General features: G+C 74.4%; 43 protein-coding genes and 1 pseudogene (2 of these 44 running past the window's edge). 17 read left to right on the top strand and 27 right to left on the bottom strand.

All coding sequences use genetic code 11. From position 1 onward, the window contains the following. On the bottom strand, window positions 1-1522 hold the 5' portion of the coding sequence (locus ACFVTF_RS29375) for a sensor histidine kinase (protein WP_371515483.1). It extends 110 nt beyond the left edge of the window; the window shows 1522 of its 1632 coding nt (coding positions 1-1522); the start codon lies at window positions 1520-1522; the stop codon falls past the left edge of the window. A 465-nt stretch (window positions 1523-1987) separates the two neighbouring features. On the opposite strand from ACFVTF_RS29375, the gene ACFVTF_RS29370 reads away from it, so the two are divergent. The 5 genes from ACFVTF_RS29370 (at window position 1988) to ACFVTF_RS29350 (ending at window position 7573) form a co-directional block, all read left to right on the top strand. Continuing rightward, window positions 1988-2641, top strand: a complete 654-nt coding sequence (locus ACFVTF_RS29370) for a Crp/Fnr family transcriptional regulator (RefSeq protein WP_387817407.1) — start codon at window positions 1988-1990, stop codon at window positions 2639-2641. Window positions 2642-2800: 159 nt separating this feature from the next. Then, window positions 2801-3811 carry a hypothetical protein gene (locus ACFVTF_RS29365; RefSeq protein ID WP_387817406.1) on the top strand — a complete coding sequence of 337 codons (1011 nt, stop codon included), beginning with the start codon at window positions 2801-2803 and terminating at the stop codon, window positions 3809-3811. Continuing rightward, on the top strand, window positions 3808-6030 hold the full coding sequence (locus ACFVTF_RS29360) for a hypothetical protein (protein WP_387817405.1): 2223 nt from the start codon (window positions 3808-3810) through the stop codon (window positions 6028-6030). Before ACFVTF_RS29365 ends, ACFVTF_RS29360 begins: the two co-directional genes overlap by 4 nt. After that, complete coding sequence (locus tag ACFVTF_RS29355; protein WP_387817404.1) at window positions 6027-6986, top strand: hypothetical protein; 960 nt, start codon at window positions 6027-6029, stop codon at window positions 6984-6986. The genes ACFVTF_RS29360 and ACFVTF_RS29355 overlap by 4 nt, the downstream gene beginning before the upstream one ends. Continuing rightward, window positions 6983-7573, top strand: coding sequence for a Pycsar system effector family protein (locus ACFVTF_RS29350; protein ID WP_387817403.1), 591 nt, complete (start codon window positions 6983-6985; stop codon window positions 7571-7573). The genes ACFVTF_RS29355 and ACFVTF_RS29350 overlap by 4 nt, the downstream gene beginning before the upstream one ends. 101 nt (window positions 7574-7674) lie before the next feature. Here the strand turns inward: ACFVTF_RS29350 and ACFVTF_RS29345 are convergent, their stop codons facing one another. Beyond that, window positions 7675-10044, bottom strand: coding sequence for a lamin tail domain-containing protein (locus ACFVTF_RS29345; RefSeq protein ID WP_387817402.1), 2370 nt, complete (start codon window positions 10042-10044; stop codon window positions 7675-7677). 300 nt (window positions 10045-10344) lie between these two features. On the opposite strand from ACFVTF_RS29345, the gene ACFVTF_RS29340 reads away from it, so the two are divergent. Next, entirely contained in the window at window positions 10345-11796 is a 1452-nt protein-coding gene (locus tag ACFVTF_RS29340) for a WGR domain-containing protein (RefSeq protein ID WP_371515476.1), read from the top strand. Between the two features lie 66 nt (window positions 11797-11862). Here ACFVTF_RS29340 and ACFVTF_RS29335 read toward each other — a convergent pair whose 3' ends face one another. From ACFVTF_RS29335 to ACFVTF_RS29320, 4 genes are all read right to left on the bottom strand, one after another. After that, window positions 11863-12870 (bottom strand): NADP-dependent oxidoreductase, encoded by a 1008-nt coding sequence (locus ACFVTF_RS29335; RefSeq protein ID WP_387817401.1) that lies wholly within the window; start codon window positions 12868-12870, stop codon window positions 11863-11865. A 191-nt stretch (window positions 12871-13061) separates the two neighbouring features. Then, window positions 13062-14099, bottom strand: coding sequence for an LLM class flavin-dependent oxidoreductase (locus ACFVTF_RS29330; protein ID WP_387817399.1), 1038 nt, complete (start codon window positions 14097-14099; stop codon window positions 13062-13064). A 211-nt stretch (window positions 14100-14310) separates the two neighbouring features. Continuing rightward, window positions 14311-14700: an SCO5389 family protein gene (locus ACFVTF_RS29325; RefSeq protein ID WP_063345914.1), complete on the bottom strand. Its 390-nt coding sequence runs from the start codon at window positions 14698-14700 to the stop codon at window positions 14311-14313. Window positions 14701-14781: 81 nt separating this feature from the next. Beyond that, window positions 14782-16320 carry an MFS transporter gene (locus ACFVTF_RS29320; RefSeq protein WP_387817398.1) on the bottom strand — a complete coding sequence of 513 codons (1539 nt, stop codon included), beginning with the start codon at window positions 16318-16320 and terminating at the stop codon, window positions 14782-14784. Between the two features lie 208 nt (window positions 16321-16528). Between ACFVTF_RS29320 and ACFVTF_RS29315 the strand changes: the two genes are divergently transcribed. Then, the gene (locus ACFVTF_RS29315) at window positions 16529-17284 is read left to right on the top strand and encodes a class I SAM-dependent methyltransferase (protein WP_387817397.1); all 756 of its coding nucleotides are present in this window, start codon (window positions 16529-16531) and stop codon (window positions 17282-17284) included. Window positions 17285-17378: 94 nt separating this feature from the next. Here the strand turns inward: ACFVTF_RS29315 and ACFVTF_RS29310 are convergent, their stop codons facing one another. Both ACFVTF_RS29310 and ACFVTF_RS29305 read right to left on the bottom strand, forming a co-directional pair. Next, complete coding sequence (locus ACFVTF_RS29310; protein ID WP_387817395.1) at window positions 17379-18599, bottom strand: hypothetical protein; 1221 nt, start codon at window positions 18597-18599, stop codon at window positions 17379-17381. Between the two features lie 199 nt (window positions 18600-18798). Continuing rightward, window positions 18799-19371: a carboxymuconolactone decarboxylase family protein gene (locus ACFVTF_RS29305; protein ID WP_387817394.1), complete on the bottom strand. Its 573-nt coding sequence runs from the start codon at window positions 19369-19371 to the stop codon at window positions 18799-18801. Between the two features lie 149 nt (window positions 19372-19520). On the opposite strand from ACFVTF_RS29305, the gene ACFVTF_RS29300 reads away from it, so the two are divergent. Beyond that, a complete protein-coding gene (locus tag ACFVTF_RS29300) occupies window positions 19521-19868 on the top strand; it encodes a winged helix-turn-helix transcriptional regulator (protein ID WP_387817429.1) in 348 nt (115 codons plus the stop codon). A 26-nt stretch (window positions 19869-19894) separates the two neighbouring features. On the opposite strand, the gene ACFVTF_RS29295 is transcribed toward ACFVTF_RS29300, so the two are convergent. The 5 genes from ACFVTF_RS29295 to ACFVTF_RS29275 all read right to left on the bottom strand — a co-directional run bounded on the left by ACFVTF_RS29295 (window position 19895) and on the right by ACFVTF_RS29275 (window position 25996). Continuing rightward, entirely contained in the window at window positions 19895-21673 is a 1779-nt protein-coding gene (locus ACFVTF_RS29295; protein WP_387817393.1) for a glycoside hydrolase family 15 protein, read from the bottom strand. Window positions 21674-21738: 65 nt separating this feature from the next. Next, window positions 21739-22635 carry a carbohydrate ABC transporter permease gene (locus tag ACFVTF_RS29290; protein ID WP_387817392.1) on the bottom strand — a complete coding sequence of 299 codons (897 nt, stop codon included), beginning with the start codon at window positions 22633-22635 and terminating at the stop codon, window positions 21739-21741. Then, window positions 22622-23698, bottom strand: a complete 1077-nt coding sequence (locus tag ACFVTF_RS29285; protein ID WP_371515467.1) for a carbohydrate ABC transporter permease — start codon at window positions 23696-23698, stop codon at window positions 22622-22624. Before ACFVTF_RS29285 ends, ACFVTF_RS29290 begins: the two co-directional genes overlap by 14 nt. After that, window positions 23688-24941: an extracellular solute-binding protein gene (locus ACFVTF_RS29280; protein ID WP_387817391.1), complete on the bottom strand. Its 1254-nt coding sequence runs from the start codon at window positions 24939-24941 to the stop codon at window positions 23688-23690. The genes ACFVTF_RS29285 and ACFVTF_RS29280 overlap by 11 nt, the downstream gene beginning before the upstream one ends. A 62-nt stretch (window positions 24942-25003) precedes the next feature. Then, a complete protein-coding gene (locus ACFVTF_RS29275) occupies window positions 25004-25996 on the bottom strand; it encodes a LacI family DNA-binding transcriptional regulator (RefSeq protein ID WP_371515465.1) in 993 nt (330 codons plus the stop codon). Between the two features lie 208 nt (window positions 25997-26204). Here ACFVTF_RS29275 and ACFVTF_RS29270 point away from each other — a divergent pair, with 208 nt between their 5' ends. Next, window positions 26205-28262, top strand: a complete 2058-nt coding sequence (locus ACFVTF_RS29270; protein WP_387817390.1) for a glycogen debranching N-terminal domain-containing protein — start codon at window positions 26205-26207, stop codon at window positions 28260-28262. 66 nt (window positions 28263-28328) lie between these two features. Here the strand turns inward: ACFVTF_RS29270 and ACFVTF_RS29265 are convergent, their stop codons facing one another. After that, complete coding sequence (locus ACFVTF_RS29265; protein WP_387817389.1) at window positions 28329-29888, bottom strand: purple acid phosphatase family protein; 1560 nt, start codon at window positions 29886-29888, stop codon at window positions 28329-28331. A gap of 194 nt (window positions 29889-30082) precedes the next feature. On the opposite strand from ACFVTF_RS29265, the gene ACFVTF_RS29260 reads away from it, so the two are divergent. After that, window positions 30083-31285, top strand: a complete 1203-nt coding sequence (locus ACFVTF_RS29260) for an MFS transporter (RefSeq protein WP_387817388.1) — start codon at window positions 30083-30085, stop codon at window positions 31283-31285. Here the strand turns inward: ACFVTF_RS29260 and ACFVTF_RS29255 are convergent. From ACFVTF_RS29255 to ACFVTF_RS29240, 4 genes are all read right to left on the bottom strand, one after another. Beyond that, on the bottom strand, window positions 31252-33327 hold the full coding sequence (locus tag ACFVTF_RS29255; RefSeq protein WP_387817387.1) for a heavy metal translocating P-type ATPase: 2076 nt from the start codon (window positions 33325-33327) through the stop codon (window positions 31252-31254). The genes ACFVTF_RS29260 and ACFVTF_RS29255 overlap by 34 nt on opposite strands. Window positions 33328-33466: 139 nt before the next feature. Further along, a complete protein-coding gene (locus tag ACFVTF_RS29250; protein WP_387817386.1) occupies window positions 33467-34828 on the bottom strand; it encodes an MFS transporter in 1362 nt (453 codons plus the stop codon). Between the two features lie 137 nt (window positions 34829-34965). Continuing rightward, window positions 34966-35328, bottom strand: a complete 363-nt coding sequence (locus ACFVTF_RS29245) for an ArsR/SmtB family transcription factor (RefSeq protein ID WP_387817385.1) — start codon at window positions 35326-35328, stop codon at window positions 34966-34968. A 71-nt stretch (window positions 35329-35399) separates the two neighbouring features. Next, window positions 35400-35678 (bottom strand): hypothetical protein, encoded by a 279-nt coding sequence (locus ACFVTF_RS29240; protein ID WP_387817384.1) that lies wholly within the window; start codon window positions 35676-35678, stop codon window positions 35400-35402. A gap of 504 nt (window positions 35679-36182) precedes the next feature. Between ACFVTF_RS29240 and ACFVTF_RS29235 the strand changes: the two genes are divergently transcribed. Next, window positions 36183-36800: a TetR/AcrR family transcriptional regulator C-terminal ligand-binding domain-containing protein gene (locus ACFVTF_RS29235; RefSeq protein WP_387817383.1), complete on the top strand. Its 618-nt coding sequence runs from the start codon at window positions 36183-36185 to the stop codon at window positions 36798-36800. Window positions 36801-36895: 95 nt separating this feature from the next. On the opposite strand, the gene ACFVTF_RS29230 is transcribed toward ACFVTF_RS29235, so the two are convergent. Further along, the gene (locus ACFVTF_RS29230; RefSeq protein WP_363633553.1) at window positions 36896-37708 is read right to left on the bottom strand and encodes a slipin family protein; all 813 of its coding nucleotides are present in this window, start codon (window positions 37706-37708) and stop codon (window positions 36896-36898) included. 234 nt (window positions 37709-37942) lie between these two features. Next, complete coding sequence (locus ACFVTF_RS29225; protein WP_387817382.1) at window positions 37943-38803, bottom strand: NAD(P)H-binding protein; 861 nt, start codon at window positions 38801-38803, stop codon at window positions 37943-37945. A 261-nt stretch (window positions 38804-39064) separates the two neighbouring features. Between ACFVTF_RS29225 and ACFVTF_RS29220 the strand changes: the two genes are divergently transcribed. The 3 genes from ACFVTF_RS29220 to lanL all read left to right on the top strand — a co-directional run bounded on the left by ACFVTF_RS29220 (window position 39065) and on the right by lanL (window position 42700). Then, the gene (locus ACFVTF_RS29220; protein WP_387817381.1) at window positions 39065-39727 is read left to right on the top strand and encodes a helix-turn-helix domain-containing protein; all 663 of its coding nucleotides are present in this window, start codon (window positions 39065-39067) and stop codon (window positions 39725-39727) included. Between the two features lie 223 nt (window positions 39728-39950). Beyond that, window positions 39951-40118, top strand: a complete 168-nt coding sequence (locus ACFVTF_RS29215; RefSeq protein WP_167745841.1) for an SflA family class IV lanthipeptide — start codon at window positions 39951-39953, stop codon at window positions 40116-40118. 38 nt (window positions 40119-40156) lie between these two features. Further along, the gene (lanL, locus tag ACFVTF_RS29210; protein WP_387817380.1) at window positions 40157-42700 is read left to right on the top strand and encodes a class IV lanthionine synthetase LanL; all 2544 of its coding nucleotides are present in this window, start codon (window positions 40157-40159) and stop codon (window positions 42698-42700) included. Window positions 42701-42773: 73 nt separating this feature from the next. Here the strand turns inward: lanL and ACFVTF_RS29205 are convergent, their stop codons facing one another. After that, on the bottom strand, window positions 42774-43616 hold the full coding sequence (locus ACFVTF_RS29205) for an alpha/beta fold hydrolase (RefSeq protein ID WP_387817379.1): 843 nt from the start codon (window positions 43614-43616) through the stop codon (window positions 42774-42776). Window positions 43617-43709: 93 nt separating this feature from the next. Between ACFVTF_RS29205 and ACFVTF_RS29200 the strand changes: the two are divergent. Continuing rightward, window positions 43710-43874: pseudogene (locus ACFVTF_RS29200) on the top strand (winged helix-turn-helix domain-containing protein); the annotation flags it as partial. Window positions 43875-44266: 392 nt separating this feature from the next. Here ACFVTF_RS29200 and ACFVTF_RS29195 read toward each other — a convergent pair. Beyond that, window positions 44267-44626 carry a zinc ribbon domain-containing protein YjdM gene (locus ACFVTF_RS29195; RefSeq protein WP_387817378.1) on the bottom strand — a complete coding sequence of 120 codons (360 nt, stop codon included), beginning with the start codon at window positions 44624-44626 and terminating at the stop codon, window positions 44267-44269. 288 nt (window positions 44627-44914) lie between these two features. On the opposite strand from ACFVTF_RS29195, the gene ACFVTF_RS29190 reads away from it, so the two are divergent. After that, complete coding sequence (locus tag ACFVTF_RS29190; protein ID WP_387817377.1) at window positions 44915-46153, top strand: styrene monooxygenase/indole monooxygenase family protein; 1239 nt, start codon at window positions 44915-44917, stop codon at window positions 46151-46153. 75 nt (window positions 46154-46228) lie between these two features. Here the strand turns inward: ACFVTF_RS29190 and ACFVTF_RS29185 are convergent, their stop codons facing one another. Genes ACFVTF_RS29185 through ACFVTF_RS29175 form a run of 3 tightly spaced genes read right to left on the bottom strand, consistent with a single transcriptional unit; the run spans window position 46229 to window position 55195 of the window. After that, entirely contained in the window at window positions 46229-47263 is a 1035-nt protein-coding gene (locus ACFVTF_RS29185; RefSeq protein WP_387817376.1) for a hypothetical protein, read from the bottom strand. Continuing rightward, window positions 47260-48516 (bottom strand): CHAT domain-containing protein, encoded by a 1257-nt coding sequence (locus ACFVTF_RS29180; protein WP_371515448.1) that lies wholly within the window; start codon window positions 48514-48516, stop codon window positions 47260-47262. The genes ACFVTF_RS29185 and ACFVTF_RS29180 overlap by 4 nt, the downstream gene beginning before the upstream one ends. A 4-nt stretch (window positions 48517-48520) precedes the next feature. Beyond that, entirely contained in the window at window positions 48521-55195 is a 6675-nt protein-coding gene (locus tag ACFVTF_RS29175; protein ID WP_387817375.1) for a tetratricopeptide repeat protein, read from the bottom strand. Between the two features lie 139 nt (window positions 55196-55334). Between ACFVTF_RS29175 and ACFVTF_RS29170 the strand changes: the two genes are divergently transcribed. Beyond that, the gene (locus ACFVTF_RS29170) at window positions 55335-55895 is read left to right on the top strand and encodes a putative glycolipid-binding domain-containing protein (protein ID WP_387817374.1); all 561 of its coding nucleotides are present in this window, start codon (window positions 55335-55337) and stop codon (window positions 55893-55895) included. Window positions 55896-55933: 38 nt separating this feature from the next. On the opposite strand, the gene ACFVTF_RS29165 is transcribed toward ACFVTF_RS29170, so the two are convergent. Together ACFVTF_RS29165 and ACFVTF_RS29160 are read right to left on the bottom strand one after the other, a co-directional pair. Next, window positions 55934-56677: an SOS response-associated peptidase gene (locus tag ACFVTF_RS29165; RefSeq protein ID WP_387817373.1), complete on the bottom strand. Its 744-nt coding sequence runs from the start codon at window positions 56675-56677 to the stop codon at window positions 55934-55936. 48 nt (window positions 56678-56725) lie between these two features. Beyond that, window positions 56726-57344: the 3' portion of a helix-turn-helix transcriptional regulator gene (locus tag ACFVTF_RS29160; RefSeq protein ID WP_371522517.1), read on the bottom strand. Its footprint extends 125 nt past the window's final position; 619 of the gene's 744 nt are visible here — the last part of the coding sequence; its start codon lies beyond the right edge, outside the window; it ends in the stop codon at window positions 56726-56728.

The raw sequence follows: 57344 nt of genomic DNA, 5'->3' as shown, positions 1-57344 counted from the left end.
GCACCGGCTCCTTGGCGTGACGCCCTCCCGTCCCCGGGGCGGGGCCCGCGGCGGGCCCCGAGGCCGGGTTGCCGTACTGTCCGGCGGTCCGGGCCGATCCGGGGTAGCCCGCCCGGGGGGTGGGCGGGCGGCGCCGCCGTTGCGGCAGGCCGTTCGCGGTGCGCTCGGTCACCACCACCTCGTCGTCCCCCGGGCCCGGCCCGCTCGGCGCCCACGGACCGGACGCCCCGAAGGACGGTCCGACGGACGGCCCCGCCACACCGGTCGCCGCCGCCCGCGCCCCCCACGGCCGCGACGGGGCCGCCGACTTGGGCGGGTTCGCCGGGAGCGGCCGGGGGCCGGAGAACGCGCCGATCCCGTGCGCCCGCCCGGTCGGGGGCGCGGTGGTCACCAACTCCTGCGGCACCACCAGCACGACCCGGACGCCGCCGTAGGCGGAGCGGCGCAGCGAGATCTGGAAGCCGTACGCCTGGCACAGTCGGCCGACCACCGCGAAGCCCAGCCGGGGCGACTCGGTGAGGTCGTCCAGGTCCTTGGAGACCTGGGCCTCGCGCAGGCTGCGCTCGGCACGGATCCGGGCCTCGTCGGTCAGACCGAGGCCGCCGTCCTCGATCTCGATCGCTATGCCGCTCTGCACCTCGGCGGCGCTCAGGTGCACGTGGGTGTGCGGCGGCGAGTAGCGGGTGGCGTTGTCGAGCAGTTCGGAGACGGCGTGGATCAGCGGCTCGACGGCCGGCCCGATCACCGACACCTGGGCCACCGGGTGCAGGTCCACCCGCTGGTACTCCAGGATGCGCGACATGCCGCCGCGCAGCACGCTGTAGAGCGCCACCGGCCTGGTCCACTGACGGCCGGGGCGGGCGCCGGACAGGACGGCGATGCTGTCGGCGAGGCGGCCGGTCAGCGCGTTGCCGTGGTCCAGGCGCAGCAGGTCGTCGAAGACCGCAGGGTCGTTGCCGTGCCGGTCCTCCATCTCGCGCAGGTCCTTGGCCTGCCGGTGGATGATCGCCTGCACCCGGCGGGCGATGTTGACGAAGGCCCGCTCGGCGGAGTCGCGCCGGTTCACCTCGTCGTCGACGGCGACGATGATCCCGCGCACCACCGACTCCAGCGCGCCCCGGAACTTCGGCGCGGCCAGCGGATCGCGCACCTGGTACGACCGGGCCAGGCTGTCCATCGACGCGCCGTAGCGGGCCCGGGCCACCAGCCTCGGCAACTCCTCCTTGGCCAGCCGCACCGCCTCGGCCTCCTGGCCGGCCAGCCGCCGCTGCAACTCGCCCACCTGCCGGGCGTGCTGCTCCCGCAACGCGGCCAGCGCGCGCCCCCGGCGGGCCGACTCGGCGGCCACCACGGCCACCAGCACCGTGCCCGTCGCCCCGCACCAGAGCACCTCCGCGCGGACCCCGGCGGACACCACCGCCGCGGCGGCCGCCACGGCCGCCGCCATCACGGCGGTGGGCAGCAGCCACCCGAGCAGGGGCGCAGGTGGCCGTCGGGCGGGCGATGATCCAGCTCGAAGCATTCTCGGCATCCTCAAACGATCGGAACAGTACGGGGACGGGCGACGGCCGGCGCCGGAGGCATGGTGATGCAGCATAGCCAAGTTCAGGACAATCCTGACGGAAGTTCAAGAATCCAGCTGTACAGCCGACTTGTCCTGCCGTGCCGGACATGCCGGACATCTCGCACACCAGTCTCGGCCACGGCTGGCCGCCGTCCCGCCACCAGGCTTCTCGCCCCGCCCCGCGCGCGCCGCCAACCCGCCCCGGATTCGCTCATGCGAAGGGTTTCTTCGCCAATTCCTCACTCTGCAAGATGAGTTCGTGCTACGGCGCGCCCCTTGCGCCATTCCCGACCGGACCGTCCAAGGGAAATTCCGGCGGGAGGCCGCATCCGTCTGCGCACCCGGCGTGGCGCCTCCTAAGGTCGGCGCATGAACGATCACGGCCGAACGGCGGACCCCCTGGGCCAGACCCTGTGCCGACTGATGGGTGAAGCGACCTGGAAGAGCATGCTGGCGGAGGCCTTCGAGCGCCGGCATCCGATCGGCGCCACCCTGCTGCGCCAGGCGGAGCCCGGAACGCACGTGCTCGCCCTGCTGGGCGGGGTGGCGAAGGTGACCCGACGGGAGCGCACCGGGGACGTCAGGCTGCTGGCGTTCCGCGGCCCCGGTGAACTGCTCGGCGAGGTGGCCGTGCTGGACGACGGGGTCCGTTCGGCGAGCGTCCAGGCGATCTCGGACTGTACGGTCGCGGTCCTCACCAAGGCCGCGTTCCTGCGGTTCGTCACGGACCGGGACCTGTTCCCGGTGATGGTCCGCTACGCCATGGGCAGGCTGCGGGAGTCGGACCTCGCCCGCGGCGGCGGCGACATCGTGGCCCGGCTGGCGGGCGCCCTGGCCACCCTGGCCGACGTCTCCGCAGGCCCGGCAAACCCGGCAGGCCCGGCTGGCCCGGCGGGGCGACGCGCGGAACTCGCCCTGACCCGCGACGAACTGGCCCAGCACCTCGGGGTGTCCCGGAACACCGTCACCGCGGGCCTGGCCGAACTCGGCCCCCACCAGGTCCACGCCGGGCGGAAGTCCATCGTCATCGGCGACCTGTCCGCGCTCCGGCGGGTGGCCGACGGGGCGCGCGACTGACGCGGCGCCGGATCGGCCGGAGGGCCTGCCGCCCGGCTGATGCCACGTCAGTTCGCGTGACGGGCGTCACCAGGTTTCCGCACTGAGCGAGCACACCGCACGGCGCGCGCTCGCGAAGCTTGGGGCACACGGTCCGCACCGGAACCACAAGGAGCACAGATGTCGCAGTCCGACCAGCCGATGCCCGAGGCCAGCGCCCTGCCCTACAGCCGGAGCCGCCAGCTGCCGCCGTACCGGGGCATCGTGGCCGTCGATGCCAAGGACTTCACCGGCTACCCGGCCATCGAGCACGGCGTGATCAGCGAGGCCGTCCCGAAGGTCCTCCAGTGGTCCTTCGAGCGCGCCGGGCTCGCCGAGGTCTGGCACGGCCGCCGGTTCCCCGCCTCCACCGGCGACGGCTACGTGTTCGGCTTCGACCCCGCGTGGATGCCGTTCCTGATCCACCCGTGGCTGCACACCCTCCAGGAGGTGCTCACCGAGTTCAACGTGCACTCGGTCGGGACGGTACGGATCCGGCTGCGGGTCAGCCTCCACATCGGGCCGCTGCCCGACTCCGGCGGAGAGTTCGACGGCAACGGCACGCCCCGCAACGACACCCACCGCCTGCTCGACTCCCGCCCGGTGAAGGCCATGCTGGCCGCCTCCAACGAGAGCATCACCCAGGTCGCCGCCATCCTGTCCGACCGCTGCTACGACGACGCGGTGGCGGGCGGATACACCGGCCGCCACCCCGACCACTTCATCGAGGTGCCGGCCACCGTCGAGGGCAAGCGGTTCGACCAGCGGGCCTGGCTGTACGTGCCCGCGCCCTCGGGCAACCTCTACGACCGCCGCATCCTGGGCGACGCCGTGGTCGGGGAGCACGAGCGGGCACAGGCTGCGGCGGCGGAGCCGGCGGCCGGGCAGGCGGACGGCGACCGGACGGGAGGCGGGCCGGTGAGCTACCAGGCAGACCGGGGAAACATCAACCTGGGTACGGTGCGCGGCAGCCAGCACGTCACCAACGTGGAGGGCGGCCAGCACGTCTCCAACGTGGAGGGCGACCAGCGCGTGACCAAGGTACGCGGCGACTCCTTCGGGGGCGACTACGTGGCGGGTCACAAGGCCGGCACGGTCAACGGCAACCAGGGCGACACCTTCCACGGTGACAAGAAGGAGCGCCGCCGGTGAGCGCCGAGGACCAGCCCTCCGCCGATCGCGCGTCCGGCAGCGGCGGCCCGTCCGGCGACCGCCCGTCCGGCAGCGGCACCGACGGCCCGGTGCCCGACCGGGACGAGACCGCGTCCGGATACCCGGACCCGGACGACGCCGACGACTTGGCCGACCTCGACCGGGACTTCCCCGGCCGGCGCTATGTCATCTACGCCCCGAACGGCAACATCAACACCGGCGCGGTGCACGGGGGTCAGCGCGTCGAGAACACCGGCGCGACGTCCGCCCCGGGCGGCCCGCACGTGGAGGCGCACGAAGGCCCGATCTCCGCACTGGAGATCCTGGACGCGCGGGCCGGCTTCGCCCAGCCCGAGTGGTTCCCGTCGGCGCTGCGGCAGTTGGACACCGGCCTGCTGTTCCTGGCGGGCGAGCCCGGCACCGGGCGCCGCACCGCGGCCCTCAACCTGCTGTTCCAGCACAGCGGGCACAGCACGAAGCTGCGCGCGCTCGACAGCGACGAGGACCTGTCCACCTGGCGCCCCCGCGACGCGGAGGCCCGCGGGTACCTGGTGCACGGCCTGCTGCCCACCCTCCAGCTCGGCCCGGCGGTGGTCGCCAACCTCCGCCGCCTGCTGGCGGACGCGAAGGCACGCATGGTGGTCATGCTGCCGCACGACCCGGACCTGCTCCGCAGCCTCGCCCGCGACCTGGACCTCACCCCGGTGCGCTGCGTGCCCCCGCCGCCCGGCGCGGTCTTCGAGGCCCGGCTGGAGGCCGCCGTCCCCGACCCCGACCGGCGCCGGCGCCTGCTGGAGCGGCTGCGGCCGGGGCTGGACGACCTCCTGGCATCGGAACTGATGCCCGCCCAGGTCGCCGAACTGGTCGTCGAGGTGGCCAGGGCCGGCGACGACGGCCCCGACCTCGCCGATCTCCGCAGGCGGCTCAGCTTCCTCGCCGAGAAGGAGGTCCCCGACCTGCTGAAGAAGCTGCGCGACGACCCGGACGGACTCGCCTTCCTGCTGGCGACCAGCGTCTTCGAAGGACTCGACCACCGGATCGTCCGGGACGAGGCCGACCGGCTGCTCAAGCTGGCCGACGGCCGTCTCGACGCCGTCCTGCCGACGGGCGGTGACGACGGCCAGAGCGGCGCGGTGAGCCGGGAGGCCCCCCGCCCGAACCCGAGCTTCGTCTTCCGGCGGTCGCTGGACGAACTCCTGGCCACCGTCCGGGCCGAGTGCGCGCCCGGCGAGATCCGCGCGACCTCCCGCTACACCTACACGGTGGAACCGGTGCGCTTCACCCGGCACCGCCAGGCCGAGACGGTGCTGCGGCACGTCTGGCGGCAGTACGGCGAACTGTCCGGGCTGCTGACCGAGTGGATGGACGCCGCCCCGGGTACGGACCCCGAACTGGCCGCGCCCCTGGGCCGGGTGATGGGACTGGCGGCCGGCTGGGGCGGCGGCCGGCGCGCCCTGCGCGACATCGTCAAGTTGGCCCGGTCCAAGAGTCAACGGAGTCGCCACACCGCAGCGTTTGCGCTCGGCATCGCGGCGCAGGACCCGGTACTGGCTGGCGAGGTCAAGTACAACCTCAACCGGTGGAGTCGGGAGGGTGGTTGGAGGACGCGTTCCACGGTCGCCTACGCGTGCGGAAAGGACTATGGGACATCCCGCCCGGAGCTCGCGCTGTCGCTGCTGCGGGGCTGCTACCGGGGGCGGGAGGGGGACGAGAGGGCGGTCGCCACAGCCGTCGACGCGGCGTTGTGGGAGCTCTTCGCCTCAGGTAACCAGCCGGTCGTCCTGCGCGAACTGATGGACTGGACGGACCGTCCGGGGCGCGGGGCCGAACTCGCGCTCCGGACCTTCCCCCGACTGCTGTGGGACCGCGCCTGGTTCCAGGCCCAGTTGACCACGGTCGGCGAGTTCACCGACACCGTGATCACCTTCATCCGGCGATCACTCAACGACGACGACCTCTTCGAGGAGACCCGCAGGGCTCTGCTCTCCTGGTGCGCCTCGGCGGTCTGGAACGAACCGCTGCGCGTCGCCGTGGAGACGCTGCTGACCGCGCTCGCCCAGGAGATGAGCCTCGGTGAAATGCGCCTGTTCGTCGAGATCGACGGCGACGACAACCCCGACCTGGCCGGCCGCCACATCGCCCAGCACGCCCTGGACACCTGGCGCCGGGGCGGACCGCAGCCGTACCGGCCCGCCCCTGCCGATGGAGGAGCCCGATGACCGCCGACAGTGACCCGCCCGTCTACGCCCGCGCCACCCAGGCGCCGTGGCGGGAGATCCTGCGCCACCGCTGGTCCGGGCGGCGCGACCGCGCGCTCGTCCTGCTGGACCGGGACGGGCTCTACCACCAGGTGGGGCACCGCCGCCGCGCCCGCGCCGACGAGGACCCGGACCTGGAGGGCCCGGTGGCCGTCCGGGCGGGCCTGCGCGGATTCGACGAGGCGTACCTGGTCGAGCTGGACGAGCGGCCCGGGACCCGGGCGGTCGGCCTGTCGACCCCGTACGGCACGAAGTCGGTGGACGTCCACGTGCTGTGGTGGGTGCACGACGCCGTGAACGTCGTGCGGGCACGGACGGTACGGGGCTGGCTGCCGGTCCGCAAGGATCTCGAACAGCGTCTGCGCCAGCTCAAGGAGCAGTTCGCCACCGCCGGGCACGGGCTGACCGAGGCCGAGCTGATGAACTACCTCGCGACGCCCCACCTCCTGCCGCACTGCGGCCTCGGCTACCGCGTCACGGACGTGTCCGCCCGGGAGCACGAGGCCGAACTGCGGCTCGGGGAGCCGGACGGGGCCGACGTGCCCTACAACTGGATGGACAAGAGCGAGGACGAGTACGCGTTCTGCCGCCGGGCCGTCCAGGAGGGCCCGGTGTCGCTCGCGGCGCTCTGGCTGGCCAGACACCCGGACCAGGTCCGGGAGGTCCTGGACTGGGCGGTCGGCCACGCCGAACTGCTCCGGGGTGAGACCACCTGGCAGGACCAACTGGCCTTGATGTTGGGCAAGTTGAGCGAACAGGAGAGGCAGGAGCTGTCCCGGATGCTGCGCGACCGCCTGATCGCGCTCGGACGGCGGGTGCCGGGCCCCGGGCCGCAGGGCGCCGGACCGGAGTTCGTCAAGATCCGCTCGCAGGCCAACGGCTGGGCGGGCGGCGTGGCGAACGGGAGCCCGGTGTGACCGCCGCCGGCATACCCGGCGGCCGGGTGTCGACCGTGCCGCACGCCGTCTCCACCACCGCCCCGGACGCCGCCCCGAGCCCGTCGGCGGTGGCCGCGATCGAGCGCCTGGTGGCCGCCAACAGCATGGAGCTCACCCGGGCCGACGCCAAGGCCGCCGTGTTCCTGGCGTTCACCGGCGCGGTCCTCGGGGTGTTCATCCCGCTGGGCGGGAGCGGCGGCGGGGGTGGGAGCGGCGGCGGATCCGGGCCCCGGTCCTGGGCGGTCCCGTTCCTGTGGTGGAGCGCGGTGGCGAGCGCGCTGCTGGCCGTCGCCTGCTTCGTGGCCGCCCTCGTCCCCCGGTACCGGAAGGGCGAGCGGCAGGTTCCGACCGGCCCGGCCTACTTCGGGCACATCGCGCCGGGCGCCGGGGTGGACCGGCTGCGCCGCGCCTTCGAGTGCGGGGGCCGCGATCCGGTGGGGGCGCTGTTGTCCTCGCTGGCCGGGACCAGCGCGATCATCCGGGCGAAGTACCGCTGGATCGAGGTAGGAACCGCCGTGCTGCTCCTCGCGCTGCCCCAGTTCGCGCTGACCCTCCGGCCGGTCTGAGGCCGGTCCGACCTCGGTCCGACCTCGGACCGAGGCCGGTCCGAGGTCGGGTGCCGGCCTCCCCCACAGCGGGGAGGCCGGCACCGCGCCGGTGTCGTGCGTCAGGGCAGCGGGATCCGCACGACCTGCGGGTCGTGGTCGCTCAGCTGGGTGCTGAACTCGCTGTTGATGTGCACAATGTCGTAGCTGTACGGCTTCGCCGCCAGCGCGCCGGAGATGAGGATGTGGTCCAGCACCTGGGAGTTGCCCTCGTACACGTAGGTGTAGCGCTCGGGCAGCGGCAGGGTGCGCGGCAGGTCGGTCAGCGAGCCGCCGGCGGTGAGGATGTCGGCGGTCTGCGAGAACTCGAAGTCGTTGAGGTCGCCGAGCACGATGACCGCCGCGTTCGGGTCCACCGCCAGGATCTGGTCGGTGAAGCTCTTCACCGCCGTCGCCTGGTTGTGGCGCTGGGTCTCGGACGGGTGCGCGGGCGGCTGGTAGCGGCCGAACAGGGGCTGGTCGCCGCCCTTGGAGTTGAAGTGGTTGGCGATCACGAAGACCGGCTTGCCGTTCCAGCGGAACTCACCGGCGAGCGGCTTGCGGCTGGAGTTGAACGCCGTGTTGGTCGGGTCGATCCGGCCGGGGGAGTAGGCGAGTTGGGGCGTGCCGCCGTTGTTGACCACCGAGTCGGCGGTGGTGGAGCCGGCGCCGGGGCGGTCGGTGAAGCTCAGGCCGCGGTCGGTGCGGAACAGGAACACCTGGCGGATGTTGCCGCCGGGCTGGCCGCCGTCCTGGCCGTCCACCGGGTCGATCTGGCGGTAGGAGTAGGCCGGGCCGCCGGCCGCCGAGATGGCGGCGGTGAGCTTGGCGAGGGTCTGGTCGGGGGCGGTGGTGCCGTCGTCGGTGGGGCCGCTGTTGTCCTGGATCTCCTCCAGGGCGACGAGGTCGGGCGAGCGCAGGTTGGTGACGATGCCCGCCGCGAGGCCGTCGAACTTGCTCTGCGGGTCGGCGGGGGAGAGGTTCTCCACGTTGAACGTGGCGGCGGCGAGCTGGCCGGCCGTCGGCGCGGCGGTGACCTCGGGGGCGAGGTTGCCGGAGGTGACCGCCGGGGTCGCGGTGACCTGGAGCTTGAAGTTGCCGAAGGAGTAGTCGAGCACGCCGACGGTCGCGCCGGTCAGGGTGTCGCCGACGTTGGCGGTCGGGGTGGGCGCGAGCGCGTTCGCCAGGGTCACCCGCTCCGGGTTGCCGTCGTTCGCCTGGAGCAGGATGCCGCCCCGGTTGGTGCGGGTGGTGCTGCCCTGGGGCACGACGGGGAGGTCGCCGTACTTGTTGCTGGGGCCGACCACGGCCGCGTTGTCGATCTCGACCCGCATGCCCTCCAGCGAGGCCCAGAAGTCGATGCCGTCGGTGGCGGGTTGGTAGTTCCCGGCGGTCTCGACGTCCCCGCCGGCGACGCTGGAGATCACCGCCGCCGGGGGCACCCGCCCGCCGGGGCCGACCAGGGTGGGCGCGGGCAGCGGCGCGTTGTGGGCGAGCACCGTGACGCTGGGCGCGGTGAGTTCGGTGATCGACAGGTTGGTGGTGCCGCCGCTGCCGCCGGGGCGGTACTGGCTGACGGTGGCGGTCACCGTGACGGAGTCGCCGACCGCGACGGTGGGCGCGCCGGCGGTGTAGACGTAGACGCCCTCGCTGGTGCCGGGGTCGTTGTCGGGCTGCGGGTCCTGGTACCAGAAGCCGTTGGGCCCGACGGCGGTGACCACGCCGGGCACCGCGCTCACGGCGCTGCCGGCCAGCGGGGAGGTGCGGGCCGCGCCCTGGATGTCGTGTATTCGGGCGCCGGTGGTGGTGCCGCCGCCGGTGGACGCGGAGTTGCGCGGCGTCGGGGCGCCGATGGTGAAGTCCGCCGCGTTGTTGTCGGTGTCGGTGGCGCCGCCGCCGACGCGCAGGGCGGCGGTGGAGTTGGAGAGGTTGCCGGTCGGCGAGCCCTCGGCGGAGCTGGCGCTCGACCCGTAGCCGACCAGGTCCTTCACCCCGGGCTGCGTCGCGCAGCCCGAACCGCAGGTCAGCGCGGTGCCGTTGGTGACCAGCGCGACCTTGCCGGAGGTCGCGGCCAGGTTGAGGGTCCCGGTGGCGTCGGGCGTCGGCAGCGCCGCGCCCGCCCCGGCCCCGGCGGCCTCCTGCACCAGGAGGAAACGCCCCGGCGCGATCGTGCCGGACAGCGTGGTCCGCCCCCAGGACGTGCCGCCCGCCGAGGCGTACTGCACCGTCCAGCCGGTCACGGACACCGGCGCGGTGCCGCGGTTGTACAGCTCGATGAAGTCGTTGGCGTACGGGGCGCCGGAGTTGCCGCCCCCGCCGTACACCTGGCTGATCACCACGTCGGGTGACGCCGCCTGGGCGACGCCGCCGGGCAGCGCGAGCAGCGCCCCCACCACGGCTGCGGCGGACGCCCCCGCCATCGCTCTGCGCCGGACTCGCTGGGTACTCCGCATGAGCTTCCTCCTGACGGCCGCTCGGGCTGGTGGGCCCGGCGGTCTGAACACGGACAAGAAAGTTCGGGCGCTGCGGTTCTAGCAACGCCACCCGATCCCTACCGTGCGCGGCGGGCGACGGCCAGATGTACGGCGGAAGAATGGTTCGTGAGGCGACAAGTGGGAAGCGGGGTTCCGGGCAGGCCCGGCGGGACGCGTTGTCAGTGCCGGGCCTTAGGTTGGGGGTTGTCGGTGAGCAGGGCCGCGAACAGGCCCCGCCTCCCGTCTCCGTTGCCCGAAAACCCGAAAGGGGACTTCGTCGTGTCCGTCGCCGTGGAAGAGCAGGTCACCTACCTCGAACTGTCCGAGGAGGAGGGGAGCGCGCACAAGTTCTACGAGGTGCGCCTCGCCGGCAGTACGGTGACGGTCCGCTACGGGCGGATCGGCGAGGAGGGGCAGGCCAAGTCGACCAGCTTCCCGAGCGCCGAGAAGGCCGCCGCGTCGGCGGCCAAGAAGATCGGCGAGAAGGTCCGCAAGGGCTACGCGCCGGCCGTCCAGGGCGTGCGCCAGCGCCGGGCGGTGACCAGGCGGCAGCTCGTCAGCACCCGTTCGACGGCGAACCAGGCGCCGCTGCTGTGGCGCTTCCGCTCCGGCTCGCCGGCCTTCGGCGTCTTCGTCGGCGAGGAGCACGCCTGGGTCGGCAACGAGCGCGGCGACGTCTACACCCTCACCCACGACGGCGAGGTCACCGCCCGGTTCGGCCTGCCGGACGGCGTCAAGTGCATCGTCGCCGACGACTGGTGGATCTACGCGGGCTGCGACGACGGCAAGGTGTACGACCTGGGCGGCAAGGTCCCCCGGGTGGCGTACGAGATAGCCGAGGACGTGGACATCTTCTGGCTCGACATCCACGACGGCGTCCTGGGCGTCGCCGACGAACGCGGCGGGCTGACCACCGTCGACCACGAGGACGAGTTCCAGTGGCGCCGCAAGGCCGAGGGCCGCTCCGGCTGGATGGTGCGCTGCGACGCGGACGGCGTCTACCACGGCCACTCGCGCGGCGTCGCCCGCTACGCGGCGCGCGGCGGCGACCAGCTGTGGCACACCGCGACGAAGGGCGAGGTGCTGTTCGGCTGGCAGGAGGCCGACGAGGTGTTCGCCGGCACCGGGCGCGGCTGGGTGCACCGGCTGCGCAAGTCCGACGGCTCCGAGGTCGCCGCCTACCGCTGCGACGCCGCCGTGTTCTCCTGCGCGGCCTCCCCGGACGGCGAGTACGTCTTCGCCGGGGACAACCACTCCTCGGTGTACTGCTTCGCCGCCGACGGCACCCGGCTGTGGAAGCTCGCCACGGGCTGCGGCTCGGCGTACAGCATGCAGTACCGGGACGGCCGGCTCTACCTGGTGACGACCGACGGCTCGCTCGCCTGCCTGGACGCGAGCGAGCAGGCCGTCCGGGCGGCCGAGGCCGGGTCCCTGCCGGCCACCGCCGAGGTGCGCAACGCGGGCTGGGAGGCGGTGCGGCCGGGCACGGCCCTGGAGACGGTGGCCGTCGGCACCGGCGGCCTGCCCGGCGGCGGGATCGAGGTCGAGTGCGTGCAGGACGGAGCCCGGCTGCGGGTGCGAGTGGTGTCGGCGGGCTTCGACCAGGGCCGGCGGGTGCAGTTCCCGAAGGACATCCGGGTCGCCGGGGCGCGGTACCTGGTCGCCGAGGTGCGGGAGTCCGCCTCGGGCGGCTTCTACCGGGCGCGCGGCGAGATCAAGCGCCTGCTCTGAGCGCTCCCGGTGCGGCGGCGGCGGACGCCCCGTCGCCGCCGCGCCGGGCCCGGCTCGGGCCGGAGTTCAGCTCAGCCGCAGCACCAGCTTGCCGGTGTTCTCCCCGCGGAAGAGCATCCCGAGGACCGCCGGGAAGTCGTCCACCGTCCCCTCCACCACGTGCTCCTTGACCTTGATCCGGCCGTCCGCGATCCAGCCCGCGAGCTCCCGGGCCGCCTCCGGGTAGCGGGGCGCGTAGTCGAACACCACGAAGCCCTCCATCCGGGCCCGCCGCACCAGCAGTGACAGGTAGTTGGACGGGCCCTGCACGGCGGTCTCGTTGTTGTACTGGCTGATCGCGCCGCAGAGCACCACCCGGGCGTGCATCGCGAGCCGGGTCAGCGCGGCGTCCAGGACGTCCCCGCCGACGTTGTCGAAGTACACGTCGATGCCGTCGGGCGCGTGGTCGCGCAGCGCCTTGCGGACGTCCTCGGAGCGGTAGTCGATCGCCGCGTCGAAGCCCAGTTCCCCGGTGAGCAGCGCGCACTTCTCGGGGCCGCCCGCGATGCCGACCACCCGGCAGCCCTTGATCCTGGCGATCTGTCCGACCAGGCTGCCGACGGCCCCGGCGGCGCCGGAGACCACCACGGTCTCGCCCTCCTTGAGCGCCCCGACGTCCAGCAGCCCGAAGTAGGCGGTCATCCCGGGCATGCCGAGCGCGCCGAGGTACGTCGACAGCGGCGCGAGCGCGGGGTCGACCTTCAGCGCGCCCTTGCCGTCCGAGACCGCGTACTCCTGGACGCCGAAGCTGCCGACCACGTGGTCGCCGACGCGGAACTTCGGGTGGTCGGACTCGACGACCTCGACCACGGACCCGGCCCGCATCACCTCGCCCAGCCCGACCGGCGGCAGGTAGGACGGGCGGTCGTCCAGCCACCCGCGCATCGCCGGGTCCAGCGACACGTACCGCGTCCGCCCCACGAACTGCCCGGGCCCGGCCGCCGGCACCGGCTCCGCCCCGTGGGCCCAGTCCTCCGCCCGCACCTCCCCGACCGGCCGACGGGCGAGGCGGATCTGACGGTTGGTCGCGGTCATGACGTCTCCTGGGGGCGCGCGCGGGCCTGCACTGGACGCCCGAGTCTAAGCAAGCGCTTAGTCATCTGACCAGTGCCCGCCCGGCGCGTCGACGTCGGCGGCCCGGCCGGTCGTGGGCGCCGAGGAGTGCGCGCGCCTCGTCGAACAGGCCCGGGCCGCGCGCAGCCGGCCGCCGGGTCGGCTGCGCCCGGTCAGCCGTGCCCGGTCGAGGGCTGCCAGCCGAGGGCGGGGCCGAGGCGGGTGGCGAGGTCGGTGAGGATCTGCACGTAGTCCTGGTGGTCGAAGGTGAAGGGCAGGGCGAAGGCGACCTCGTCGACCTCCTGGTAGCCGGCGTGGGCGTGCAGCCGCTCGGCGATCTCCTCGGACGGGCCGACCAGGTCGGGGGCGAACACCATCCGGGCCGGGCCCTGCGGGGCGAGGGTGCGCGGGGTGCGGGCGAGGGCGTACGCCTGGTACTTGGCGCGCTGTTCGGGGGTGGCGCCGTCGGTGGGGATGACGACGAGGCCCTGGGAGACGCGGGCGCGCTCGCCGTCGGGGTGCTCGGTGCGGAAGGCGCGGATCTGGGTGCGTTGGATCTCGGCGAAGTCCTCGGACTCCCCGGGCTCCCCGGCCTTGACGATGCTGCTGGTGAGCAGGTTGAGCCCGTGCTCGCCGGCCCAGCGGGCGGAGCGCAGGCTGCCGGCGCCGTACCAGAGCCGGGAGGCGAGGCCGGGGGAGTGCGGCTGGACCCGGCGGGAGTACACCTCGATGCCCTCGGTGCCGGCGAAGTCGGAGGCGGGTTCGCCGCGGACGAGGCCGAGGAGGCGCTCGGCGCGGCCGGTCCCGAAGTCCTCGTGCTCGCCGGTGTCGGGGTGGAGCGCGCCGCGGACCCGGTCGTAGTGGGTGGGTGGGCCGACGCTGAAGCCGGGGTTGAGGCGGCCGCCGGACAGGATGTCGACGGTGGCGAGGTCCTCGGCGAGGCGCAGCGGGTTCTCCCAGCCGAGCGGGGTGACGGCGGTGCCGAGGTGGATGCGGCTGGTGCGCTGGGAGGCGGCGGCGAGGACGGCGACGGGGGAGGAGATCCCGTACTGGAGGTGGCGGTGGCGCAGCCAGGCGCTGTCGAAGCCGAGCTGCTCGCCGAGGGTGATGAGGTCGAGGGTGGACTCGTGGCCCCGGCGCGGGTCGGCCTCGTCGAACAGTCCGATGGTCAGGAAGCCGAGTTTCCGCAGCGGTCGTGGGGTCGGCGGCATGGTGGGTGGCTCCGGGTGGTGTGAGGCGGCCCCCGGGAGGGCCGGGCGGGTGGTGCCCGTCGAACGTACGCAGGCGGCTCGCGTCCTCACAAGATCGGCGCGGGATCGGACATCGGCGCGCAACACGGCGCAATCCCGCCTCAACACCGGCCCGGTACGGGGCGCGGCGGGCCCCCTCCCCCGACGGGGGCCCGCCGCGTGTCCGGGAGGGTCAGCAGCTGCGCAGTTCCGGGCTCTGGTTGCGGATCTGGTTGTGCAGCGAGGTGAACTCGCGGTAGGCGTCGCCGTCCTCGGTGCCGGGGCGGAAGGCGCCGACGCGGTGGCAGTTGACGAAGGCGAGCTTGACGCCGAAGTGGTCCTCCAGGCTGCCGCGGATGGCGTTGCTGGCGAGCGCGCGCAGCAGCTGGGCGCGCTCCTCGTCGGTGGGCGTGGTGTTGTCGGTGGTGAACTCGTCCTCGGTGGCGCTGAGTTCGGTGCTGAGACCGGCGACGACCTGGTAGGCGTAGGGGAGGGAGGCGCGCACGGTGTCGAGGAAGTCGGCCTGGTTGACCCGGCCGTGCTCGGCCTGGGCGAGGAGGGCGGGGGAGACGTCGAGCGACATGGGTGTCCTCTTTCGCGGAGTCTGGTTATCGAAGATGAAAACCATTGCAAGATGGACTGTCGGTGATGTCCGGACGCCCTGTCAAGCGCCGTCCCCCGAAGGGCTGACGGGCGGCGCCTGCCGGTCGGTCCTGATGACGAACAGGGCGATCAGCGCCGCGAGCACGGCGAAGGCCAGGCCCATGTCGAACGCCCGGGAGATGCCGTGCGCCAGCACCTCGGAGGAGTACGGCGCCGGCAGCTTTCCGGTGGCCCGGAACTGCGCCGCCTGCTGCGGGGTGGCCTGCCGCAGGAAGGCGCCGACCTGCCGGCCGGCCTCGCTGCGGCTGGCCGCGCCGTAGACCGTGACCAGGATCGACAGCCCCAGCGAGCCGCCCACCTGCTGGGTGGTGTTGAGCATGCCGGTGGCCGCGCCGGTCTCGTGCGGGGCGACCCGGGAGACCACCGTCAGCGTGGCCGGGACGAAGATCGAGCCCATCCCGAGGCCGAACAGCAGGGTCGGGCCGAGGACGCCGGTCAGGTAGCCGCTGTGGGCGTCGAGCCGGGTGGACCAGAGGGCCCCGCCCGCCACCAGCAGCGAGCCCACCACCAGGAACGGCCTGCGCCCGTACCGCAGCTGGTTGCGGGCGGCGAACTGGGCGGCCGCGACGCTCGCGGCGCTGATCGGCAGGAAGGCGAGGCCGGCCCGCAGCGGGCTGAACCCGAGGACGTCCTGCACGAACAGGGTCATGAAGAAGAAGATGCTGAACATGGTCGCGGCCACGCAGAGCAGCAGCCCGTAGGCGCCGGAGCGGTTGCGGTCGCGGAACAGGTGCAGCGGGGTGATCGGCTGCGGCGCCCGCCGTTCGTGGAACAGGAAGGCCGCCAGCAGCAGCACGGCCAGGCCGAACGAGGTGACCGTCACGGGGTCGGTCCAGCCGTGGTCGGAGGCCCGGATGAAGCCGAAGACCAGCGAGACCATGCCCGCGGTGGCGGCGAACGCGCCGGTCAGGTCGAAGCGTCCGGGGTGCCGCTCGGACTCGTTGATGTAGAGCGGCGCCAGCAGCGCGATCGCGATGCCGATCGGCACGTTGACGAACAGCACCCACCGCCAGGACAGCCAGGAGGTCAGGATCCCGCCGGCGAGCAGGCCGACGGCGCCGCCCGCCCCCGCGACGGCCGAGTACACGCCGAAGGCGCGGTTGCGGGTCGGGCCCTCCGGGAAGTTGGTCGCGATCAGGGCGAGCGCGGTCGGCGAGGCGATCGCCGCGCCCAGGCCCTGGAGTGCGCGCGCGGCCAGCAGCCAGCCGGAGGACTGTGCGACGCCGCCGAGCAGCGAGGCGAGGCTGAAGATCAGGACCCCGGCGACGAACACGCGCCGGCGCCCGAGGATGTCGCCCATCCGCCCGCCCAGCAGCAGGAGCCCGCCGAAGGCGAGGGTGTAGGCGTTGACGACCCAGGACAGGTCGGTGGTGTTGAACCTCAGCGCCTGCTGGATGTGCGGCAGGGCGATGTTCACGATCGTGACGTCGAGGACCACCATGAGCTGGGTGGCCGCGATGACGGTGAGGGCTGTCCCCGGGTGCTGGCCGCGTCGCGCGGGTGCGGGCGGCGCCGGGGCCAGGGCGCGCGAGGTGACCATGGCAGGTCCCCCAATGACTCGGGAGCGAATGACGGTGAGGGGGCGGGTCCGTCGAATGACACCGGCAGTATCCCCGGGGTATAGGGAACACAATCGTTCATTACCGACAACCGGCTGATTCCGGACCCGTACCACCACTCCTCCGGGTGTGGTGCGGCGGCGGAAAACCCGGGGCACGGCCCGCCGCGGTCGTGCCAGGATGCTCGGCATGTCTGCTCGTGCACTGAGCTTCGGCGCGATCGCCGAAGCCTACGAACGTTTCCGGCCGGGGTACCCCGACGAACTCTTCGACACGGTGGCGGCGTACGCGGGCCGGCCGGTGCGGACCGCCCTGGAGATCGGCGCGGGCACCGGAAAGGCGACCCGGCTGTTCGCCGGGCACGGGGTCGACGTCACGGCGACGGAGCCCGACGCGGCCATGCTCGCCGAACTGCGCAGGACGGCGCCCCCCGGCGTGCGGACCGTCCGGGCCGCGTTCGAGGACCTGCGGCCGGGCGGGACGTACGGGCTGGTCTACGCGGCGGCGGCCCTGCACTGGACGCGCCCGGAGGGCCGGTGGTCGCGGGTGGCCGAACTGCTGGAGCCGGACGGCGTGTTCGCCAACTTCGGCGGTCCGTTCCAGCCGGCCGACCCGGCCGTCGAGGAGGCCGTGCGGGCGGCCCGGGCGCCGTTCCTGGAGAGCGACGACGTCCCGTCCCCGGACGGAACCGCTCCCGAGGAGGAACTGCATTGGCCGGGAACGGAGTTGGAGCGGTCCGGGCTGTTCCGTGACGTCCGGCAGTCCGTCATCCGGCGGCGCCTGCTGGTGAGCGCCCCGTACTACCTCGGCCACCTGTCGACCGTCTCGGCGTACCTCCAACTGCCGCCGCCGAGGCGGAGGCAGGCCTTCGACGCGATCGCTCGGGTGCTGCCCGGGACGGTCGAGGTCGCGGCCGACGTCACCGTCCATCTCGCGCGCCGGTGATCCGGGCGGCCGGGGCGCCGGCTGTGACGTCGAACAGCGGTGCCCGGCCCGCCGCTGTCGCGGCCGACCGGGCACCGTGGGGGAGGAGCGGGGATCAGCCTGTCTCGGTGAGGCTCTTCATGTCCTCGTAGCTCATACCGAGCTTGCTGAACACCTGCTGCTGCTCCAGGGGCAGGCCGAGGCCCTTCAGCTCCTCGGCCTGGGCCGGGGTCAGGGGCTTGCCGGGGGTGAGCGCCGGGGTGGTCGGGGCGGTGCCGCCCTTGCCGCCGCTGGCGGCGCCGGAGGTGAGGAGGCTGAGCATCGCGTTCTGGATGTCGTCGCTGGTCAGCGCGGTGGCGTCGGCGGGGGCCTCGACGGTCGGGGCGTTCTGGTTGAAGGCGAGCTTCACCGGGAAGTTGACGCCCGGTCCGGCCTTCGCCTCCAGCTGGGCGAGGTCGAAGGTGGCGGCGGAGAGCTTGCCGTCCTTCAGGTAGAGGTCGGCGCCGACCTTGTCCTCGCGCACGGTGCTCGGGACGGAGGTGGGGAGCTTCCCGAACTGCTGGGGGAGCTTGGCGGCCAGCGGCTTGAGGGCCTTCAGCAGTTCGTCGGCCAGCTGGCGGCCCGGGGCGCTCATCCAGATGTGCTCGGCGCCGTCCTTCTTGCCCTTGTCCTCGAAGGTGACGGTGCGGGACAGCACGTCCTTGAGGGAGTTGGTCAGCTGCTTGGCCGACTCCGGGTCCAGCGTGGGCTGCCCGCTCGGGGTGGCCTTGGCGCCGTCGGACTTCTTGGTGTCGTCGGCGAGCTTCTGCAGGTCGAAGGAGACCCACTTGCCGGCCAGCACGTCCTTGACCGGCTTCAGTTCGGCGGGCATGCCGCTGCTGATGGCGTCGACCTGCGAGGGGTCCTCGCCGACCAGCTTCACCAGGCCCTTGGCGTCGGCCCGCAGGAACGCCTTGGCGTCGACCTGGCGGTACTCCAGCAGCGCGGTGCCCTTCCGGTCGGAGAGCACGTAGGACAGGCGCACCGACTTGTCGAGCGTCAGGTCCTTGTCGGCGCCGTTGCTTTGCGCGTTCTTGAAGGTGTCGAGGTCCTTCAGCGGCTTGTCGGCGGATATCGCGACGGAGAAGTTCAGCCCGGACACGGCGTCGGCGCTCTTCGGGTCGACCTTGTCGCCGGTGGCCGCGCCGAAGGCGGTGATCTGCTCGGGGGTCGCGTCCACGGAGAACGTGAGGCCGGCGGCCTTGCCCTCGCCGACCTTGGTGAAGGCCTTGGACACCTTCTGCGCGGCGGACAGCTGCTCGACGGTGCCGCAGGCGGCCAGGCCGGCGGCGAGCACGGATGCGGTGACGGCGACGGGAACGGTTCCGCGCGCGGCCCGGCGAATGGCGGTGTTGATGGTACGTCTCCTGTGTAACGGGGCCTGGCCGCATGGCCAGACCAGTCCCTCCCCGGTGGCGTCAAGCGCCACAGTGTTTACACATTTGATCACATCATCGGCAAGAGGGTGGTCGATTATTTTCCGGGGGAGGCGCGGCTCAGCGGGCACCGGGGATGACGTCGTCGAAACGGGGTGCGCCGGGCTCGTACGGCACCCGCGCGGCTCGCGCGGCGAAGCTGACGGCGTGGTACCAGCCGCACAGCAGGAGCAGGTCGAGCAACTGGTCGTCGTCGAAGAGCGGTGTGAGTCGCGCCCACAGCGCGTCGTCGATGTCGGAGTCGGCGTGCAGCGCGTCGACGGCGAGGACGAGCAGCCGTTCCCGCTCGGACGTCCAGCACGCGTCGGCGGCTCCGCCGTGGACCAGTGACGCCGTCTGCTCGCGGGTGAGGCCGACCCGCTCGGCGAAGGACATCACGTGGACGCCCCACTCGTACTCGCAGCCGCACAGCGCGCACGTCCGGTCGATGACGATCTCGCGCTCGCGCATGGTCAGGCTCAGCTGCCGGCCCAGCTCGTAGCGGCCCCACCCGTGCATGGCGTCGGCCATCGGCGGGTTCCTGGCGAACAGGCGGAACAGTCCGATCGGCGCGGCTCCCTCGGGCATCATGCGCGCGAGTCGTGCGGCGGTCCGGTCGGTGTACGGCGGCTCCAGCGGGGCTATCCGCGGCATGGGCTCTCCCGTTGCGCTCGTTCCGGATGTTTCGGAATCAGAAACAGCAAGGGGGATGTTAATGTTTCGAATAACGAAACACAAGGGGAGTCGTGCCGACACCACGCCCGGGGGAGCCGGTCCGCGGCTCGACGACCGGCCGGCCGATCATGGCCGCGATGGACCTCTTCGGACGCCGCTGGGCCCTGCGCCTCCTCTGGGAGCTGCGCGCCGGCCCGCTCGGGGCCCGCGCCCTGCTCGCACGGTGCGACGGCCTGTCGTCGAGCGTCCTCTACCAGCGGCTCCGTGAGCTCACGTCGGGCGGCCTCATCGCCCCGTCGGCCGACGGCTATCGGCTCACCCGGCTGGGAGAAGCCCTCGGCCACGCCCTGCGCCCGCTCGACGCGTGGGCGGTCGCCTGGGCACAGGAGCAGGAGCAGGAGCAGGAGCAGGAGCAGGGCGAGGGCGAGGGCGAGGGCGGAGATGGCGGTGGCGGCCGGCCCGGACAGCCGGGCTGACCGCCACCGCGGGCGGGCTCCGGTGCTCAGCCCCGGCCGAGGCGCAACGCGGTGTCGATCAGCGGGACGTGGCTGAAGGCCTGCGGGAAGTTGCCGACCTGGCGCTTGAGCCGCGGGTCCCACTCCTCCGCCAGGAGCCCGAGGTCGTTGCGGATGGACAGCAGCTTGTCGAACAGCTGGTGCGCCTCGTCCGTCCGGCCGATCATCGCCAGGGCGTCGGCCAGCCAGAACGAGCAGGCCAGGAAGGCGCCTTCGTCGCCCGGCAGGCCGTCCACCCCGCCGCTCGTGGGGTAGCGCAGCACGAAGCCGTCCTCGGTGGACAGCTCGCGCTGGATCGCCTCGACGGTGCCGATGACGCGCTTGTCGTCCGGCGGCAGGAAGCCTACCTGGGGGATGAGCAGCAGCGAGGCGTCCAGCTCCTGCGAGCCGTAGGACTGGGTGAAGGTGTTGCGGTCCGGGTCGTAGCCGTGGGTGCAGACGTCCTCGTGGATGGTGTCGCGCAGCGCGCGCCAGCGCTCCAGCGGCCCCTCGCAGTCGGTCTGCTCCAGCAGTTGGACCGTCCGGTCGACGGCGACCCAGGCCATCACCTTGGAGTGGACGAAGTGCCGGCGCGGGCCGCGGACCTCCCAGATGCCCTCGTCCGGCTCCTGCCAGTGGTCCTCCAGCCAGGAGATCAGCCGCAGTTGCAGCAGGTGGGCGTGGTCGTTGCGGGCCAGGCCGGTGTGCTGGGCGAGGTGCAGGGCCTCGACGACCTCGCCGTAGACGTCGAGTTGCAGCTGCCCGGCGGCGCCGTTGCCGATCCGGACGGGGCGGGAGCCCTCGTAGCCGGGCAGCCAGTCGAGTTCGGTCTCCACCAGCTCCCGTTCGCCGGCGATGCCGTACATGATCTGGAGGTTCTCCGGGTCGCCGGCGACGGCGCGCAGCAGCCACTCGCGCCAGGCCTTGGCCTCGTCGCGGTAGCCGGTGCGCAGCAGCGAGGAGAGCGTGATGGTGGCGTCGCGCAGCCAGGTGTAGCGGTAGTCCCAGTTGCGGACGCCGCCGATGTCCTCGGGCAGCGAGGTGGTGGGGGCGGCGACGATGCCGCCGGTGGGGGCGTAGGTGAGGCCCTTGAGGGTGATCAGGGAGCGGATCACGGCCTCGCGGTAGGGGCCCTGGTAGGTGCACTGGGCGGCCCAGTCGCGCCAGAACTCCTCGGTGGCGGCGAGTGCCTGCTCGGCGTCCGGCCGGTCGGGCGCGCCGAGGTGGGAGGCCTGCCAGGTGAGGGCGAAGGCGATCCGCTCGCCGGCGGTGACGGTGAAGTCGGCGTAGGTGGTCAGGTCGCGGCCGTAGGTCTCGGACTCGCCGTCCAGCCACACCGAGTCGGGCCCGGCCACGGCGACCGTACGGGATCCCGCGCCGTCCGTGACCTTGTGCACCCAGGGCACGACGCGCCCGTACGAGAAGCGCATCCGCAGGGCCGAGCGCATCCGGACGGTGCCGGAGACGCCCTCGACGATCCGGATCAGCTGCGGGGCCGCCGTGCCGCGCGGCGGCATGAAGTCGATCACCCGGACGGTGCCCCCGGCGGTGTCCCACTCCTGTTCCAGGATCAGGGAATCGCCCCGGTAGCGCCGCCGGTGGGCGGGCGGGGCGTCACCGGGGGCGATCCGCCAGAAGCCGTGCTCGTCCGTGCCCAGCAGGCCGGCGAAGACGGCCGGGGAGTCGAAGCGGGGCAGGCACAGCCAGTCGACGGCGCCGTCCCTGCCGACCAGGGCGGCGGTCTGCATGTCGCCGATCAGCGCGTAGTCCTCGATACGGGCGGGCACGTGGTTCTCCAAGAAGGGTTCACAGGAAGGTTCGGCAGAGGGGGGGTGTACCGGCCGGGCCGGGCTCACTCCTTGAGCGAGCCCGAGTTGGCGCCGCGCACGAAGTGGCGCTGGAAGCAGAAGAACAGGATCGCCACCGGGAGGGTGGAGACCAGCGCCGCCGCCAGCTTGAGCGGGTACTGCGTCCCGGAGCCGAGGCCGCCGGAGACGAAGTGCGCCAGGCCGGTGGTGAGGGTGTCGTGCTCGCTGGACTGGGTGGAGACCAGGAAGTGCGTGAACTCGTTCCAGGAGCCCTGGAAGGAGAGCACGGTGAGCGTGATCAGCGAGGGCCGGGACATCGGCAGGACGACGGACCAGAAGATCCGGAACGTCCCGGCGCCGTCGATCCGCGCCGCCTCCTCGATCTCGCGCGGCACCGACTCGAAGAACTGCTTCATGATGAAGATCCCGGCGGCGTCGACCAGCAGCGGCAGGATCATGCCGCTGTAGCTGTCGAACATGCCGAAGCTCTTCAGCACCAGGAACTTCGGGATCAGCAGCACCACGCCCGGCACCGCCATCACGGCCAGCACGAAGGCGAACAGCAGCCGGCGGCCCGGGAACCTGATCCGGGCCAGCGCGTAGCCCGCCATCGAGTCGAACAGCACCCGGCCGGCCGTCACCAGGACGGTCACCACCACGCTGTTGCCCAGCCAGCGCAGGAACGGGATGTTCTCGACGCCCTCCGCCAGGCCGAACAGGCGCCGGTAGGAGGCCAGGGTGCCGCCGTCGGGCAGCACCGACATCGGGTGGGCGGCCGCGTCCGGGTCGGTCTTGAAGCTGTTCACCAGTTGCAGCACGAACGGCAGCAGGTAGAGCAGCGCGAAGCCGAGCAGGACGGTGTACCCGAGGATCCGCAGCGGCCGGGGGAAGCGGCCGAGGATCGGCTTGTCCACGGTGGCCTTGCGGTCAGCGTGCGGCACGGCGGGCTCCCTTCGGGCTGCGGCGGGGCTTGCCGTCCCGCTCCCGCAGGACCCACCGTTGGACGGCGGTGAGCAGCAGGATCAGGCCGAGCAGGACGAACGCGATGGCGGCGCCCTGCCCGAAGTCGGCGTTGTCGAAGCCGGCCGAGTAGGACAGGTAGGCGGGCGTCAGGGTGGTGTTGCCGGGCGCGCCCTTGCCCATCACGTACACCTGGTCGAAGACCTGCCAGGTGGAGATCAGGCCGAGGGTCAGCACCAGGAACAGGACGGGCCGCAGCGCGGGCAGGGTGACGTGGCGCAGCAGCTGGCGGCGGTTGACGCCGTCGAGCGCGGCGGCCTCCTCCAGTTCGCGCGGGATGTCCTGGAGGGCGGCGAGGAAGATCAGCATGAAGGTGCCGGAGGTGGTCCACACCGCCATCAGGATCAGCGTGCACATCGCGACCGAGGGCCCGGCGAACCACTCCGACCAGGACAGTCCGAGCGGCCCGCCGGTGCCCGGGGCGGGCTGGTCCAGGCCGAACCAGCCGAGCACCAGCCAGATCACCCCGCGCGGGTCGGCGAACCAGTTCGGCCCCTTGACCCCGAGCCAGCCCAGCATCCGGTTGACGGCGCCGCTGCCCTGGAAGAGGAACAGGAAGACCGTCGAGATCGCGATCGAGCTGGTGACGGACGGGAAGTAGAACACCGTGCGCAGGGCGCCCCGGCCGCGCAGCATCCGCTGGTTGACCAGGATGGCGAGCAGCAGCGCCAGGACCGTCTGCAGCGGCACCGTCAGCAGGACGTAATACAGCGTGTTGCGCATCGAGGTGGCGAACAGCGTGCGGTCCAGGCCGTCCTCGGCGAACAGCCGGCGGTAGTTGTCCAGGCCGATGAAGTCCGCGCTGCCGCTGAACGGGTTGGACTGGCCGTCCCAGTGCAGCAGGCTGACCCACAGGGCCATCCCGATCGGCAGGACCATGAAGAGGCCGAGGACCAGGACCATGGGGCCGGCGAACAGCCAGCCCCATGCTCCCTCGCGCAGGCTGCGCCGGCGTATCGTGCCGGTGGAGCTGTTACTTGGCATTCTTGATGGCCTGCTCGCCGTTGCGCTGGAGGGTGCCCAGGATGGCCGCCGGGTCGCCCGTCTTCAGCGACTGGAGGTCGGTGTTGAACTGGGTGAGCACCTTGGTGAACCCGGCGATGGTGACCGGCGCCTGGGCGTTGGCGACGCCGTCGACCCAGGCCTTGGACTCGGGGTACTTCTGGGCGTAGGCGCTCAGCGCGCTGGTGCGCGAGGGCATCACGCCGAAGGCCTGGGCGAACTCCAGCTGCTGGTCGGCGGAGGCGAGGTGCTTGACCAGGTCGACCCCGGCCGCCTGGTGCTGGCTCTTGGCGGCGATGCCCCAGCAGTTGCTGAAGGCGAGGGTGCCGGGGCCGGCCGGGCCGGCGGGCAGCGGGAGCACCTTGTACTGGACGTTCGGGTAGTCCTTGGCCATCGCGCCCTTGAGCCAGTTGCCCTCGATGGTCATCGCGGCCTTGCCCTTGCCGAGCGCCTCGCCGCCCCAGCCGGCGTCCACCTCGGCGACGTACTTGGCCGAGCCGGCCTTCATCATCGACTGCACGTACTCCAGCGCCTGCTTGTTGGCCGGGCTGTCGGCGGTCATCGCGGTCTGCTCGGGGTTGGTGATCCAGCCGCCGGCCTCCTTCAGCAGGGCGCCGAGCCGCTGGTAGTCGGGGGCGGTCACCAGGCCGGTCACGCCGTCCTTGGTGAGCTTGGCGGCGTCGTCGGAGAGCTGCTGCCAGCTGGTCGGGTAGTCGGCCTCGGTCAGGCCGGCCTGCTGCCACAGCGTGGTGTTGATCGCCAGGCCCAGGGTGGAGGTGTCCTTGGGCAGGCAGGTGAGCTTGCCGTCGTAGCTGAAGGCCTTGCGCAGCGGCTCGGAGAAGTCGGCGGCGTCCGGGATCTGGTCGCCGTAGGCGTACAGCGAGCCGCCCTTGGCGTAGTTCGCGAACTGGTCGGAGTTGACGTAGAAGAGGTCCGGCGGGGTGCCGCCGGCGAAGGCCTGGCCGAGCTGCTGGTTGATGTCGCTGGCGATCTGCACGGTGACGGTGTTGCCGGTCTTCTTGGCCCAGTCGGCCGTGGCGGCCTTGACCGCGGCCGTCTCGGACTCGCCGGAGGTGGCGATCAGCACCGTCAGGCTCTGGTTGCCGCCGGAGGACTGCTTGGCCGGTGAGTCGCCGAAGCCGCCGGAGGAGGAGCAGCCGGTGACGGCGCCGAGGGCGACGGCCGTGCAGACGGCTGCCGCGGCGAGGGTGCGGGAGGTGGCCATGCGGGATCTCCTTGCGAGGGTGGGTGGGGGGAGTGAGCGGAGATGGTTCGGGGGAGTGGCGGTCAGACGCTTTCGCGCAGGACCAGCGCCGGTTCCAGGAGCACGTGTTCGGTCGGCCGGTGGTGGTCGCCGAGGCGTTCCAGCAGCAGCCGCATGCACTCGCGGCCGACCGCGTCGAGCGGTTGGGCGAGGCTGGACAGCGACGGGAACAGCAGGGGGGCGATCGGCGAGTCGTCGAAGCCGATGACGGCCGCGTCCGGGCCGGGGGTGCGGCCGTCGCGGCGCAGCGCCTGGTACCAGCCGAGCGCCAGGGTGTCGCTGGCGGTCACGACCGCGGTCGCGCCGGTCGCGAGCAGCCGTTCGGCGGCCTCGGTGGCGCTCGCCCGGTCGTCCGGGCTCTCGGCCCGGCGGCCCCGGGCGGGCAGGCCCAGTTCGCGCATCGCGCTCTGCCAGCCGCGGGCGCGGTCGTCGCCGACGCCGGAGCCCTTCGGCCAGCCGAGGAAGCCGATCTTGCGGTGGCCGAGCCCGGCCAGGTGGCGCACGGCGGCCGAAGTCCCGGCGGAGCCGTCGACGTCGACCCAGTCGCCGACGTCCCGGCCGGACCAGGTGCGGCCGAAGGCGACGTAGGGGACGCCGCGTTCGTGCAGCCAGCCCTGGCGGCGGTCGCCGCGGTCGGTGCCGCTGAGGACGAAGCCGTCCGCGCCGTGCTCGTCGAGCAGCCGCTGGTAGCTGGTGAGTTCGTCGTCCCCGGGGGCGACGGCGAACAGCACCACCCGGTAGCCGGCCTGGTCGGCGGCCTCGGAGAGCGAGTGCAGGAACTGGTCCAGGACCGGGGTCGGGACGCCGGTGCTGCTGGAGCGGATGCCGTAGCCGATCAGCCGGCTGGCCCTGGTCTTGAGCGCCTGCGCGGCCCGGTGCGGGCGGTAGCCGAGCTCGTCGATCGCGCGCTGGACCCGCTCCAGCGTCTGCGGGCGCAGCAGCTCGGGCGAGTTGATCGCGTTGGACACCGTCTGACGGCCCACGCCGGCCCGGGCGGCGACCATTTCCAGGGTCACGGCGGACCCTGTCCTGGGCCGGGGCGATGAGTGTGCATGCATGACGGCGATCCTAGGTTCTGTCTTCATTGACAAGATCTTGGAGCGTTCCAATACGGGGTTCCATCTTCCCCACCAGGGGGGTTAATGTCTTGGAACGCTCCAATGGCAGAAAGGTTGCGCCCGAGTGGAAGCAACTGTCAAGCCCTAAAACGAGGATGAAGAGACCATGTCAGCGATCGCCCTGCAGCCGTTCCTGCACGACGCCCAGCTCTCCGTGGCCGCCCCGAGCTTCTGTGCCTCGCGCCCGGACGGTCGGATCGGCGAAGGCGCGGACGGCTTCTACCACGGGGACCGCCGGATCCTCTCCCGCCTGGAGGCCGGCGTCGCCGGGATCCCCAACGCCCCCGTCGCCACCGCGCACGGCGAGGACGGGCGCACCACCTTCGTCACCGTGCTGCGCGGCCTCGCCGAACTCACCCCCGACCCGGCCGTCACCCTGGAACGCCGCCGGGAGCTGCACCCCGGCCGCCTCGTCGAGCGCTACACCGTCCGCAACGCGGGCGACCTCACCGCCCGCCTGCGCCTGGACCTGCGCGCGGAGAGCGACTTCGCCGCGATGGACTCCGTCAAGGCCGGCCGCGCCACCCAGGCCCTCACGCCCACCGCCGGCCCGAACGGCCTGCGCTGGAGCCAGGGCCCGCTCAGCGCCGCCCTCACCGTCGAGCCGGCGCCCGACCACCTCGCCGCCGACACCGGCACCCTGGGCTTCGACCTCGAACTCGCCCCCGGCCAGAGCTGGCAGGCCGTCCTGGAGTGCACCGCCGAGCACCGCGACGGCGACCTCTTCCCCGCCCCGGCCGCCGACGCCGCCCCGTGGCGCACCCCCGGGATCACCGGCCGCGACCACCACCTCGCGCACTGGATCGCCCGCTCCCACCAGGACCTGCGCGGCCTCCTGCTCACCGACCCGCTGGACCCCGCCGACCACTTCCTCGGCGCCGGGGCCCCCTGGTTCCTCACCCTGTTCGGCCGCGACTCCCTCTGGGCGGCCCGGATGATGCTCCCGCTCGGCACCGAACTCGCCGCCGGCACGCTGCGCACCCTGGCCCGCCGCCAGGGCCGCGCCCTCGATCCGGCCACCGAGGAGCAGCCTGGCAAGATCCTCCACGAGGTCCGCCGCGACGAGCAGCACCTTGACAACGGCTCCCACCTGCCGCCCTGCTACTTCGGCACGGCCGACGCCACCCCGCTGTGGCTCACCCTGCTGCACGACGCCTGGCGCTGGGGCATGCCCGAGGACGAGGTCGAAGACCTGCTGCCGCACGCCGAGGCCGCCCTCGCCTGGCTGGCCGACCACGCCGACGCGGACGGCGACGGCTTCCTGGAGTACGTCGACAGCTCCGGCAAGGGGCTCTCCAACCAGGGCTGGAAGGACTCCTCCGACAGCATCCGCTTCCGCGACGGCCGGATCGCCGACGCCCCCATCGCGCTCAGCGAGGTCCAGGCCTACGCCTACGAGGCCGCCGTGGCCTCGGCCGCCCTGCTGGAGGCCTTCGGCCGGCCCGGCGCCGACCGCTGGCGGCAGTGGGCGGAGGAGCTGCGGCTGCGCTTCCGCGACCGGTTCTGGACCGAGGACGCGCACGGCCCGTACCCGGTGGTCGCCCTGGACGGCGGCAAGCGCAAGGTCGACTCGGTCGCCTCCAACATGGGCCACCTGCTCGGCACCGGCCTGCTCGACCCGCAGGAGAGCGCCCTGGTCGCCGGCCGGCTCACCGCCCCCGGCATGGACAGCGGCTTCGGGCTGCGCACCCTGGACGCCGCCGCGGCCGGCTTCAACCCGCTCGGCTACCACACCGGTTCGGTCTGGCCGCACGACAGCGCCATCGCCGTCCACGGCCTCGCCCGCGCCGGGCTGCACGAGGCCGCCGCGCCGCTGGCCGCCGGCCTGGTCCGCGCGGCGGCGGCCTTCGAGCACCGCCTGCCCGAACTCTTCGGCGGCCACCCGCGCGCCGAGGTCGCCCGCCCCGTCCCCTACCCGGCCTCCTGCCGTCCGCAGGCCTGGGCCGCCGCCGCCTCCGTCCAGGTGGTGCAGGCACTGCTCGGCCTGGAGGCCGACGCCCCCAACCGCCGGCTCCGGGTGCGCGCCCAACTCCCGGCCGGCTACGAGTCGCTGACGTTCACCGGCCTGACGGTGGCCGGCCTGCCGATCGAGGTGTCCACCGACCACACCGGAGCCGTCGAGCTGCGCGCCCCGCAGGGCTTCACCGTCACCACGGACCGTTGACGCGAACCCCGCCGGCCGCGCCCGGCCGGCGGGGAACAGGCCGTCCGGGCGCGGGCGCGGGCCGGGTCAGCCGCGTTGCACGGTGAACTGGTCCACGGCGGTGCCGTCCTCGGTGATCGAGCGCACCGCCATGCGGGCCGGCTTGCCGGCGGCGGCGGGCGTCACGTCGACCGCCACCAGGCAGTAACCGGTGTAACGGACCCTGGACCAGCTGACCTTGACGGTCTGGTTGTGGCCGCTCGGATCGGCGACCACCATCGGGACGGGGGAGTCGTTCTTCGTCTCGTGCCCGAGGTAGGTGTCGGGGACGGGGAAGGAGTAGACCCCGCCGCCACCGCCGCCCGCGACGACGTACGTGGTGCCGTCCTTCAGCGGATTGACGGTGTCTCCGGAGGCGACCTTGCGGGTGGGCTTGCCGGAGCGGATGGGGTCGGTCCGCTCGTAGACGTGGTTGTGGCCGCTGAGCACCAGGTCCACCTGGTACTTGTCGAACAGCGGGGCCCAGTCCTGCTGCGCGCCGAGTTCGGCCCCGTTGTCGTGGCAGGTGGAGTACGTGCACTGGTGCAGGTAGACGACGACGAAGTCGATGGTGGTGTCGGCGCGGAGCGCGGCGAGCCGGCTCTCCAGCCACTTCTTCTGCTTGCCCTTGGTGTAGTTCAGGTTGGCCGCGGTGTTGTAGCAGATGTCGTTGCCGTCGAGGCTGATCAGGCCGACGTTCTGGCAGCGCCAGGAGTAGATGCCGGTGGACTGCGCCCAGGCGTTGTCGGGCATCGTGAACCGGGCGCGGATGCCCCCGTAGCCGTCGGCGCCGTACCAGGCCTCCATCTCGTGGTTGCCGATCGCCATCATCCACGGGGTCCGGGAGGCGACGGGTTCGTTCTGCACGAAGAAGGAGTCCCACAGGCGGGCGTCGTAGGGGTCGCTGGTCTTGCCGCTGCCGCCGCTGTTGGCGTACGAGAGGTCGCCCATGTGGAGGTGGAAGGCGGGGTCGAGGCCGGCGATCAGGTTGGCGGTGGCGGCCGCGTTGTACCCGACGCCCTGGTCGCCGAAGGCCGTGAAGGTGAACCCGGTGCCGCGGTCGGGTGCGGGCGCGGTGCGGAAGCTCGCCACGTCGCCGAGCAGGGCGCGCTGCCCCGCGGGGTCGTAGCCCTGGTGGCCGACGACGTAGTAGTACGTGGTGTCCGGGATCAGCTGGTCCACCTGCGCGTGCAGGTAGTACTGGGTGACGGTGGTGGGCTTGACCAGGGGCTGGTCCTCGACCGGGTGCTGCCAGGACAGCTTGCTGACCAGGGTGCGGACCTCGGCGGCGATCGGGGAGCCCAAGTCGCCGGGCTGGAGGCCGATCCGGACGAAGGGGGCGGTCACCGCGCCCGGCACCTGCCAGGAGACGACGACCTGTCGGGAGGGATCGGCCCCGAAGGCCAGGTGCCGGCCGAAGGGGCGCAGCGCGGCCCCGGCGGTCCGGTCGCTGCGGGGTGCGGGGAGGGTCGGGGTGTCGAGGGCGGTCGGGCGGGGGGCGGCCTGGGCGGTGCCGGGCAGCAGGAGGCTGCCCGCGGCGAGGGCGGCACCGCCCGCCGCGCTCACTCGCAGGAGGTCGCGCCGGGAGTGCCGTGAGGTCTCGGACATGACATTAAGTTAGGAAACATCACTAACCTTTGACAAGAGGGCGGACGCCTGCGGATTCGGCCGCACCGCACGCCAGTTGGCGGCGTACCGGGTGCGGGGGCGCCGCCGGGCGGGCGATCCGCTCGTGGAGCCGATCGGCGTAACCCCGCCCGCGCGTCGCGGGCCCGGCACCGACGGGCGCCTACCGTGGGCGAATGACCGATCATCAGACCGCGCGACCCGCCATGGGCCGGGCGGGCTACCTCGGGGCGGCCGCCGGCTTCGCCGTCTGCATGGCGGGCACCACCCTGCCCACCCCGCTGTACGGGCTGTACCAGGAACAGATCGGCTTCTCCGAACTGATGGTGACGCTCGTCTTCGCCGTCTACGCCTTCGGCGTCATCGGCGTCCTGCTGCTCGTCGGCAACGTCTCCGACTCCGTCGGACGCCGGCCCGTCCTGCTCTGCGGACTCGCGCTCGCCGCCTGCAGCGCCGTCGCCTTCCTGGCCGAAGGCGGCCTCCCGCTGCTGGCCCTGGGTCGCCTGCTGTCCGGCCTGTCCGCGGGCCTGTTCACCGGCACCGCCACCGCGTACGTCCTGGAGCTCGCCCCACCCGGACACCAGGCCCGCGCGGGCTTCGTCGCGACCGCCGCCAACATCGGCGGCCTGGGCTGCGGACCGGTGCTGTCGGGGCTGCTCGCCGAGTACACGACCCACCCCCTGACCCTGCCGTTCGCCGTGCACCTGGTGCTGCTCGCCGCCTCCTTCACCGTCACCTGGCTCCTGCCGGAGACCGTCACCGGCGCCCGCCCGCTGCGCACCGCCCGGCCGCGCCGGCCGTCCCTGCCGCCGGAGGTCCGCGGGGTGTTCGTCCCGGCCGGCCTCGCCGCGTTCGCGGGCTTCTCCCTGCTGGGCGTCTTCACCTCCGTCAGCCCGGCCTTCCTCTCCCAGCGGCTGGGCGTCCACAGCCCGGCCGTCGTCGGCCTGATCGTCTGCACGGCCTTCTTCGCCTCGACCCTCGGCCAGCTCGTGGTGCCCCGGCTGGGCACCGTCCGGGCGATCCCGATCGGCTGCCTGGTGCTGATCGCCGGGCTGGCCCTGATGGCGGGCTCCCTCGCCTGGACGGCCCTGCCGCTGCTGGTGCTCAGCGCCCTGGTGGGCGGCGCCGGCCAGGGCATGGGCCTGCGCGGCGCCGTCGGCGAGATCGCCGCCGCGGCTCCCGCCGAGCACCGCGGCGGCGCCCTGTCGGCGCTCTTCGTGGTCGCCTACTTCGGCATCTCGATCCCGGTGATCGGCATCGGCCTGCTCACCGGGCCGATCGGCCTGGCCCACGCCGGCCTGGTCTTCACCGCCTGCATGGCCCTGCTCGCCGCCGTCTCCGGCGCCTACCTGCTGCGCCGGGCCCGCGCCGGCTCCTGAACCGGCTCCTGAACCGGCCGCGGCCCGGCGGCGCCCGCGCGCTTCCAGGCGCTCTCGCGCAGCAGCCGCAGGCCGTTGAGGCCGACGATGACGGTCGAGCCCTCGTGGCCGAGGACGCCGAGCGGCAGGGGCAGGGTGGCGACCAGGTCCCACACGACCAGGCCGGAGATGAACACCGAAGCGATCACCAGGTTCTGGACGACCAGCCGCCGGGCCGCCCGGGACAGCGCGATCACCGTGGGGACGGTCGCGAGTTCGTCGCGGACGACGACCGCGTCGGCGGTCTCCAGCGCCAGGTCGGAGCCCGCCCGGCCCATCGCGATGCCGGTGTGGGCGGCGGCGAGGGCGGGGGCGTCGTTGACGCCGTCGCCGATCACCAGCACCTTGCGCCCGGCCCGCTCCTGCTCCTGGACGGCGGCGACCTTGTCCTGGGGGAGCAGCCCCGCGCGGACGTCGGTGATGCCGACCTCGGCGGCGAGGCGGGCGGCGGCGCGCGGGTTGTCGCCGGTCAGCAGCACCGGGGCGGCGCCGGTCAGGGCCGCCAGGGCGGTGACGGTGGCGGCGGCGTCGGGGCGCAGGCGGTCGGCGATGCCGAGCACGCCGACCGGGACGCCGTCGCGCTGGACCAGGACGGCGGTGCGCCCGTCGCGCTCCAGCTCCTCGGCGATGGCGAGGGCCGCGGCCGAGGCGGTGGCGGTGGCGGTGGTGGTGGCCTCCGCCGCGGTGGAGGGCGCGTCGGCGGCGCCGTCGAGGAGCCGGGCGGGGGCGCCGACCGCGATGACGGCACCGGAGACGGTGGCGGTCACCCCGATGCCGGGGGTGGAGGCGAAGCCCTCGGCGACGGGCAGGTCGAGGCCGCGCCGGCGGGCGGCGTCGACCACCGCGCGGGCCAGCGGGTGTTCGCTGGGGTGCTCGGCGGCGGCCGCCAGGGCCAGCAGTCCGTCCTCGTCCAGGCCGCTGCCGGCGAGGGGGAGGAGGTCGGTGATCCGGGGGGTGCCCTCGGTGAGGGTGCCGGTCTTGTCCAGCGCGACCGCGTCGACCTGCCCGAGCCGCTCCATCACGACGGCGGACTTCACCAGGACGCCGTGGCGGCCGGCGTTGGCGATCGCGGACAGCAGCGGTGGCATGGTGGCCAGCACCACGGCGCAGGGCGAGGCGACGATCATGAAGGTCATCGCCCGCAGCAGCGAGCCGGTCACGGCGGCGCCCAGCGCCAGCGGGACCAGGAAGACGGCGAGGGTCGCGAAGACCATGCCCAGGGAGTAGCGCTGCTCGACCCGCTCGATGAACAGCTGGGTGGGGGCCTTGGTCTCCGAGGCCTCCTCGACCATGGCGACGATCCGGGCGATCACCGAGTCGGAGGCGTCGCGCTCGACCTTCACCCGCAGGGCGCCGGTGCCGTTCAGGGTGCCGGCGAAGACCTCGTCGCCCTGCTGCTTGGCGGCCGGCAGCGGCTCGCCGGTGATGGTGGCCTGGTCGACCTCGCTCGCGCCGTCCAGGACGCGGCCGTCGGCGCCGACGCGCTCGCCGGGGCGGATCAGGATGGTGTCGCCGACCACCAGGTCCTCGGTGGCGACGGTCTCCTCGCCGCCGCCGTCCAGCAGGCGGGTGGCGGTGGTGGGGGCGAGGTCGAGCAGGCCGCGCACCGAGTCCTGGGTGCGGGCGGTGGCCAGCGCCTCCAGCGCGCCCGAGGTGGCGAAGATGACGATCAGCAGCGCGCCGTCCATCACCTGCCCGATCGAGGCCGCGCCGATCGCGGCGACGATCATCAGCAGGTCGACGTCGAGGGTCTTCTCGCGCAGCGCCTGGAGGCCGGCCCAGCCGGGCTCCCAGCCGCCGGTGACGTAGGCGATCGCGTACAGCGGCCCCCAGGCCCAGGCCGGGGCGCCGGTCAGCTGGAGCGGCAGGGCGGTCAGGAAGGCGACGGTCGCGGCGGCGGCCCAGCGGGCCTCGGCCAGCGCGAAGACGCGCGTACGGCGCTTGGGGGCGGCGCCGCCGCGCGGGGCTGCGGCGGCTGGGCGCTCGGTGAGGGTTGCGGACATGGCTGTGGTGTTCCTCCACGCGGACACGACGGGACGACGCGTCGACCATACAGGAATACATGAACAGCTCTTCATTTATTCCCGCTGGATTGACCCTCCCGGGTGATGCGGTTGTCGCCCCCCGCCGGGCAGCCCCTGACTAGTTGGCCCGCGCGGCGAGGCCGTGCGGCCAGTGGCGGTGGTACCGGTCGATGACGTAGTCGTGGCCGTGGAGCCAGCCGTCCGCGGCCGGGTGGGCGTCGGTGAGGTGGGGGTGGCCCGGGGGCAGGTCGGCGTGGACGTGGTCGAGCCTGGCGGGGTCGCGGGCGGGCCAGATCGCGGTGGCGGCGCCGGCGGCGAGCAGGGCGATGGCGCCGAGGACGACGGCCGTCACCGGGAGCCCGGCGCCGGCGGCGAGCCAGCCGGCGAGGGGGTAGGTGAGCAGCCAGCAGCTGTGCGAGAGGGAGAACTGCGCGGCGAAGGCGGCGGGCAGGTCCGCGTCGGCGGCGGAGCGGCGGATCAGGCGCCCGCCCGGTGTGAGGACGGCGGAACAGGCGGCGCCGATCGCGGCCCAGGACACCAGCAGCGCGGCCCAGGACCAGCCGCCCGGGGCCGCGGCGGTGACGGCGGCGACGGCGGCCAGGACGGCGGGGAGCGCGAAGGCGGCCGGGAGCATGACGGTGCGGTCGGAGAGCCGCCGCAGGAGCCGGGGCAGGAGCAGGGCGGCCAGCATGGAGCCGGCTCCGTAGGCGCCCAGGGCGAGCGACACCGCGCCGGCCGGGCGGTGGAAGTGCTCGCGGACCGCGACGACGGTGTCGACGAAGACGATCGCCCCGGCGGCGGCGACCGCAAGGTCGAGGGCGAGCAGGGCCCGCAGGCGCGGGGTGGCCCAGAACAGGCGGGCGCCGAAGGCGGCCTTGGCGTGGCCGCCGCCGGTCCGCTCGACGGGGGCGGGCTTGGGCAGGGCGACGGAGACGACCAGGGTGGCGGAGGCGAGGAAGCCCGCGGTGGTGCCGGTGAACAGCCAGGTGTAGGGCACCAGGGCGAGCAGGCCCGCGGCGAGCGCCGGGCTGAACAGGGACTCCAGATCGTAGGCGAGTCGGGACATCGACAGCGCCTGGGTGTAGTCCCGTTCGGCCGGCAGCACCTCGGGGATGGTGGCCTGGAAGGCCGGAGTGAAGGCGGCCGAGGCGGCCTGGAGCAGGAAGATCAGGACGTAGATCTGCCAGGCCTGGCTGACGAACGGCAGGGCGAGCGCGACGGCGGCGCGGGTGAGGTCCATCGCCACCAGCAGCCTTCGGCGCGGAATGCGGTCGGCGAGGGCGCCGACCGCCGGCGCGACGGCCACGTAGGCGACCATCTTGACGGCCAGTGCGGTGCCGAGGACCGCCGAGGCGTCGGCACCGGCGATGTCGTAGGCGAGCAGGCTCAGCGCCACGGTGGCCAGGCCCGTGCCCACCAGGGCGATGGCCTGGGCTGCGAACAGGTGGCGGTAGGTGCGGTTGCGCAGTGTGGACAGCATCGGCCCCGTCCCGGTCGGCGGCGTGGTGCGGCAGCATCATCGTAGCCAACACGTGCATACGTGTGCACGTGTTGGCTGTGATGGTGCTGCCCTCGCCGCCGTTCCGGTCCGAGGGGGTGGGTCGGTCGTGCGGCGGGTCAGTCGTGCGGCGGCAGGGAGCCGATCTGGTGGTCGGCGACGTTCAGCGCCTCGTCGACCAGGCGCCGAAGGTGCCCGTGGCGCAGCGAGTAGACGACGCGGCGGCCGTCCCTGCGCGTGGTGACCAGGCCCGCGAGGCGGAGCTTCGCGAGGTGCTGGCTGACGGAGGTGCGCGGGGCCCCGCACGCCTCGATGAGGGAGGTGACGTCGGCCTCGCCCGCGCCGAGCCGGTGCAGCAGCGCGAGCCGGGTGCGGTCCGCGAGCAGGGCGAGGACGGACGCGGCGACGTCCAGTCGCTCGCCGCCGCCCTGCCCCTGCTCCTGCGAGCCGTGTGCAGCTGCCAGGTCGGTGCTTGTGCTCATGTGCTCATCGTAGAGCGGCGTGAGCCCGATGCGTGCACACGTGCGCACGTGAAGACACGCCCTGAAGGGGTTCAGTGGCCGGGGCCCCAGCGGGCTTCGAGCCGGCGGGCGCCGTCCGGGGCGGTGACGGCCCGCCGGCTGGCCCGCATCCGCACCGTGCGGCGGGCGGCGCCGGTGCCGCCGGAGGCGGTCGGCGCGCCCACGGCCTGGAGCACGGAGCTGTCCAGGGGGCTGTCGGCGAGCCTGCGCACGATCGCGGACAGGGTCGCGGCGACCGAGCCTCGCGCCGGTGCGGCGGGCGCCGCGGCGGGGAGGGGGTGGCGGCGGTGGAAGGCGCCGAGAACGGCCACGGGGACCTCACCTTCGTTGACGTGTCGTCCGACGCGGCGGATCGATCGGGTGTGGGCGGCTGAGGACGTCTTGTGGGTGCTCCGGAGGGCGGTGACGGGGCGCCGGGCCCGCGTCGGCCGGGCGGGGACGAGTCCGAGCCTAGGCCGCGGACCCTCGGGGGGCGGGTGATCCTGACGCCCCCTTGACTGTGCGGGCGTCGTCACTGACGGTGTCCTGACGGCGGCCCCACGTATCGAGGGCCTGCGGCCCGGACGCGATCGCGCTCCGGCGGGCGGCGCGTCCGGCGGGCGGCCGCGTCGCGCGGGCGAGGGGAGGGGGAGCCATGGCAGGCCGGTCAGACGGCGCCGGCGCGGTCCGCGACGGCCGGGGGGCGAGCGATTGGGACGCGACGGGTTCGTTCACTAACATCGACAGTGGCCCTGGATATAGGGAACACATCCGTTCATTACGGACAGCCGGTGAACGGTCGTGTCGAGAGGTGGAACCGAAGAAGGTGCGCAGCCATGCCCGCTGAACCCGCAGTCGCGCGCGGACCGGCGACGGGCGCCCCGCTCCGGAGGCGCGGCGAGGCGCTGGAGAACGCCATCTTCGAGGCCGCCCTCCAGCAGCTCACCGCCGACGGCTACGCCCGGCTCACCATGGAGGGCGTCGCCGCCGCCGCGCAGACCGGCAAGGCCGCGCTCTACCGGCGCTGGCCCTCCAAGGAGGAACTGGTCAAGGACGCGCTGCGCGCCTCCCTGCCCCCGGCCGGCCCGCCGCCCGACACCGGCGGCCTGCGCGGGGACCTGCTGGAGGTGGTGACCAGGCTGCGGGCGGCGATGCTGAGCGAATCCGGGGCCGCCGTGCGGGCCATCATGGGCGAGCTGGACCGGCAGCGGGCCCACACCTTCCTGGCGATCGTGCTGGAACGGGTGGTGGAGCCCACCGCCACGCTGATCGTCGAGGTGCTCGCCCGCGGTGCCAGCCGGGGCGAGGTCCGGCCGGGGTCCGTCACCCCGCTGGTCATCGACGTCGTCCCGGCGCTGATGCTGTACCGGGTCAAGATGTGCGGCGGCGCGCCGGCGCAGCTCGACCCGGCGGAGATCGTCGACGAGGTGCTGCTGCCGATCGTCCGCCAGTGACGGACGGTCAGGCCGACGGCTGACGGCCGATCGCTGACGGCCGACGGCCGGTCGGGGGCGGACCCCGGACCGGCCGTGGTCGTGCGGGCGGGCCGTCAGCCCGCGTCGGACGGAGCCTGGGCCGGGACGGCGGGCGCCGGCCCGGAGCCCGCCTCGGCGGCCCGGGCGGCGGAGGCCTCGAAGAAGCGCAGCAGCTCCACCGGGAACGGCAGCACCAGCGTCGAGTTCTTCTCCGCCGCGACCTCCACCACCGTCTGCAGCAGCCGCAGCTGCATCGCCGCCGGGGTCTCGGACATCGTGACGGCGGCCTCGGCGAGCTTGGCGGCGGCCTGGAACTCGCCGTCCGCGGTGATGATCCGGGCCCGGCGCTCGCGGTCGGCCTCCGCCTGGCGGGCCATCGAGCGCTTCATCGAGTCGGGCAGGCTGACGTCCTTGATCTCCACCCGGTCGATGTGCACGCCCCACCCGGTGGCCGGGCTCTCCAGCATGACCTCCAGCCCCTGGTGCAGGTTCTCCCGGCCGGAGAGCAGGTCGTCCAGCTCGCTCTTGCCGATGATCGAGCGCAGCGAGGTCTGGGCGACCTGGAGCATCGCGAAGGAGTAGTTCTGGACGTCCACCGTGGCCTTGACCGGCTCGACGACGCGGAAGTACAGCACGGCGTCGACGCTGACGGAGACGTTGTCCTTGGTGATGCCCTCCTGGGCGGGCACCGGCATGGTGACGACCTGGACGTTGACCTTGCGCATCCGGTCGACCACCGGCACCAGCAGGGTGAGGCCCGGCTGGCGGACCTGCTCGCGCACCCGGCCGAGCCGGAACACCACGCCGCGCTCGTACTGCTGCACCACCCGCACGCCGGTGATCAGCCAGAACAGCGCCAGCACGACGACGAGAACGACAATTGCCACGTTCGTCCGACCTTCCCCGTGGCGGCGCAGCCCGGGCCGGGTCCGGAACGGGCCCTGTCGCGCGGGTGCGAGCCGCGCAGGACAGTATGCGCCCCGGCCGCGGGGATCGACAGCCGCGTGCACCGGGGATCCTGACGGACCGTCCGCTCCGCCGCTCCGTCGCGACCGCGCCACCCCGGCGGCGGCGGACCGACGCCCGTGGCGCGCACCACGGGCGTCCTGGAACCCGCCTGCCTAACCGGCGAAGGCGGCCGCGTGCTCGGCGGCGAACTCGGCGAAGGAGCGCGCCGGGCGGCCGGTGAGCTTCTCCACGTCGGAGCTGACGGCGGCGGCGTACCCGGCGGCGTACAGCCCGTACAGCTCGACCATGCCCTCGGCGCGCCACCGGTCCCAGCCCGCGTCGAGCATCCCGGCCAGGGCCGCCTCGGGCGCCAGCGCGGTGTACGCGACCGGGCGGCCGACGACGGCGGCGAGCTGTTCGGCCAAGGCGTCGTGCGACAGCGCCTCCGGGCCGGTCAGGGTGTAGACCGCGCCCTCGTGGCCCCCGGTCGCCAGCACCTCGACGGCGGCCGCCGCCACGTCCCGGGCGTCCACGTACGATACCGCGCCCTCGCCGCCCGGCGCCGCGAGGGTGCCGGCCCGGACGCCCGCGGCCATGCCCAGGACGTTCTGGTGGAAGCCGTTCGGCGCCACGACCGTCCACGGCAGCCCGGAGGCCCGCAGGTGGTCCAGGCCGCTGACGTGCGCGCCGACGAAGCGGACGCCCTCCGGCCGCTGCTCGACGCCCGCCGCCGCGTGCAGCACGATCCGCGGCCGCCGGCCGGTGCGCACGGCCGCGTCGATCACGTTCCGCTCGTGGGCGGCCATCTCGGGGTGGACGGCCACCAGGAGGTAGACGACGTCGGCCCCGGCCAGGGCCGCGTCCAGCGAAGCCGGATCCGCGAAGTCGGCGGCCACCCGCTCGACCGCGTCGTCCCACTCGGCCGGGCCCGGCGAACCGGCGCGCACCAGCGCCCGCACCGCCTCGCCGCGCTCGCGCAGCCCCACGACCACCTTGGACCCGACCGTACCGGTGGCACCCGTCACGACGATCACGGATGGCACTCCTCCCCGTAGTCGACGCCGACCTGATTCGACGTCAGCGCGATGATCGCAGGCGGGGCGGAGCCGATCAAGGTCGGGCCCGCCGGGCCCGGGCCCGGCCAGGCAGGCCCGCCCGCGCCGACACGCACGGCGCCCCGCCGTTCCTCGACTTGGCGCATGCCGGGCGCTTGGATGGATCCGGCCTGGTCACCGCCCGGACACGACCCGGGACACGACCCCGGGCACCCGCCGGCAAGCCGAGGAGCCACCACCGTGAACGACACCCCTGACGCCGTCGACCGGGCCGAATCCGCCGCCGTGGCCGGCCGGATCGCCGAGCGGCGCGAACAACTCGGCCTCAGCGAGGACGACCTCGCCCACCAGGCGGCCATGGCCCCCCGCTACCTGCACTACCTGCTCGAAGCCGGACCGGCCTTCGACCCCGGCGGCTTCGTCCGGATCGCCGCCGCACTCGGCCTCAGCCGCGGCGAACTGCTCGAAGGCCGCGCCGACGCCCCGCCCGGCCAGGGCGGCCCCGGCCCGCACCCGCGGCTGCTCGGCCTCACCGAACCCGAGTGCTGGGAGCTGATCGGCACCCACGGCGTCGGCCGCATCGCGCTGCCGCTCCAGCCGGGCCCGGTCGTCGTCCCCGTCAACTACGTCGTCGACGACCGCACCGTCGCCTACCGCACCACCGAGCGCGGCGCCCCGCCCGAGGGCACCTCGCTCTCCTTCCAGATCGACCACATCGACGAGTACCTCGGCCGGGGTTGGAGCGTCCTCCTCCTCGGCACCGCCCACCACGTGCACGACCCCGCCGCCGTGCACCACCTGGCCGGCCTCCCCGGCGCCATCCCCTGGGCCGGCGGCGACCGGACCCGCTGGATCCGGATCAGCCCGGACGAGATCACCGGCCGCCGCCTGGTGAGCGACTGAACGGTCCGTTCCGGTCGCCGGGAATCGCGGTGCCGAGCGGCCGAGTCGGCGGTGTCGTACCCCTGTCGCGGACCGGTCGGCGTGGCTAGCATGAGGCGCCAACCGCAAGGAACACCGGCCCAGGCCCCCTCTTGTGGGTCACGTCGGATCAGCGTGCCCAGGTGTCCCGCACGCCCGGCGTGACCCGAGAGAGCAGGTCCGACCCCCGAGGGAGGAACCACCCATGAGCGCAGTGGTGACCGAGATCCGCGACGCAGGCCTGCTGGACATCGACGAGGACGCCATCGTCTTCGAGGACGAGCACGACGCGGACCTCGCCCCGGTCGCGTGTCTCGCCGACCCGTGGGTCACCTACGTTCCGACGCGCTTCGACTGCGCCGTGGACTGCTGACCCGTACCGAGGAAGCGGACCGGGGGAGGGGCGGAGCGATGAGCACACCACCCGACCCCGGCTCCGCCGAGGCACTGCGGCGCCGGGTCGCCGACCTGGCCGCCGCCGCGCCCGGCCCGCGCCGCCCGCTGCACACCGACGGGCAGTGGTGGTACCTCCAGGACCCCCGGATGCCGGCGCGGGCCCACGGCTGGAAGCTCCACCTGTCCGCCCGGCAGGGCCAACTCCCGCAGCTGCTGGACGCGGTGGTCCCGATCCTGCTGCGCCGCACCTGCGACGCGAAGTTCGCGGCGGGCGCGGCCGTGCTGCGGGAGCTCAACAGCGGGCTGCGCGGCCCCGCGGCCGTGGGCAAGGCCGTCACGGTCTACCCGGACGAGGCGGACCTCGTCGCGCTGGGAACGGAGTTGGCCCGGGTGCTGGCCGGCTGGGCCGGGCCCCGGGTGCTGAGCGACCGCCGGCTCCGGCCGGACGCGCCGGTCTACTACCGCTACGGCCTGTTCCGGGTCACGGACGACGGCGCCGACCACGGCATGACCGGCCCGGACGGGTCGGTCTTCCCCGGCCTGGCCGAGGCCCGCTACCGCCAACCGCCCTGGGCGAGCGACCCGTTCGCGCCCGTCGAGGCCGCCGCCCGGCCGCCGACCACCCGGGTCGGCGAGGGCCGGTACCGGATCACCGCCGGGATCACCCGCTCGCCGAACGGCCACGTCTACCGCGCGGTCGAACTCGCCACCGGGCGCGAGGTGGTGGTCAAACAGGCCCGCGCCCACGTCGGCGAGGACGGCGCGGGCACCGACGCGCGCGGCCGGCTCCGGCACGAACGCCGGGTGCTCACCGCCCTGGCCGGGGTGCCCGGGGTGCCGCCGCTGGTCGACTACTTCCGGCACGGCGCCGACGAGTACCTGGTCAGCGGTGCGTGCGGGCCGCGCGACCTGCGGCGTGACGTCCTCGCCGCGGGCCCGTACGACCTGCGGCCGGGCGCCGTGGGGCGCGACTGGTGGGGCCTGGCGCGCGGACTGCTGCGGATCCTGGACGCGGTGCACGCGCGCGGCGTGGTGGTCTGCGACCTGAAGCCCGCGAACGTGGTGCTCGACGCCGCCGGCCGCTGCTCGCTGGTCGACTTCGGCGTCAGCGCCCTCGACGGCGCCCGCCCGCCCGGGGCCACGGCGGGCTACGGGTTGCCCGGCGCCACCGGCACCGACCCCACCGAGGACTACTACGCGCTGGGCACCACGCTCCACCACGCCCTCACCGGCCTCGACCCGGTGGTGATCGACCCCGACCCGGCGACCAACCGCGACCGCACCCTGGCCTGTCTGCGCGCGGCCCTCCCCGGCCCTGCCGACTCGGCGGATGCGGCGGTGGCCCTGGTCGCGGGCCTGGTGAGCCCGGACCGGGACGGGCGCTCGGCCGCCGCCGCCGGCCTGCGGGAGGGGAGGCCGCCCGGCCGGCCCCCGGCACGGAGCTCGGCCGGGCCGCGCCGGGCCCCGCTCGACGAGGCCGTCGACCACACCGTCGGCACCTGCGTGCGGATGGCCCGCGAACTGGTCGCCACCGATCCGCGCGCCGGCGAACCCCGCACCCTGCTGTCGCTCTACGACGGCGCCGCCGGCCTCGGCCTCGAACTGCTGGAGCACGCGGACCGCCCCGACGCCCGGGCCGCCGCCACCGCCCTGGCCGACTGGACGGCCGCCCACCCGGCGCTCGACCGCCTCGACGGCTCGCTCTACCAGGGCCGGGCGGGCACCGACCTGTTCCTCGCCCGGGCCGCCGCCACCCTCGGCACGGGCCCGCTCGGCCTTGGGCCGCCGCGCCACCGCCGCCACGAGCCCGCCGGGGACGACCAGATCGCCGGGGCGGCCGGGATCGGCACCGCCCACCTGCTGCTCGCCGCCCTCGGCCGGGACGCCGACCGGCACCTCGCGGCGGCCGCCGCGTGCGCCACGGCACTGACCGCCCGGCCCCTCGACGGTCCCGGCGAGGACCCCAACCCCGGCACCGCCGCCCTCGCCGAGGGTTTCGCGCACGGCCGCGCGGGCATCGCCCACTTCCTCCTCGCCCGGCCCGACGAGGCGTCCCGCCGGACGGCCCGCCGGATCGTCGACGGACTCGCCGCCGACCTCCCCCGCCTCAGCGCGGCCGCCCTGCGGCCGGGGGCGACCCGCCGCTACCTCTCCTGGTGCCGGGGCCTGGCAGGCCTCGGCACGGTCCTCGTCCAGGCCGGGATCCAGTACGGCGACGACGCCCTCCTCGCCCTGGCCGCCGACGCGGCCGACACCTGCCGGACGCTCGCCCCGCGCACCGCCCTGGTGGTCCGCTGCTGCGGCCTGGCCGGAGTCGGCGACCTCCTCGTGGACCTCGCCGCGGCCACCGGCGACCCCCGCCACTGGCACGCGGCGGAGCAGCTGGCGTCCCTGCTCCTCACCCGCGCCGGCGGGCCGGCGGGCCGCCCGGTGTTCCCCGGCGGCGACCCGACCGTCGAGTCCCGCGCCTGGGCGGTCGGGACACCCGGAGTGTTGACGTTCCTGCGCCGACTGTCCCGCCGCGGCGGCCCGGTGCCCGGACTGCTGCCGCTGCCCTGAACCGGTCGGGCGCGGGGATCGGGTCGGCGATCGGGGCGGGCATCCGGTCGACCGGGGCCCGGTGGCCCACCGCTCAGCTGCGGTCGAGGAGTTCGCGGATCCGGTCGGCGACCACGTCCGGCCGCTCGCCCTGGATGAAGTGGCCGGCGTCGACGGTCTCGTAGCGGCCGTCGGGGAGGGTTTCGGTCCAGCGGCGCTGGTGTTCCTGGAGGGCGGGGTGGGTGCGTTCGCCGCCTCGCCGGGGGCGGTCGGCGGACAGCAGGACGGTCGGGCAGCCGGGGGGTGCCGGGGGTTCGGCGCGCAGCCGGGGGACGGCGGCCGCGACGGCGCGGAACTCGCGGCGGGTCTGGGCGAGGCCGGCCGGGACGAAGTCCTCGGCGAGCATGGTCTCGTAGGTGTCGGTGGGGAAGGTCCGGCGGGCGGTGCCGCTGAGCAGACGGGCCAGGACGCGGCTGCGGGCCAGGGGTTGGGCGATGGCGAGCGTGCGGTCGACGCGGCGGGCGATCCGGTCGATGGCGTCGAAGTCGGGCGCGGTCTCCGGTGTGGTGTCGACCATCAGGATGCCGCGCAGCCGGGGCGCGAGGCGCTGGTACGCGAGGCGGGCGACCAGGCCGCCCATGCTGTGGGCGACCAGGACGAACCGGTCGGGGGCGACGGCCTCGGCGAGGGCGACCAGGTCGTCCGCCAGGTCGGCGAGGTCGAGCGGGGCGTCGGTGCGGGCGCTGCGGCCGAAGCCGGCGCGGTCGTAGGCGACCAGCCGGGCGCGGTCCGCGAGCAGCGGCAGGACCGGGTCCCAGGAGACGCGGCCGAGGCCCTGGCCCGACTCGAAGAGCACGACGTCCGTGCCGTGTCCGGACTCCTCGACGTAGATCGGTCGCCCGTTGACGGTGATGGTCCGCCCGTTCGTACGGCGCATGGTGCTTCCCCCCTGGGAACCGGCACCCGGGTCGTCTCCCGGGTGCACTGTTTTCATCTTTGATAATGATAGCGACTGTGAAATCGTGGGGCAATGGACCTCGACGCGGTAGACCTCCTCCTCCACCCGGTGCGCCTGCGCGTGGTGCACGCCCTCGCCGGCGGGCAGGTGCTCACCACCTCGCAGCTGTGCGAGCGGCTGTCCGGCGTGTCGAAGGTGACGGTGTACCGGCACGTCGCGCTGCTCGCCGAGGCCGGCTTCCTGGAGGTCGCCGAGGAGCGCCGGGTGCGCGGCGCCGTCGAGCGGCACTACCGGCTGCGTGAGGACCGCCCGGTCGTGGACGCCGCCGCGGCCGCCGCGATGACGCGGGAGGACCACCGGCGGGGCTTCGCCGCCGCGATGGCCGTCCTGATCGCCGAGTTCAACGCCTACCTCGACCGCGAGGACGCCGACCCGGCCGCCCAGGGAGTGGCCTACCGGCAGGGCACGTTCTGGCTCGACCCGGCGGAACTCGCGGAGTTCAGCGGAGAGTTGCGTGCCGTCCTGGAGCCCCGGCTGGCGAACGGGCCGGGGCCGGGCCGGGAGCCGTACCTGCTCAGCCCGATCCTCTTCCCCGTCGCGCCGCCGTTCCGCGCCGGGCGCGGGCCCGGTCAGGCCTTCTTGACCACGCTCGACTTGAGCTGCATCGCGCCGAACCCCTCGATCCGGCAGTCGATGTCGTGGCCGTCGACGCCGTCGACCAGGCGGATGTTGCGGACCTTGGTGCCCGCCTTGATGCCGGAAACGCTGCCCTTGACCTTGAGCGCCTTGACGACGGTCACGGTGTCGCCGTCGCTGAGCACGTTGCCGACCGCGTCCCGGATCACCCGCTCGCCCGGGCCGGCCGGTTCGGCGGCGCCGTCTGCCGCGGGCATCCACTCGTGGCCGCACTCCGGGCAGACCATGAGGGCGTTCATCTCATAGGTGTACTCGCTGGAGCACGACGGGCACGGGGGGAGGTGGTCGCTCATGCGCGCGGGCTGTCCTCTCGGGTCGGGTCGGGGTCGGCGGCTCGCCAGCATGTATGAAGTTGAAGAATTTTTCAAATCGCTTGTTCGGTGGCGTTCGAACGCGGACGGTGACGTTCCCGGCCGGGCGTGCGCGGGCCGTGGACGCGGGCGCCCGATCACTGGTATCCAGGCCACTGGCAGCGCGACTGGCGGCCGACCGGCGCCCACCACCCTCCGACTGGCTCAACAGCCCACGGGCGTACGGATGTTGAGGCCGGGTCAGGACGTACAACCAGGAAAGCGGAGACGATGCGCAGAGTTCTGATCGTCGGCGCCGGGCAGGCCGGCCTCCAACTGGCCCTGGGGCTCCAGGCCCACGGCTACGACGTGACGGTGATGACCGACCGCGACGCGGACACCGTCCGGAGCGGGCGGGTGCTGTCCACCCAGTGCATGTTCGACGCCGCGCTGCGGACCGAACGCGACCTCGGCCTGGACCTCTGGGCGGACACCGCACCCCGGATCGAGGGCCTCGGAGTCTCCGTCGCCGGGCCGGAGTCCGCGCGGGTGATCGACTGGGTCGGGCGCCTGGACGCGCCCGCGCAGTCCGTCGACCAGCGGCTGAAGATGCCCGCCTGGCTGGAGACCTTCGCCGGGCGGGGCGGCCGGGTCGTGGTCCGCCCGGTGACCGTCGGGGACCTCGAACACCTCTCCGGCTCCTACGACCTGGTCCTGGTCGCGGCCGGCAAGGGCGACCTGGCCGCGATGTTCGAGCGCGACCACGAGCGCTCCCGGTTCGACCGGCCGCAGCGCGCGCTGGCCGCCAGCTACGTGTACGGGCTCGGCCCGCGCCCCGAGCACGACTTCCCCGCCGTCCGCTGCAACGTGGTGCCCGGCGTCGGCGAACTGTTCGTCATGCCGGCGCTGACCGCGGCCGGCCCGTGCGACATCCTGCTCTGGGAGGCCGCCCCGGGCGGCCCGGCGGACGCCTTCGACGGGGTCCGCGGCCCGGCCGAACACCTGCGGGTGACGCTCGACCTGATGAGGGACTTCACTCCTTGGGAGTACGACCGCGCCCGGGCCGGAATCGAACTCACCGACGCCGGCGCCACCCTCGCCGGGCGCTTCACCCCCGTCGTCCGCCACCCGGTCGGCGAACTGCCCGGCGGCGGAGCGGCGCTGGGCGTCGCGGACGTCGTCGTCCTCAACGACCCGATTACCGGCCAGGGCTCCAACAACGCCGCCAGGTGCGCGGCCGGCTACCTCGCCGCGATCCTCGCGCACGGCGACAAGCCGTTCGACCGCGACTTCATGCGGGCCGCCTTCGACCGCTTCTGGCAGGCCGTGCGCCCCAGCACCGTCTGGAGCAACGCGATGCTCGCGCCGCCGCCCGAGCACGTCCTGCGGCTGCTCGGCGCCGCCGGCCGACTCCCGGCCGTCGCGGACCGGTTCGCCAACGCCTTCGACGACCCGGCCGATCTGGAGCAGTGGTTCCTCGACCCCGTGAAGGCGGCCGCCTACCTGGAGTCGTTCGCACCGCAGGACTGACCGGCGCGGACTGACCTGCGCGGCGGCCGGCGCGGATCGGCCGGGGCGCCCGGGCGGGACGACGGGCCCGGCCGGTCAGCGGGAGTGGGCGGCGAGGCTGAGCAGCAGGTGGGCGGATTCGGGGTGGTGGAAGTCGGAGTGGGCGCCCGCCGGGTTGAGGCGGGTGGCCAGGCCGCCGCGGTAGACCCGGGCGGCGTCGATGTTGACGATCGGGTGGTCCAACTCGGCGTGCGGGTAGGGGGAGGCGGTCGGGCGCAGCCGGGTGCTGAACTGGGGGACGGGGGCGGTGCCGGTGCCGGAGTGGCCGATGCCCGGGCGGCCCTCGGCGCGCAGGTGCCAGAAGCCGGTGGCGCGGTCCCAGCGGGAGTGGGTGAGCACCAGCGGGCCGCGCAGCGGGGCGCCGGGCCGGCCGGGGCCGAGGAACAGCCGGGGGAAGAGGTGGGTGAAGGCGTCGCGGGGCGCGGCCATCTGGAAGATCAGCGCGCTGTCGACGGTGAACGGCCGGGTGGGGTCGCCGGGCCGGCTCCAGCCCAGCACCGGTGGCCCGGCGGGCCGGTCGGCCGCGTACTGGACGGCCTCGCAGAGGAAGCGGCCGCCGAAGGAGTGGCCGACCAGGTGCAGGTACTGGCCGTTGCGGTTGGCCAGGACGCGGGGCGCGGCCGGGTCGCCGCGGTCGGCGTCCAGGTAGCCGAGCAGGTGGCCCAGGACGCGCCCGGCCTGCCCCTGGGCGCTCATGGCGTGCGCCCGGGCCCGGATCCGGCGGTAGCCGGCCGGCGACGGCAGGCTGGAGGACGGCCAGCGCACCACCACGCACCACGGGCGGAACCCCTTGGCCAGCCCGGGGTAGGCGGTCGGTGCGGACCGGTGCAGGGCGGCGGCCTCGGTGAGCAGGGCGGCGGCCGAGCGGTCGGCGGCGGCGGGGCTGGTCTGCCAGCCGTGGACGTAGACGTAGACGTCGGTCGCCCGCGGGGGGATGCGCAGGTGCCGGGCGAGGTGTTGGGCGATCCGGGCCTCGGGCACCGGCGTGCGGGTGCCGGGGACGAGCAGCCGGCCCTCCTCGTCCAGGTCGACGGTGGCGGTGGCGGTGGCGATGGGCGTGGGCGCCGTCACGGGGTCAGCTCCAGGATGCTGTCGAGGCCGCAGTGCAGGGAGTAGGTGAGCGCCAGCGGGTTGCGGTACTCGCGGGCGAACCGCCGGACCAGCTGCTGGGTGATCTCGCCCGCCGTGAACTCCCCGGTCAGGTAGAGGTCGAGGAAGGCGAAGGCGTACTCGGCGGCGAAGACCTGCGGGATCTCGATCTGCGGGCCGAGCACGCCGTTGGCGCCGAGGTCGACCAGCGCCCGGCCGAGGTGCTCCAGTTCGGCGGCCGTGGACTGCCCGGTGTGGCAGGCGTTCAGCAGCACGAACGGCCGGAACATGGCGTCCGGCGCCTCGGCGTGCCGGCGGCGGTGGCGGCGCACCAGGTCGGCGTCGATCTGGCGGTCGTCGGAGAGCCGGACGGCGAGCTGCTCGTACGGGGAGTCGCTCGCGACGAACTGGCCGTGGCACCAGAAGTACATGACGTCCTCGTCCAGCACGGCGGAGGACAGCGCCTTGAGCAGCGGCTCGGACTCGGTGCGCACGGTCAGCTGGGAGCGGTCCTCCAGCAGTTTGCGGACCTCGGGGGCCCGGCCGACGTCGGTGAGCTGGTCGTCGGTGTTGAGGCTGGTGACGGGCCTGGTGCGGGCCGGGTACGGCGGCTGGATCGGCGGGTAGCCGGCGCCGGTCTGCTCGACCTGGTGGCGGTGGCCGAGGAAGTCCGCCCACGGGTCGGTGTGGCCGCCGTCGACGGCGAGCATCGGCCAGGGCAGGTGGAGGTCGGAGTCGAAGCTGATCCGCAGTGAGCCGTGCTCGGTGAGCGTCCGGGTGAGGTACTCGCGGAAGACGGTGAGCTCGCGCTCCGGACCGTCGAGCATCACCTCCAGGAAGTACCGTCCCTCCTCGGCCAGTTCGGCGACCTGACGCTCGGCGACGCCGGCCAGCCGGTTGAAGTCGACGGCCTGGGCGAAGGGGTAGCCGCCGATCGGCTCGGGGTCGTACTGGACCAGGCGGTCGCGCCAGATGGTCCGCAGCCGGGAGGCCCGGGCGAGCAGGGCGGGGGCGGACACCTTCAGCTCCGCGCGGTGGGGGCGGGACCGGGGCGTGCGCTCGCCGGGCCGGAAGGCGGAGACGAACAGGTCGTCGCGGTGGCGGCGCAGCGAGACCACGAGGTCCAGCGGGGCCGGCTCCTTGGCCTGCGGGGCGTCCGGAGCCTGTTGCCGGGGGAGCCGGGTGAAGTCGGCGGAGGGGTTCTGGCGGATCTCGACGAGGAGGTCCCGGGCCACGCGATTACTCCTCGTCCTGGGCGATGTCGGTGGTGTCGGCGGTGTCGGCGGTGTCGGCGATACGGGCGGCGGGGCCGGGCGGGACGTCGACGACGGCGGACAGGTCCTGGAGCACGGCGCCGTGCCCCCGGTCGTAGACGGTGATCCGGACGGTGTGCGGCCCCGGCACGGACGGGGTCAGCGCGAAGCGGACGGGCTCCCCGGCGGGGCTGTAGTCGGCGACGGGCGGTTCGAGCACGGCGTCCGAGGCGGCGACGGCCACCAGGCGCAGGCCCGGCAGCTCGCCGGGGTCGGTCTGCGGCACCTCGGGTTCCAGCCGCAGTTCCAGGTGCACGGTGGCCCGCACCGCCGGCTCGTCGAGCAGGGTGAGCCGGGGCCGCCAGGCCGTCCTGCCCGGCGCGGGCGCCGGGGGCCGGTGCCGTGACCCGCGCGAGCGCCGGACCAGCGCGGCCGGCTCGGACGGCTCCGGCCCCGGCTCCGCGCGGACGGGGGCGGACGGCAGCGACTCCGGCCCGCCGCCGTCGAGCGGGGCCGGCGGCTGCGCCGCGCCGTCGTCGAGTCGGGCCAGGGCCGTCCGGCTCTCCACCGCCAGCGGATGGCCGGGGCCCATCAGGGTCCGGCGCGCGGTGTGGACGGCCGTCAGCAGGCCCTGGGCGGCGTCCCGGCGCCCGCTCGCGGCGAGCGCGGCGGCCAGGCCGACGGCCAGGGTGGGGAACACCGGGAGCAGCCCGGGGCGCAGGGTACCGAGGCTGACGGCGACGTCGTCGGCGTGCCGGTGTCCGGTCAGCAGTGCCCCGGCCGGGAGCCGGTCGGCGACGATGCCCTCGTACACCCGCACCGCCCCGAGGGCGTCGCCGGCCCGCAGCCGTGCGTGGGCGAGGCTCTGGCGGATGCTCAGGGTGAGGGTGTTGCGCGGGCCGTGGCTCGCGGCGCACTCCTCGGCGAGTTCCTCCAGCCGGACGACGGCGCGCAGCGGTCGCGGGCCGCAGGCCAGCAGCAGGGCGTGGGCCTCGCGGGCGCTGAGGGTGGCGTCGTCGGTGCTGCCGAGGGCGTCGTCCGCGCGGGCGGCGAGGGTGGCGGCCAGGCGCACCGCCGCGTCGTGCTCCCCGTTGAGGTGGCGGGCGACGGCGAGGACGCACCCGGACCGGACGAGGCCGGGCAGGGCGGGGCCGGCCGGTCGGGTCCAGTCCGCCGTCAGGGGCGACAGCTCGGCGATCGCGCCCTCGTGGTCCCCGGCGAGCACCAGGGCCTGGGCGAGGCCGTACCGCACGGCGTGGGCGAGGAGGTGTTCCGGGCCGAGGGCCGATTCGGCGGCGGCCAGCGCCTCCCGGTAGCAGGCGGCGCCCTCCGCGTACCGGCCGGCCTCGACGAGGTTGAGCGCGATGCTGTCCCGGTCGTCGATGGCGTCGAGAGCGTCGAGGGAGCCGGGGTGTTCGGCACCGAGGAACCGGGTGCGGTCGGCCAGCAGGGCGCGGTAGAGCGCGTCGGCGCGGTCGTGCTCCCAGCGGCGGCGGTGGGCGTGGGCGAGGTCGGCACAGGCATCGAGGGTGTCGGGGTGGCCCTGGCCGTGGACGCGCTCGTGGTCGGCGAGCAGCATCAGCCGTTCGACGATCTCCTGCCGCTGCCGGCCTGCCCGGGCGTGGACGGAGGCCAGGCCGGAGCGCTCGCCGAGGGTGTCCGGGTGGTCCGGGCCCTGGACCCGGGTCCGGTGCGCGATCAGCTCGGTGAACAGCGCTGCGGCGCGGTCGAGTTCGCCGGTGGCGAGGACGGCTTCGGCGAGTTGGGAGAGCTGGTGGAGGGCGTCCGGGTGGTCGGGGCCGTGGATGCGCGCACGGTCGGCGGCCAGCGCCTCCCGTTCGGCCTCGGCCTGGTGCAGGAGGCCCGCGAGCCGACGGTCCTGGGCGAGGCTGCCGCGACAGGCGAGGGTGTCGGGGTGGTCCGGGCCCTGGAGCCGGATCCGGTCCCGCAGCAGGGCCTCGTCGAGTTCCGTCGCGGGGCGGTGGTCGCCGCCCGACCGGTACGTCCAGGCCAGCAGGAACCGGGCGCCGAGGGCGTCGGGGTGGTCGGGCCCGAGCACCCGCCCGGTGTCGGCGACCAGGGGCACGGCCAGGTCGAGCGCGCGTCGGAGGTCGTAGCCCGCACGGTAGGAGGAGGCCTGCCACCAGCGGGCGTTGAGGGTGTCGGGGTGGTCGGCGCCGAGCACCCGGGCCCGGTCGGCGGCGACGGCGCCGAAGGCCTCGGCCGCGCGGCGCTGGTCGTCCGCGTCGCGGTGGGCGGCGGCCTGCCACCACCGGGTGGTGAGCGTGTCGGGGTGGTCCGGTCCGAGCGCCCGCTCCTGGTCGGCCAGCAGCGCCGTGTACAGCTCGGCGGCGGCGGGGTGGTCGCCCGCCGCCACCACCGACCGCGCGAGGCCGAGCCGCGCGTCGAGGGTGTCGGGGTGGTCTGGTCCGAGCGCCCGCTCGTAGTCGGCGACCAGGGCCCGGAACAGGTCCACCGAGCGGTCGTGCGCGGCCGCCTCGCGGCAGGTCCGGGCCAGGCCGAGCCGGGTGTCCAGGGTGGTGGGGTGGTCGGCGCCCAGGACCCGGGCCAGGTCCGCGGCCAGTGCCTCGTACAGCTCCAGGGCGCGGTCGAGTTCGCCGGCCTCGCGGTGGCTCGCCGCCTGCGAGCGCCGGGTGCCGAGGGTCTCGGGGTGGTCCGGGCCCTGGAGCCGGGTGCGGTCGGCCACCAGCGCGGAGTGCAGCTCCGCGGCGCGGCGGTGGTCGCCCGCCTCGGCGTGCGCCCAGGCCAGGGATCCGCGGGCGTCCAGGGCCAGCGGGTGGTCGGCGCCGTGGAGCCGGGTGCGGTCGGCCGCCAGGGCCTCGTAGCGGGCGACGGCGCGGCGGTGGTCGTTCGCGGCGGAGGTGGCCCAGGCCAGTCCGGCGCGCGTGGCCAGGGTCTCGGAGTGGTCGGCACCGCGGATCCGGGTGTCGTCGGCCACCAGCGCGTCGAAGAGTTCCACCGCGCGGCGGTGGTCGCCGGCCCGCTGGTGGCCGTTCGCCTGCCACCAGCGGGCGGTGAGGGTCTGGGGGTGGTCGGCGCCCAGGATCCGGCCGCGATCGGCCGCCAGCGCGTCGTACAGTTCCACCGCGCGGCGGTGCTCGCCGGCCTGCTGGCAGTCGTGTGCCAGCCACCAGCGGGCGTTGAGGGTGTCCGGGTGGTCGGGGCCCTGGAGCCGGGCCCGGTCCGCGACGAGCTCCTGGTGGAGCTCCAGCGCCCGGCGGTGCCGGCCGGCGGCGGTGAGCGCCTGCGCCAGCGCCAGACGGGCGCCCAGGGTGTCGGGGTGTTCCGCTCCGTGGACGCGGGCGTGGTCGGCCACCAGGGCTTCGGACAGCGTGACGGCCCGCCGGTGGTCGCCCGCCTCCCGGCAGCTGTCGGCGTGCCACCAGCGGGTGTTGAGGGTGTCCGGGTGGTCGGGGCCCTGGAGCCGGGCGCGGTCGGCCGCCAGCGCTTCGTACAGCTGCGCCGCGATCCGGTGCTCCCCGGCGTCCCCGTGCGCGGAGGCGAGCCACCACCGGGTGCTGAGGGTGCGGGGGTGCTCCTCGCCGTACAGCCGGACGCAGTCGGCGACCAGGTCCGCGTACAGCTCCACGGCGCGCGGGTGGTTGCCGCTCTCGTCGTGGGTCCGCGCCAGCTGGAGGCGGGCGCCGAGGGTGGCGGGATGCCCGGCGCCGAGCACCAGGGTCAGGTCGGCCAGCACCCGTTCGCGCTCGGCGAGCGCCTCCCGGATCCGGCCCGCGCTCTGGAGGGCGTAGGCCAGGCCGGTGCGGGCGTTGAGGGTCTGCGGGTGGTCGGGGCCGTGGACCCGGTCGTAGTCGGCCACCAGCCGTTCGCGCAGCTCCACGGCCAGCGGGTGGTGCTCCGCCGCGCCGTGCAGCCAGGCCTGCCAGCCGCGGGTGTGGAGGACGGCGGGGTGGTCGGCGCCGAGCACCCGCAGCCGGTCGGCGACGAGTCGGTCGCACAGCTCCGCCGCGTGTCGGTGGTCGCCGGCGTCGCCGAAGGCCCGGGCCAGGCTCAGCCGGGCCTCGAAGGTCTCGTGGTGGTCGGGGCCGTGGACCCGCTCGCGGTCGGCGAGGAGCTGCCGGCTTGCGGCGAGCGCCGCGCGGGGGCGACCGGCCAGCAGCAGGGTGCGGGTGAGGTTGGACCGTTCGTCCAGGGTGTCCGGGTGGTCCGGGCCCTGGACGCGGGCGCGGTGGGCCACCAGGCCTTCGAACTCTTCCAGTTCACGGCCGGTCAGGCCCGCGACGCGCAGCGCGTAGGCGAGGTCGCTGCGCTCCTCCAGCGTGCCGGGGTGGTCCGCCCCCTGGACGCGGGCGCGGTCGCGGACCAGCGCCCGGTGTTCGTCCACCGCCGCCCGGAGTTGGCCCGCCTCGCGGTGGGCGTGGGCGAGACCGCTGCGCGCGTCCAGGGTGTGGGGGTGGTCGGGGCCGAGGACGCGGGTGTAGTCGCCGACCAGATCGGTGAACCGGGTGACCGCCGAGGCCGGGTGCCCGGCCTCGCAGTGGGCCGTCGCCAACCGGCCGCGTGCGAAGAGGGTCTGCGGATGGTCCGGCCCCTGCACCCGGACGTGGTCGGCGACCAGCGCCTCGTACCCGGCGACCGCGGCCCGGTGGTCTCCCGCGACGACGTGGGCGGCCGCGAGCCAGCCGCGGCTGGTGAGGGTGTCGGGGTGGTCGGCGCCGAGCACCCGGGCCCGGTCGGCCACCGCCTGCTCGTACAGGGTGATGGCCAACCGGTGCTGACCGGCGGTGAGTTGGGCGTATGCGAGCCCGTTGCGGTGGGCCAGGATGTCCGGGTGGTCGGGGTCCTCCAGGACGCGGCCGGCGTCGGCCAGCAGCCGTTCGAACTCCGCCACCGCCGCCTGGTGCTGACCGGCCACCTGGAGGGCGTAGGCCAGGCCCGCCCGGCTGGTGAGGGTCTCCCGGCTGTCGGCGCCGAGCACCCGCGCCCGGTCGGCCACCACCGCGCGGAACTCCTCGACGGCGCACCGGTGTTCACCCGCCTTGCGGTAGGCGTGGGCCAGGGTGCTGCGGTCGGCGAGGGTGGCCGGGTGGTCGTGGCCCTGGAGGCGGGTGCGGTCGGCCACCACCGCCCGGCAGAGCGCGACGGCGAGGGCCGGGTCGCCGGCCCGGGTGTGGAGCTCGGCGAGCCGCCCCCGGGTGGCCAGGGTGTCGGGGTGGTCGGAGCCCAGCAGGCGGGTCTGGCCGTCGGCCATCGCGGTGACCAGCGGGATGGCGAACACCCGCTGGGCCCGGTGGGTCAGCTCGCCGGCGGCCAGCCGGTACAGCGCGACGGTCTGCGGGGTGGGGTGCTCGGACGGGCCGCCGGCGGCCAGCTCGCGGATGTGCGGCAGCAGCGCCCGGCGCAGCCGGGGCCCGGCGGTCGGCCAGAGCCGGGCTGCGGCCTCGGCGAGCTGCTGTTCGGCGCGCCGGCGCAGCCGGCGGGCGCCGTCGGAACGGCGCAGCACGCCCTGGAGCAGGCGGTGCACGGTGACGGTGTCGCCGAGGGTGATCAGGTTGTAGTCGGCGAGCAGCCGCAGCGCGGAGTCGACCTCGGCCGGGCGGCGCGCGCCGAAGGGCGTCAGGACTTCGCGCGGCAGCGCCTCGGGGGCGTACCAGGCGAGCGTGCGCAGCAGCTCGACGGCGAACGGGGTGGTGGCCTGGACGGTGCGCAGGGTGGTGTGCCAGAGCCGGGAGACGGTGGCCACCGCGCCGGAGCCAGTACCGGAATCGGAGCCAGTACCGGAATCGGAGCCGGAGCCGGAGTCGGCGTCGGGGCCGGTCGGGCTGCCGGTGCGCAGCAGCTCGCGGTAGGCGGCGAAGGTCGTGCCGGTCTGCTGCACGTAGGCGCCGGCCTGGGCGAGGGCGAGCGGGAGGTGGCCGAGCTCGTCGGCCAGGGCGAGCACCTCGGCCTGTTCGGCCCGCGCCCCGGGGTGAGCGGCCCCGCAGAGCAGCCGGGTGGCCTCGGGGGCGTCGAGGACGTCGATCCGCACCGGGCGGATGCCGGGGTGCCAGCCGCCGGCGCGGCGGCTGGTGACCAGCTGGTGGCCGCGGCCGAGCAGCCGGCCGAGGTAGGGGGTGAGGTGGACCGGGTCCTCGGCGTTGTCGTAGACGAGCAGCCAGCGGTCGTGGGCGCGCAGCCAGGCGAGCGCCCACTCGACCTGCTGGCCGGGCGGGGCGGTGAGGGCCCAGGTGGGGTGGAGGTGGACGGCGAGGTCGGCGAAGGCCTCGGCGAGCTGCTCCTCGGACTCGGCGGTGATCCACCAGATCAGCCGGTAGTGCGCGGCCTCGGCGTAGGCGTAGTGCAGCGCGACGGTGGTCTTGCCGACCCCGCCGAGACCGTGCAGCGTGGTGGCCTGGGTGACCAGCCCGCTGCCGTCGCCGTCCGACAGCGCCTCGGCGATCGCCCGCAACGCGCCGTCGCGGCCGACGAGTCGGTCCGCGGCGCGGGGCGGCAGATTGGGCGCGGGGGCGCTCGCCTCGACGGTCAGCGCGGCCCGCGCCGCCTCGGGCGGCAGCACGGCCGCCCGCTGCTCGGCGTGCGGGTTCCCGGCGGTGGCGGGCGAGGCCGGGCGGCGGCGCTGGTCGAAGGCCTCGTGGTCGGGCAGGCCGCCCTCGGGCCGGACATGCGTCGTCCTGGACATCAACACTTCGGCGCCCTCACCCCCACGTACGGTTCCGCCCGCCCACCGTAGTCGCGGGCGGGCGCCGTGTCACCGGATCCCGCCGGCCGCCCGGAGCCGGGCGCGCGCCCCTGTCGGTACCGGACGGTAGCGTACCCGGATGATCTTGCACACCGTTCCCACCTGGCAGGTCACCGAGACGGGCGGCCTGGAGACGTCCTGGATCGAGCTCGGTGCCGCCGCCCTGCACGCCCGCGGCCGGGTCGCCGCCGCGCGGCCCGCGCCGTACTGGCTGACGTACGAACTGGAGACCGGCGAGGGCTTCGTCACCCGGCGGATGAGGGTCCGGGCCGAGAGCGCCGACGGCGTCCGCGAGCTGGAACTGCGTCAGGACGGCGGCCGCTGGAGCGTCGACGGCATGGAACGGCCCGACCTGGCCGGCGCGCTGGACTGCGACCTCGGGCTCTCCCCGGTGACCAACACCCCGCCGGTGCTGCGCCACGGCCTCCACCGGGGCCCGGGCGAGCGGCACTTCCTGATGGCCTGGATCCGGGTGCCCGACCTGACGGTGCACCCCTCCCGCCAGACCTACACCCACCTCGGCCTGGACGGCGGGCGGGCCACCGTCCGCTACGCCTCCGGGGACTTCCGCAGCGACCTCGTGCTGGACCGGGACGGCCTGGTCCTCGACTACCCCGGGCTGGCCGGCCGGATCGTCTGACGGACGGACGGACGGACCGACGGGCGGACGGGCGGGCGTCAGTCCGCCAGCCCCAGCGGGTCCGGGGCGGTGTCGAGCAGTTCCGGACCGTTGGCGCGGACGCTGTTGACGGTGGGGGAGACGGCCCGCACCCGCAGGGCGCCGTCGGCGGGGCGGCGCAGCAGGTGGTGGAGCTCGTCGGAGTCCGTGAGGTCGGGGGCGAGCCAGGCGGACAGGTCGGCGGGGGCGATGGTGAGCGGCATCCGATCGTGGACGCGCCCGGCGCTGTCGGTGGCGTCGGTGGTGATGATGGTGGCGGTGGCGAGCCAGGCCGCCGGGTCGTCCTCGGGCCGGGTGCGGTCGCGCCAGAACTCGTACAGGCCGGCCATCAGCATGACCGAGCCGGTGCTGAGGAAGTACGGCTGCTTGTACTTCTTCCGGTCGGCGGCGGCGGGGACCTCGCGCCACTCGAAGTAGCCGTCGGCGGGGATGACGCAGCGCCGGGTGGTGAAGGCCTTGCGGAAGGCGGGCTTGAGGTGGACGGTCTCCGAGCGGGCGTTGATCATGCGGGCGCCGCCGGAGGGGTCCTTGGACCAGGACGGCACCAGGCCCCAGCGCAGCGGGCGCAGCTGCCGCAGCAGCTCGCCGCTCTCCCGGTCGAGGCGTTCCAGGACGGCGGGCACCGGGTCGGTGGGCGCCACGTTCCAGCTGGGGGCGAACGACTCGGCCGGATCCCAGCGCAGTTCCCCGAGCAGGGCGACGAGGTCCTGGGGCGTGGTGGTGGAGACGAAACGACCGCACATGCTCCCCACCCTGCCACCAGCGGCCGACAACGCGCGGTCAGTGCGCGGTCAGTAGGCGGGGTGGCGGCCCGGGGTGTGGCCGAAGGTGCGGCGGAAGACATCGATGAAGGCGCTCGCGGAGGACCAGCCACAGCGGTGCGCGACCGTGGTGACGGGCAGGCCCTCGGCGAGCAGCACCAGCGCGTGGTGCAGCCGCAGCTGGGTGCGCCACTGCGGGAAGGTCATGCCGAGGTCGGCGCGGAAGAGCCGGGAGAGCGTGCGGTCGCTGGCGCCGACCGCCCGGCCCAGTTCGGTGAGGGTGCGCTGGTCGGCCGGATCGGCGCGGAGCCGGTCGCAGACCGCGCGCAGCAGCGGTGTGGCGGGGGCGGGCAGGTGCAGCGGCTGCTGCGGGGAGGCGCGCAGCTGGTCGAGCAGGACGGCGCGCAGCCGGGCCCGTTCGGGGCTGTCGTCCTCGGGGGTGCGGGTGTAGGCGACGATCAGTTCGCGCAGCAGCGGCCCGACGGCGAGCACGGTCGGCCGGTCCAGGCCGAGCGGGTTCTCGGTGGCGGGCAGCCCGACCAGGTGGAGGTCCAGTTCGCCGTGGGCCTGGTGGGCGTGCACGGTGCCGGCCGGGACCCAGATGGCCCGGGTGCCGGGGGCGACCCAGGAGCCGGCGTCGGTGGTGATG

The organism is Kitasatospora sp. NPDC057940, assembly GCF_042887425.1.
In the GTDB taxonomy this organism is placed as follows: domain Bacteria; phylum Actinomycetota; class Actinomycetes; order Streptomycetales; family Streptomycetaceae; genus Kitasatospora.
This window is presented reverse-complemented; position numbering and strand designations above follow the sequence as displayed.

Excerpts from the sequence above, each read along its gene's own strand:
- ACFVTF_RS29255 (WP_387817387.1), bottom strand. The coding sequence starts at position 33,327 with ATGTCCGCAACCCTCACCGAGCGCCCAGCCGCCGCAGCCCCGCGCGGC.
- ACFVTF_RS29235 (WP_387817383.1), top strand. The coding sequence starts at position 36,183 with ATGCCCGCTGAACCCGCAGTCGCGCGCGGACCGGCGACGGGCGCCCCG.
- ACFVTF_RS29270 (WP_387817390.1), top strand. The coding sequence starts at position 26,205 with ATGTCAGCGATCGCCCTGCAGCCGTTCCTGCACGACGCCCAGCTCTCC.
- ACFVTF_RS29260 (WP_387817388.1), top strand. The coding sequence starts at position 30,083 with ATGACCGATCATCAGACCGCGCGACCCGCCATGGGCCGGGCGGGCTAC.
- ACFVTF_RS29330 (WP_387817399.1), bottom strand. The coding sequence starts at position 14,099 with ATGCCGCCGACCCCACGACCGCTGCGGAAACTCGGCTTCCTGACCATC.
- ACFVTF_RS29190 (WP_387817377.1), top strand. The coding sequence starts at position 44,915 with ATGCGCAGAGTTCTGATCGTCGGCGCCGGGCAGGCCGGCCTCCAACTG.
- ACFVTF_RS29250 (WP_387817386.1), bottom strand. The coding sequence starts at position 34,828 with ATGCTGTCCACACTGCGCAACCGCACCTACCGCCACCTGTTCGCAGCC.
- ACFVTF_RS29165 (WP_387817373.1), bottom strand. The coding sequence starts at position 56,677 with ATGTGCGGTCGTTTCGTCTCCACCACCACGCCCCAGGACCTCGTCGCC.
- ACFVTF_RS29285 (WP_371515467.1), bottom strand. The coding sequence starts at position 23,698 with ATGCCAAGTAACAGCTCCACCGGCACGATACGCCGGCGCAGCCTGCGC.
- ACFVTF_RS29320 (WP_387817398.1), bottom strand. The coding sequence starts at position 16,320 with ATGGTCACCTCGCGCGCCCTGGCCCCGGCGCCGCCCGCACCCGCGCGA.
- ACFVTF_RS29195 (WP_387817378.1), bottom strand. The coding sequence starts at position 44,626 with ATGAGCGACCACCTCCCCCCGTGCCCGTCGTGCTCCAGCGAGTACACC.
- ACFVTF_RS29325 (WP_063345914.1), bottom strand. The coding sequence starts at position 14,700 with ATGTCGCTCGACGTCTCCCCCGCCCTCCTCGCCCAGGCCGAGCACGGC.
- ACFVTF_RS29280 (WP_387817391.1), bottom strand. The coding sequence starts at position 24,941 with ATGGCCACCTCCCGCACCCTCGCCGCGGCAGCCGTCTGCACGGCCGTC.
- ACFVTF_RS29245 (WP_387817385.1), bottom strand. The coding sequence starts at position 35,328 with ATGAGCACAAGCACCGACCTGGCAGCTGCACACGGCTCGCAGGAGCAG.
- ACFVTF_RS29265 (WP_387817389.1), bottom strand. The coding sequence starts at position 29,888 with ATGTCCGAGACCTCACGGCACTCCCGGCGCGACCTCCTGCGAGTGAGC.
- lanL (WP_387817380.1), top strand. The coding sequence starts at position 40,157 with ATGAGCACACCACCCGACCCCGGCTCCGCCGAGGCACTGCGGCGCCGG.
- ACFVTF_RS29175 (WP_387817375.1), bottom strand. The coding sequence starts at position 55,195 with ATGTCCAGGACGACGCATGTCCGGCCCGAGGGCGGCCTGCCCGACCAC.
- ACFVTF_RS29215 (WP_167745841.1), top strand. The coding sequence starts at position 39,951 with ATGAGCGCAGTGGTGACCGAGATCCGCGACGCAGGCCTGCTGGACATC.
- ACFVTF_RS29365 (WP_387817406.1), top strand. The coding sequence starts at position 2,801 with ATGTCGCAGTCCGACCAGCCGATGCCCGAGGCCAGCGCCCTGCCCTAC.
- ACFVTF_RS29355 (WP_387817404.1), top strand. The coding sequence starts at position 6,027 with ATGACCGCCGACAGTGACCCGCCCGTCTACGCCCGCGCCACCCAGGCG.
- ACFVTF_RS29315 (WP_387817397.1), top strand. The coding sequence starts at position 16,529 with ATGTCTGCTCGTGCACTGAGCTTCGGCGCGATCGCCGAAGCCTACGAA.
- ACFVTF_RS29300 (WP_387817429.1), top strand. The coding sequence starts at position 19,521 with ATGGCCGCGATGGACCTCTTCGGACGCCGCTGGGCCCTGCGCCTCCTC.
- ACFVTF_RS29305 (WP_387817394.1), bottom strand. The coding sequence starts at position 19,371 with ATGCCGCGGATAGCCCCGCTGGAGCCGCCGTACACCGACCGGACCGCC.
- ACFVTF_RS29370 (WP_387817407.1), top strand. The coding sequence starts at position 1,988 with ATGGGTGAAGCGACCTGGAAGAGCATGCTGGCGGAGGCCTTCGAGCGC.
- ACFVTF_RS29205 (WP_387817379.1), bottom strand. The coding sequence starts at position 43,616 with ATGCGCCGTACGAACGGGCGGACCATCACCGTCAACGGGCGACCGATC.
- ACFVTF_RS29170 (WP_387817374.1), top strand. The coding sequence starts at position 55,335 with ATGATCTTGCACACCGTTCCCACCTGGCAGGTCACCGAGACGGGCGGC.
- ACFVTF_RS29345 (WP_387817402.1), bottom strand. The coding sequence starts at position 10,044 with ATGCGGAGTACCCAGCGAGTCCGGCGCAGAGCGATGGCGGGGGCGTCC.
- ACFVTF_RS29335 (WP_387817401.1), bottom strand. The coding sequence starts at position 12,870 with ATGACCGCGACCAACCGTCAGATCCGCCTCGCCCGTCGGCCGGTCGGG.